The 56,893-nt window shown below is 71.0% G+C and carries 49 protein-coding genes and 1 tRNA gene (1 of these 50 cut by a window edge); 15 read left to right on the forward strand and 35 right to left on the reverse strand.

The genetic code is table 11. The annotated features are described in order from the left end of the window. Window positions 1–252: 252 nt before the first annotated feature. Window positions 253–1,212, reverse strand: a complete 960-nt coding sequence (meaB, locus tag IEJ02_RS40135; RefSeq protein WP_191069303.1) for a methylmalonyl Co-A mutase-associated GTPase MeaB — start codon at window positions 1,210–1,212, stop codon at window positions 253–255. A 128-nt stretch (window positions 1,213–1,340) separates the two neighbouring features. Further along, a complete protein-coding gene (locus IEJ02_RS40140) occupies window positions 1,341–2,519 on the reverse strand; it encodes an acetyl-CoA C-acetyltransferase (protein ID WP_191069338.1) in 1,179 nt (392 codons plus the stop codon). A 156-nt stretch (window positions 2,520–2,675) separates the two neighbouring features. Here IEJ02_RS40140 and mce point away from each other — a divergent pair, with 156 nt between their 5' ends. From mce to IEJ02_RS40170, 6 genes are all read left to right on the forward strand, one after another. Continuing rightward, entirely contained in the window at window positions 2,676–3,140 is a 465-nt protein-coding gene (gene mce / locus IEJ02_RS40145; protein ID WP_191069304.1) for a methylmalonyl-CoA epimerase, read from the forward strand. 247 nt (window positions 3,141–3,387) lie between these two features. Next, on the forward strand, window positions 3,388–7,416 hold the full coding sequence (gene scy, locus IEJ02_RS40150; RefSeq protein WP_317986043.1) for a polarized growth protein Scy: 4,029 nt from the start codon (window positions 3,388–3,390) through the stop codon (window positions 7,414–7,416). A gap of 259 nt (window positions 7,417–7,675) precedes the next feature. Further along, the gene (locus IEJ02_RS40155) at window positions 7,676–8,614 is read left to right on the forward strand and encodes a coiled-coil domain-containing protein (RefSeq protein WP_191069305.1); all 939 of its coding nucleotides are present in this window, start codon (window positions 7,676–7,678) and stop codon (window positions 8,612–8,614) included. A 351-nt stretch (window positions 8,615–8,965) separates the two neighbouring features. Next, a complete protein-coding gene (locus tag IEJ02_RS40160) occupies window positions 8,966–9,895 on the forward strand; it encodes a hypothetical protein (protein WP_191069306.1) in 930 nt (309 codons plus the stop codon). Window positions 9,896–9,976: 81 nt separating this feature from the next. Further along, window positions 9,977–11,251, forward strand: a complete 1,275-nt coding sequence (locus IEJ02_RS40165) for an ABC transporter ATP-binding protein (protein ID WP_191069307.1) — start codon at window positions 9,977–9,979, stop codon at window positions 11,249–11,251. Further along, the gene (locus IEJ02_RS40170) at window positions 11,248–12,180 is read left to right on the forward strand and encodes an ABC transporter permease (protein WP_191069308.1); all 933 of its coding nucleotides are present in this window, start codon (window positions 11,248–11,250) and stop codon (window positions 12,178–12,180) included. The genes IEJ02_RS40165 and IEJ02_RS40170 overlap by 4 nt, the downstream gene beginning before the upstream one ends. 36 nt (window positions 12,181–12,216) lie before the next feature. Here IEJ02_RS40170 and IEJ02_RS40175 read toward each other — a convergent pair whose 3' ends face one another. Further along, window positions 12,217–12,534, reverse strand: coding sequence for an Rv1322 family protein (locus IEJ02_RS40175; protein ID WP_191069309.1), 318 nt, complete (start codon window positions 12,532–12,534; stop codon window positions 12,217–12,219). A 208-nt stretch (window positions 12,535–12,742) separates the two neighbouring features. Here IEJ02_RS40175 and IEJ02_RS40180 point away from each other — a divergent pair, with 208 nt between their 5' ends. Further along, a complete protein-coding gene (locus IEJ02_RS40180) occupies window positions 12,743–13,783 on the forward strand; it encodes an LLM class flavin-dependent oxidoreductase (RefSeq protein WP_137979597.1) in 1,041 nt (346 codons plus the stop codon). A gap of 37 nt (window positions 13,784–13,820) precedes the next feature. Here IEJ02_RS40180 and IEJ02_RS40185 read toward each other — a convergent pair whose 3' ends face one another. Then, the gene (locus IEJ02_RS40185) at window positions 13,821–14,213 is read right to left on the reverse strand and encodes an SCO5389 family protein (RefSeq protein ID WP_191069310.1); all 393 of its coding nucleotides are present in this window, start codon (window positions 14,211–14,213) and stop codon (window positions 13,821–13,823) included. Between the two features lie 211 nt (window positions 14,214–14,424). On the opposite strand from IEJ02_RS40185, the gene nucS reads away from it, so the two are divergent. Next, a complete protein-coding gene (gene nucS / locus IEJ02_RS40190; RefSeq protein WP_174890204.1) occupies window positions 14,425–15,087 on the forward strand; it encodes an endonuclease NucS in 663 nt (220 codons plus the stop codon). Between the two features lie 1,200 nt (window positions 15,088–16,287). Here the strand turns inward: nucS and IEJ02_RS40195 are convergent. From IEJ02_RS40195 to IEJ02_RS40210, 4 genes are all read right to left on the reverse strand, one after another. Then, window positions 16,288–18,822, reverse strand: coding sequence for an ATP-binding protein (locus tag IEJ02_RS40195; protein WP_223865244.1), 2,535 nt, complete (start codon window positions 18,820–18,822; stop codon window positions 16,288–16,290). 407 nt (window positions 18,823–19,229) lie between these two features. Then, a complete protein-coding gene (locus tag IEJ02_RS40200) occupies window positions 19,230–19,553 on the reverse strand; it encodes an STAS domain-containing protein (protein WP_191069312.1) in 324 nt (107 codons plus the stop codon). 155 nt (window positions 19,554–19,708) lie between these two features. Further along, a complete protein-coding gene (locus IEJ02_RS40205) occupies window positions 19,709–20,557 on the reverse strand; it encodes a 3-hydroxyacyl-CoA dehydrogenase family protein (protein ID WP_191069313.1) in 849 nt (282 codons plus the stop codon). An 82-nt stretch (window positions 20,558–20,639) separates the two neighbouring features. Continuing rightward, complete coding sequence (locus IEJ02_RS40210; protein WP_137979593.1) at window positions 20,640–21,281, reverse strand: TetR/AcrR family transcriptional regulator; 642 nt, start codon at window positions 21,279–21,281, stop codon at window positions 20,640–20,642. An 80-nt stretch (window positions 21,282–21,361) separates the two neighbouring features. On the opposite strand from IEJ02_RS40210, the gene IEJ02_RS40215 reads away from it, so the two are divergent. The 3 genes from IEJ02_RS40215 (at window position 21,362) to IEJ02_RS40225 (ending at window position 23,774) form a co-directional block, all read left to right on the forward strand. Further along, the gene (locus IEJ02_RS40215; protein ID WP_137979592.1) at window positions 21,362–22,144 is read left to right on the forward strand and encodes an ABC transporter ATP-binding protein; all 783 of its coding nucleotides are present in this window, start codon (window positions 21,362–21,364) and stop codon (window positions 22,142–22,144) included. A 90-nt stretch (window positions 22,145–22,234) separates the two neighbouring features. Further along, window positions 22,235–22,990, forward strand: a complete 756-nt coding sequence (locus tag IEJ02_RS40220; protein ID WP_137979591.1) for an ABC transporter permease — start codon at window positions 22,235–22,237, stop codon at window positions 22,988–22,990. A 211-nt stretch (window positions 22,991–23,201) separates the two neighbouring features. Then, window positions 23,202–23,774: a cob(I)yrinic acid a,c-diamide adenosyltransferase gene (locus IEJ02_RS40225; RefSeq protein WP_191069314.1), complete on the forward strand. Its 573-nt coding sequence runs from the start codon at window positions 23,202–23,204 to the stop codon at window positions 23,772–23,774. Between the two features lie 96 nt (window positions 23,775–23,870). Here the strand turns inward: IEJ02_RS40225 and IEJ02_RS40230 are convergent, their stop codons facing one another. Further along, the gene (locus IEJ02_RS40230; RefSeq protein WP_191069315.1) at window positions 23,871–24,422 is read right to left on the reverse strand and encodes a hypothetical protein; all 552 of its coding nucleotides are present in this window, start codon (window positions 24,420–24,422) and stop codon (window positions 23,871–23,873) included. Between the two features lie 170 nt (window positions 24,423–24,592). On the opposite strand from IEJ02_RS40230, the gene IEJ02_RS40235 reads away from it, so the two are divergent. Both IEJ02_RS40235 and IEJ02_RS40240 read left to right on the forward strand, forming a co-directional pair. Then, window positions 24,593–25,822, forward strand: a complete 1,230-nt coding sequence (locus IEJ02_RS40235; RefSeq protein WP_191069316.1) for a sensor histidine kinase — start codon at window positions 24,593–24,595, stop codon at window positions 25,820–25,822. A 23-nt stretch (window positions 25,823–25,845) separates the two neighbouring features. After that, window positions 25,846–26,535, forward strand: a complete 690-nt coding sequence (locus tag IEJ02_RS40240; protein ID WP_275557490.1) for a response regulator — start codon at window positions 25,846–25,848, stop codon at window positions 26,533–26,535. Window positions 26,536–26,604: 69 nt separating this feature from the next. Here IEJ02_RS40240 and IEJ02_RS40245 read toward each other — a convergent pair whose 3' ends face one another. The 25 genes from IEJ02_RS40245 to IEJ02_RS40365 all read right to left on the reverse strand — a co-directional run bounded on the left by IEJ02_RS40245 (window position 26,605) and on the right by IEJ02_RS40365 (window position 54,032). Next, the gene (locus IEJ02_RS40245) at window positions 26,605–27,054 is read right to left on the reverse strand and encodes a DUF2550 domain-containing protein (RefSeq protein ID WP_191069317.1); all 450 of its coding nucleotides are present in this window, start codon (window positions 27,052–27,054) and stop codon (window positions 26,605–26,607) included. Window positions 27,055–27,174: 120 nt separating this feature from the next. Then, entirely contained in the window at window positions 27,175–27,552 is a 378-nt protein-coding gene (locus tag IEJ02_RS40250) for a F0F1 ATP synthase subunit epsilon (protein ID WP_137979588.1), read from the reverse strand. A gap of 111 nt (window positions 27,553–27,663) precedes the next feature. Beyond that, window positions 27,664–29,109 (reverse strand): F0F1 ATP synthase subunit beta, encoded by a 1,446-nt coding sequence (atpD, locus tag IEJ02_RS40255; RefSeq protein WP_137979587.1) that lies wholly within the window; start codon window positions 29,107–29,109, stop codon window positions 27,664–27,666. Window positions 29,110–29,113: 4 nt separating this feature from the next. After that, window positions 29,114–30,028: a F0F1 ATP synthase subunit gamma gene (locus IEJ02_RS40260; RefSeq protein ID WP_191069318.1), complete on the reverse strand. Its 915-nt coding sequence runs from the start codon at window positions 30,026–30,028 to the stop codon at window positions 29,114–29,116. A 4-nt stretch (window positions 30,029–30,032) separates the two neighbouring features. Then, window positions 30,033–31,604: a F0F1 ATP synthase subunit alpha gene (gene atpA / locus IEJ02_RS40265; RefSeq protein WP_137979586.1), complete on the reverse strand. Its 1,572-nt coding sequence runs from the start codon at window positions 31,602–31,604 to the stop codon at window positions 30,033–30,035. An 89-nt stretch (window positions 31,605–31,693) separates the two neighbouring features. Next, window positions 31,694–32,509: a F0F1 ATP synthase subunit delta gene (locus IEJ02_RS40270; protein ID WP_191069319.1), complete on the reverse strand. Its 816-nt coding sequence runs from the start codon at window positions 32,507–32,509 to the stop codon at window positions 31,694–31,696. Continuing rightward, window positions 32,506–33,069, reverse strand: a complete 564-nt coding sequence (locus IEJ02_RS40275; protein WP_137979584.1) for a F0F1 ATP synthase subunit B — start codon at window positions 33,067–33,069, stop codon at window positions 32,506–32,508. The genes IEJ02_RS40270 and IEJ02_RS40275 overlap by 4 nt, the downstream gene beginning before the upstream one ends. Window positions 33,070–33,107: 38 nt before the next feature. Beyond that, the gene (gene atpE / locus IEJ02_RS40280; protein WP_037951036.1) at window positions 33,108–33,350 is read right to left on the reverse strand and encodes an ATP synthase F0 subunit C; all 243 of its coding nucleotides are present in this window, start codon (window positions 33,348–33,350) and stop codon (window positions 33,108–33,110) included. A 77-nt stretch (window positions 33,351–33,427) separates the two neighbouring features. Beyond that, window positions 33,428–34,237, reverse strand: coding sequence for a F0F1 ATP synthase subunit A (atpB, locus tag IEJ02_RS40285; protein WP_174890203.1), 810 nt, complete (start codon window positions 34,235–34,237; stop codon window positions 33,428–33,430). 264 nt (window positions 34,238–34,501) lie between these two features. Then, a complete protein-coding gene (locus tag IEJ02_RS40290; protein ID WP_191069320.1) occupies window positions 34,502–34,957 on the reverse strand; it encodes a Cg1360 family ATP-synthase-associated protein in 456 nt (151 codons plus the stop codon). A 300-nt stretch (window positions 34,958–35,257) separates the two neighbouring features. Next, window positions 35,258–36,676 (reverse strand): MraY family glycosyltransferase, encoded by a 1,419-nt coding sequence (locus IEJ02_RS40295; protein ID WP_275557491.1) that lies wholly within the window; start codon window positions 36,674–36,676, stop codon window positions 35,258–35,260. A 75-nt stretch (window positions 36,677–36,751) separates the two neighbouring features. Beyond that, complete coding sequence (glyA, locus tag IEJ02_RS40300; RefSeq protein ID WP_191069321.1) at window positions 36,752–38,041, reverse strand: serine hydroxymethyltransferase; 1,290 nt, start codon at window positions 38,039–38,041, stop codon at window positions 36,752–36,754. Between the two features lie 372 nt (window positions 38,042–38,413). Continuing rightward, window positions 38,414–39,073: an arsenate reductase/protein-tyrosine-phosphatase family protein gene (locus IEJ02_RS40305; protein WP_191069322.1), complete on the reverse strand. Its 660-nt coding sequence runs from the start codon at window positions 39,071–39,073 to the stop codon at window positions 38,414–38,416. After that, window positions 39,070–39,717, reverse strand: a complete 648-nt coding sequence (locus tag IEJ02_RS40310; RefSeq protein ID WP_014054918.1) for an L-threonylcarbamoyladenylate synthase — start codon at window positions 39,715–39,717, stop codon at window positions 39,070–39,072. Before IEJ02_RS40310 ends, IEJ02_RS40305 begins: the two co-directional genes overlap by 4 nt. Before the next feature lie 47 nt (window positions 39,718–39,764). Beyond that, entirely contained in the window at window positions 39,765–40,610 is an 846-nt protein-coding gene (prmC, locus tag IEJ02_RS40315) for a peptide chain release factor N(5)-glutamine methyltransferase (protein WP_191069323.1), read from the reverse strand. Between the two features lie 54 nt (window positions 40,611–40,664). Continuing rightward, a complete protein-coding gene (gene prfA, locus IEJ02_RS40320; protein ID WP_191069324.1) occupies window positions 40,665–41,735 on the reverse strand; it encodes a peptide chain release factor 1 in 1,071 nt (356 codons plus the stop codon). Window positions 41,736–41,860: 125 nt separating this feature from the next. Next, window positions 41,861–42,085 (reverse strand): 50S ribosomal protein L31, encoded by a 225-nt coding sequence (gene rpmE, locus IEJ02_RS40325; RefSeq protein WP_059147681.1) that lies wholly within the window; start codon window positions 42,083–42,085, stop codon window positions 41,861–41,863. 177 nt (window positions 42,086–42,262) lie between these two features. Then, a complete protein-coding gene (locus IEJ02_RS40330; protein WP_191069325.1) occupies window positions 42,263–43,387 on the reverse strand; it encodes an LCP family protein in 1,125 nt (374 codons plus the stop codon). A gap of 380 nt (window positions 43,388–43,767) precedes the next feature. After that, on the reverse strand, window positions 43,768–45,903 hold the full coding sequence (gene rho, locus IEJ02_RS40335; protein ID WP_191069326.1) for a transcription termination factor Rho: 2,136 nt from the start codon (window positions 45,901–45,903) through the stop codon (window positions 43,768–43,770). Window positions 45,904–46,305: 402 nt separating this feature from the next. Then, a complete protein-coding gene (gene thrB / locus IEJ02_RS40340) occupies window positions 46,306–47,220 on the reverse strand; it encodes a homoserine kinase (protein WP_020868419.1) in 915 nt (304 codons plus the stop codon). A gap of 983 nt (window positions 47,221–48,203) precedes the next feature. Beyond that, the gene (thrC, locus tag IEJ02_RS40345) at window positions 48,204–49,322 is read right to left on the reverse strand and encodes a threonine synthase (RefSeq protein ID WP_223865245.1); all 1,119 of its coding nucleotides are present in this window, start codon (window positions 49,320–49,322) and stop codon (window positions 48,204–48,206) included. A gap of 147 nt (window positions 49,323–49,469) precedes the next feature. Next, window positions 49,470–50,762 carry a homoserine dehydrogenase gene (locus IEJ02_RS40350; RefSeq protein ID WP_137979577.1) on the reverse strand — a complete coding sequence of 431 codons (1,293 nt, stop codon included), beginning with the start codon at window positions 50,760–50,762 and terminating at the stop codon, window positions 49,470–49,472. A gap of 174 nt (window positions 50,763–50,936) precedes the next feature. Next, complete coding sequence (lysA, locus tag IEJ02_RS40355; protein WP_191069327.1) at window positions 50,937–52,352, reverse strand: diaminopimelate decarboxylase; 1,416 nt, start codon at window positions 52,350–52,352, stop codon at window positions 50,937–50,939. A 37-nt stretch (window positions 52,353–52,389) separates the two neighbouring features. Beyond that, window positions 52,390–53,382 (reverse strand): ArgS-related anticodon-binding protein NrtL, encoded by a 993-nt coding sequence (nrtL, locus tag IEJ02_RS40360; RefSeq protein ID WP_191069328.1) that lies wholly within the window; start codon window positions 53,380–53,382, stop codon window positions 52,390–52,392. Window positions 53,383–53,591: 209 nt separating this feature from the next. Beyond that, window positions 53,592–54,032 carry a response regulator gene (locus tag IEJ02_RS40365; RefSeq protein ID WP_256652455.1) on the reverse strand — a complete coding sequence of 147 codons (441 nt, stop codon included), beginning with the start codon at window positions 54,030–54,032 and terminating at the stop codon, window positions 53,592–53,594. 231 nt (window positions 54,033–54,263) lie between these two features. On the opposite strand from IEJ02_RS40365, the gene IEJ02_RS40370 reads away from it, so the two are divergent. After that, window positions 54,264–54,335: transfer RNA gene (locus tag IEJ02_RS40370), tRNA-Arg, on the forward strand. A gap of 332 nt (window positions 54,336–54,667) precedes the next feature. Next, window positions 54,668–55,489, forward strand: a complete 822-nt coding sequence (locus IEJ02_RS40375) for a DUF4231 domain-containing protein (RefSeq protein ID WP_191069329.1) — start codon at window positions 54,668–54,670, stop codon at window positions 55,487–55,489. Window positions 55,490–55,607: 118 nt separating this feature from the next. Here the strand turns inward: IEJ02_RS40375 and IEJ02_RS40380 are convergent, their stop codons facing one another. Beyond that, on the reverse strand, window positions 55,608–56,893 hold the 3' portion of the coding sequence (locus IEJ02_RS40380; RefSeq protein WP_191069330.1) for a tyrosine-type recombinase/integrase. The gene runs 121 nt beyond the window's last position; the window shows 1,286 of its 1,407 coding nt (coding positions 122–1,407); its start codon lies beyond the right edge, outside the window; its stop codon occupies window positions 55,608–55,610.

A 56,893-nucleotide genomic window follows, 5' to 3' on the forward strand; every position in this document is an offset into this window, starting at 1 on the left:
CCCGATGAACCTTCCCGGTCAGAGCACTAGGGAGAGCCGCCGACGAGGCGGGAGGGGACGGGGTCGGAGGGGCGGGGTCCTGGACGCTCGGGGTTCCCCATGCCGAAGGCCAGGGGCGTATTTGTGGCGCCAATCACCGGTCAACCCAACGCTCTACGGCCGTCGTCGCCGTAAATATACGGTCCAGGGCCTCGCCCCGGAGGCCCCGGCCCCGCACCCGAAACGCACCCTCGGCGCACCCGAACGCATGCGCTAGCTTTGCTCCGTCACCCCCGCCACCAGCTCATCCGCCGCCGCGTACGGATCCAGCTCGCCCGCGACGACCCGCTCCGCGAGCGCCCCCAACCGCCGGTCCCCGTGCAGATCGCCGATCCGCTCCCGCAGCGCCGTCACCGCGATCGTCTCGACCTCGCCCGCCGCCCGCCGCATCCGGCGCTCCGCCAGCACCCCGTGCTCCTCCATCCACGCACGGTGCTTCTCCAGCGCCTCGACGACCTCCTCGATCCCCTCCCCGCGCGCCGCCACCGTCTTCACGATCGGCGGCCGCCAGTCACCGGGCGACCGGGCCTCGCCCAGGCCCAGCATGTGGTTGAGCTCGCGGGCCGTGGCATCGGCGCCCTCCCGGTCGGCCTTGTTGACCACGTACACATCGCCGATCTCCAGGATCCCGGCCTTGGCCGCCTGGATCCCGTCGCCCATCCCCGGCGCGAGCAGCAGCACGCTGGTGTCGGCCTGGGCGGCGATCTCGACCTCGGACTGGCCGACGCCCACTGTCTCCACCAGGATCACCTCGCAACCGGCCGCGTCCAGCACCCGGATGGCCTGCGGGGCGGCCCAGGCGAGCCCGCCGAGGTGGCCGCGGGTGGCCATGGAGCGGATGTAGACGCCGGGGTCGGAGGCGTGCTCCGACATCCGTACCCGGTCGCCGAGGAGCGCCCCGCCGGAGAACGGCGAGGAGGGGTCCACGGCGAGCACCCCCACCCGCTTGCCCGCGCGCCGGTAGGCGGAGACGAGCGCGGAGGTCGACGTGGACTTGCCGACCCCCGGCGAGCCGGTCACCCCGACCACATACGCGCCCCCGGCCAGCGGAGCGAGCGCGGCCATCACCTCGCGCAGCTGCGGCGAGGCGCCCTCGACCAGCGAGATCAGCCGGGCGACCGCACGCGGCCGCCCCTGCCGCGCCTGCTCCACCAGCGTGGGCACATCAGCCATGGGTGCCGTACTCCTTATCGTCCTTATCGCTATCGCTCGAGATCGCTATCGCTCGAGCGCAATCGCTTGATCACAACGGAAACCGAACGTCCCGCGCGGGGACGCGGAGACCCGGACACGGGGACCGCCTACTCCCCCGCCGGCACCCGCAGGATCAGCGCATCCCCCTGCCCGCCCCCACCGCACAGCGCCGCCGCCCCGGTGCCGCCGCCACGCCGCCGCAGCTCCAGCGCCAGATGCAGCGCGATGCGCGCGCCGGACATCCCGATGGGGTGGCCGAGGGCGATCGCGCCCCCGTTCACGTTCACCTTTTCGGGGGAGACGCCCAGGTCCTTCATTGACTGCACGGCGACCGCGGCGAACGCCTCGTTGATCTCGATGAGATCGAGGTCGTCCACCGTCAGCCCGTCCTTGCCCAGGGCGTGCGCGATCGCATTGGACGGCTGCGACTGGAGGGAGTTGTCGGGTCCCGCCACATTTCCGTGGGCGCCGATCTCGGCGATCCACTCCAGCCCGAGCTCCTCGGCCTTGGCCTTGCTCATCACGACGACCGCGGCGGCACCGTCCGAGATCTGCGACGACGTGCCCGCGGTGATCGTCCCGTCCTTGGTGAACGCGGGCTTCAGCCGGGCCAGCAGCTCCGCGGTGGTCTCGCCGCGGATGCCCTCGTCCTTGTCGAAGACCACCGGCTCGCCCTTGCGCTGCGGGATCTCCACGGGGGTGATCTCGGCGTCGAAGAGGCCGTTCTTCTGCGCGGCGGCGGCCCGCTGGTGGGACTGGGCCGCGAACGCGTCCTGCTCGGGGCGCTGGATGCCCAGCCGGGTGTTGTGCCTCTCGGTGGACTCGCCCATGGCGATGTGCTCGAAGGCGTCCGTCAGCCCGTCGTACGCCATCGCGTCGAGCATCTCGACCGCGCCGTACTTGTACCCCTCACGGGACTTGGGCAACAGATGGGGGGCGTTGGTCATGGACTCCTGGCCGCCCGCGACCACGATGTCGAACTCACCGGCGCGGATCAGCTGGTCGGCCAGGGCGATCGCGTCAAGACCGGAGAGGCAGACCTTGTTGATCGTGAGGGCGGGCACGCTCATCGGGATACCGGCCTTGACCGCCGCCTGACGGGCGGGGATCTGCCCGGCGCCCGCCTGGAGCACCTGTCCCATGATCACGTACTGCACCTGCTCGGCACCGACCCCGGCCCGCTCCAGCGCGGCCTTGATCGCGATCCCGCCCAGGTCGGCACCGGAGAACGAGCGCAGACTGCCGAGCAGTCGCCCCATGGGCGTGCGCGCGCCCGCCACCATCACAGAGGTCGTACGAGTCATTGGTGCGTCCCTTCACGAGGAGAAGGAAGTTAACGAGGGTTATCGTCAATGTACTGACGAGTACCCGCGCGGTCACCGGCCCATCGGTGTGATCGCGCGCACGTTGCGTAACCGACCGTACGGCGGTGCACTGTTCCCATGCTGACGAGAATCGACCACATCGGGATCGCCTGTTTCGACCTCGACAAGACCGTCGAGTTCTACCGTGCCACGTACGGCTTCGAGGTGTTCCACTCCGAGATCAACGAGGAGCAGGGCGTCCGCGAGGCCATGCTCAAGATCAATGAGACCTCCGACGGCGGGGCCTCCTACCTGCAGCTTCTGGAGCCGATCCGGGAGGACTCCGCGGTCGGCAAGTGGATGGCCAAGAACGGTGAGGGCGTCCACCACATCGCCTTCGGCACCGCCGACGTCGACACCGACTCCGAGGCCATCCGCGACAAGGGCGTCCGGGTCCTCTACGAGCAGCCCCGCCGCGGCTCGATGGACTCCCGGATCACCTTCCTCCACCCCAAGGACTGTCACGGTGTGCTGACCGAGCTCGTCACCGCCGCGAACCCCGCCGCGCACCAGGCCGCGCACCAGACCGAAGAGGATCACTGAAGCGGACCACTGACCTACCCCTTCCCCGGCCGGTAGAGTGCTGCATCGGCCGGGGTACGGAAACGGAGAGGGTTCGGGGTCCGGCCCGGGCTTCGCCGATGATCTGACACCATTTCTTCGGAAGGGCCAGCTCCGGTCCGACCCGGCACGCACCTCGCCTGGTCGGTACCGCAAGGGAAACCGTCGAGGGCCCCCGGGGCACCGCAAGGGACCACGGGAGCCTGGAGGGTTACGGAGCCGGCCGCCAATGCGACCAGGGGACGGATGGGACCGCGCAGTGCGGGGCTACGACCGCTACGAGCCTGACGATCAGCTCTCGAAGTTCGAGGCCGAGATGGAGCGGCTGAAGACCGAGCGGGAGAAGGCCGTCCAGCACGCCGACGACCTCGGCTACCAAGTCGAGGTGCTGCGCGCCAAGCTGCATGAGGCGCGCCGTAATCTGGCGGCCCGCCCCGCCTACGACAGCGCCAACATCGGCTACCAGGCTGAGCAGTTGCTGCGGGACGCGCAGCTCCAGGCGGACCAGCTGCGCGCCAACGCCGAGCGGGAGCTGCGCGAGGCCCGGGCCCAGACCCAGCGGCTGCTCCAGGAGCAGGCCGAGCGGCAGTCCCGGCTCGAGGCCGAGCTGCACGCCGAGGCCGTGGCCCGGCGCCAGCGGCTGGACCAGGAGCTGGCCGAGCGCCGCGCCACCGTCGAGTCGCACGTCAACGAGAACGTGGCCTGGGCCGAGCAGCTGCGGGCCCGTACCGAGGCGCAGGCCCGCCGGCTGATGGACGAGTCCCGGGCGGAGGCCGAGCAGGCCCTGGCCGAGGCCCGCGCCGAGGCCCAGCGGATGACCGAACAGGCGCGCCAGCGGCTGGGGTCGGAGGCGGAGGCCGCGCGCGCCGAGGCCGAGGCGATCCTGCGCCGGGCCCGCGCCGACGCCGAGCGGCTGCTGGCCAACGCGGGCGCCCAGGCCCAGGAGGCCGCCGACCACGCCGAGCAGCTGCGCACCTCCACCGCCAGCGAGGCGGACCAGGCCCGCCGTGCCGCGGCCGAGCAGACCCGCGCCGCCGAGCAGCGGATGCAGGAGGCCGAGCAGGCGCTGCGCGAGGCGCGCAGCGAGGCCGAGAAGGTGGTCAACGAGGCCAGGGACGCCGCGGCCAAGCGGCTCTCGGCCGCCGAGTCGGACAACGAGCAGCGCACCCGTACCGCCAAGGCGGAGGTCGCCCGGCTGGTCGGCGAGGCCACCAAGGAGGCCGAGCGGCTGCGGGCCGAGGCCGAGCAGCTGCGGGACGACGCCCGCGCCGAGGCCGAGCGGATGATCGCCGAGGCGAGCGACGACGCCCGGGCCAGGGCCGCCGAGGACTCCGCGGCCCAGCTGGCCAAGGCGGCCCGGAGCGCCGAGGAGGTGCTGACCCGCGCCTCGGAGAAGGCACAGGCCACCACCAAGGCGGCCACCGACGAGGCGGAGCGGATCCGGCGCGAGGCCGAGGAAGAGGCCGACCGGCTGCGGGCCGAGGCCCATGAAACCGCCGAGCAGCTCAAGGGCTCGGCGAAGGACGACACCAAGGAGTACCGCGCCAAGACCGTCGAGCTGCAGGAGGAGGCCCGCCGGCTGCGCGGCGAGGCCGAGCAGCTGAAGTCGGAGGCGGCCGCCGAGGGCGAACGGGTCCGCGCCGAGGCGCGCCGTGAGGCGGTCCAGCAGATCGAGGAGGCGGCCAGCACCGCCGAGGACCTGCTGACCAAGGCGAAGGCCGACGCCGAGGAGACCCGCTCCGGTGCCACCGCCGAGAGCGAGCGGGTGCGCACCGAGGCCATCGAGCGGGCCAACGCGCTGCGCCGACAGGCCGATGAGCTGCTGAAGCGGGCCCGCGGCGAGGCCGAGGAGCTGGTGAACTCGGCCGAGGAGCAGGCCGAGCGGGTCAAGTCGGAGGCGGCCACCGCGGCCGAGGAGCTGCGCGAGGAGGCCGAGCGGGCCGCCGAGGACCGCCGCGCCGAGGCCGAGAGCGAGCTGAACCGGCTGCACCAGGAGGCCGAGCAGCGGCTCTCCTCCGCCGACCAGGCGCTGCGGGACGCCCGCGAAGAGGCCGAGCGGCTGCGCAGGGAGACCGCCGAGGAGATCGAGCGGCAGCGCACCGAGTCCGCCGAGCGGCTGAACGGCTTGCGTCAGCAGGCCGAGGACGAGGCCGCCCGGCTGCGCGACGAGGCCGCGGCGGACGCGTCGAACGCGCGCGCCGAGGGCGAGGCGGTGGCCGTACGGCTGCGCGGCGAGGCCGCCGCGGAGGCCGAGCGGCTGCGCTCGGAGGCCCAGGAGACGGCCGACCGGGTGCGCGCGGAGGCGGCGAGCGCCGCCGAGCGGATCGGCACCGAGGCCGCGGAGGCCCTGGCCGCCGCCCAGGAGGAGGCGGCCCGCCGTCGCCGCGAGGCCGAGGAGCTGCTCGCCGACGCCCGTGAGGAGGCACAGGCGGAGCGTACGGCGGCGCGGGAGCAGAGCGAGGAGCTGCTGGCCGCCGCCCGGAACCGGGTCTCCGAGGCGCAGGCCGAGGCGCAGCGGCTGGTCGAGGAGGCCGAGCGGCGCTCGGCCGACCTGGTGGCCGCCGCCGAGCAGACCGCCCAGCAGGTGCGGGACTCGGTCGCCGGGCTGCACGAGCAGGCCGAGCAGGAGATCACCGCGCTGCGCGGCGCCGCCGAGCACGCCGCCCAGCGGGTGCGCGACGAGGCGCAGGCCGAGGCCGACCGGGTGCGCGCGGACGCCTACGCGGAGCGGGAGCGCGCCTCGCAGGACGCCACCCGGGTGCGGCGGGAGGCCACGGAGGAGTCCGAGGCCGCCAAGTCGCTCGCGGAGCGCACGGTCGCGGAGGCGATCGCCGAGTCGGAGCGGCTGACCGAGCAGGCCCGCGAGGAGGCGGCCAGGCGCCGCGCCGACGCCGCCGAGCAGGCGGACCGCCTGGTCAGCGAGGCCACCCACGAGGCCGAGCGGCTGCGCGCCGAGGCCAACGAGACGCTCGACGAGGCGCGGCGCTCGGCCAACAAGACCCGTGCCGAGGCCGCCGAGCAGGCCGATACGCTCATCAGCGGCGCCACCGAGGAGGCCCAGCGGCTGGTCTCGGAGGCCACCACACGGGCGCAGGCGCTGCGTACGGAGGCGTCCGACGCGCGGGCGACCGCGGAGCAGGACGCGGCCCGCACCCGGGCCCAGGCCCGCGGCGACGCCAACAACATCCGCTCGGAGGCGGCCGAGCAGGCGGACCGCCTGGTCACCGAGGCCCGGAACGAGGCCGACCGGCTGCGCGCGGAGGCGAGCAGCGAGGCGGAGCGGCTGCGCGGCGAGGCCGCGGAGACCGTCGGTTCGGCACAGCAGCACGCGGCGCGCATCCGCGCCGAGGCCGAGCGGGTCGAGACCGCGGCGGCGGCCGAGGCGGAGCGGATCCGCAACGAGGCGCAGGCCGAGGCGGACCGGCTGATCGACCGGGCGCGCGAGGACGCCAACAAGCGGCGTTCGGACGCCGCCGAGCAGGCCGACCGGCTGATCAGCGAGTCCTCGGCGGAGGCCGAGCGGCTCACCTCCGAGGCGCAGGAGGCCGCGCTGCGCACGGCGACCGCGGCCGAGGAGCAGGCGGACACCATGGTGGGCGTGGCCCGCCGGGAGGCGGACCGGCTGGTCTCCGAGGCCACGGCCGAGTCCAACGCCATGGTGGAGAAGGCCCGCACGGACTCCGACACCATGCTGAGCGAGGCCCGGGGCGACGCCACGGCCATCCGGGAGCGCGCCGAGGAGCTGCGCGCCCGTACCGAGGCCGAGGTCGAGGAGTTGCACCAGCGGGCCCGCCGGGAGTCCGCGGAGCAGATGAAGGCCACCGGCGAGCGGGTCGACAAGCTGGTCGCGGCGGCCACCGCGCAGCTGATGAAGGCCGAGGAGAAGGCCAAGTCGCTGGTCGCGGAGGCGGAGAGCGAAGCGAGCCGGGTGCGGATCGCGGCGGTGAAGAAGGCCGAAGGCCTGCTGAAGGAGGCCGAGCAGAAGAAGACCGAGGCCGAGCGGGAGGCGGACCGGCTCCGGACCCAGGCCACGGACGAGGCACAGCAGATCGTGGACGAGGGCAAGCGCGAGCTGGAGTTGCTCAAGCGCCGCCGCGAGGACATCAACGCGGAGATCTCCCGTGTCCAGGACGTCCTCGAGGCGTTGGAATCCTTCGAGACCCCCGCGTCGGGTGGCGCGGGCGGCAAGGAGAACGGCCAAGTCAAGACAGCGGCGGGTGCGGGTGCGACGAGGAGTGGAAAGCGGTCGGAGGGGTAACCGTATCCGGGGGGACGAGTCTCAGCTGTGCCTATCGAGGTTGCGCTTAAGTCTCGCGTCGGTTTCGCGTAAGTCTCGCGTCAGGCTGCGTCCATCACGGCATGTCCGTATCATCCCGACGAGTGACGAGGTCTCCGTCTTACTGCCACTCAAAAGGCTGGACATTCTGCAGATCAAACAGACGTTGACTCGATGACACGCCGTTCGGCCCCCTAGGATTCCCTCTATCACCTCACCGGTCTCTTTCGACAGGAACCCCATGAGCGACACTTCCTCCCCCTTCGGCTTCGAGCTCGTGCGGCGTGGGTACGACCGCGGTCAGGTGGACGACCGCATTTCCAAGCTCGTCGCCGATCGTGACAGTGCACTGGCCCGTATCACCTCTCTGGAAAAGCGCATCGAGGAGCTGCACCTCGAGACGCAGAACGCTCAGGCCCAGATCAACGATTCGGAGCCGTCCTACGCGGGGCTCGGCGCCCGGGTCGAGAAGATCCTCCGTCTCGCCGAGGAAGAGGCGAAGGATCTGCGCGAGGAGGCTCGCCGCGCCGCCGAACAGCACCGTGAGCTGGCCGAGTCGGCGGCCCAGCAGGTCCGCAACGACGCCGAGTCGTTCGCCGCCGAGCGCAAGGCCAAGGCCGAGGACGAGGGCGCGCGGATCGTCGAGAAGGCGAAGGGCGAGGCGGCCACGCTGCGCCAGGAGGCGCAGAAGGACGCCCAGTCCAAGCGCGAGGAGGCGGACTCCCTCTTCGAGGAGACCCGCGCCAAGGCCGCGCAGGCCGCCGCCGACTTCGAGACCAACCTCGCCAAGCGCCGCGAGCAGTCCGAGCGCGACCTGGCCTCGCGTCAGGCCAAGGCCGAGAAGCGGCTCGCGGAGATCGAGCACCGCGCCGAGCAGCTGCGCCTGGAGGCCGAGAAGCTGCGCACCGACGCCGAGCGCCGCGCCCGCCAGACGGTGGAGACCGCCCAGCGCCAGGCCGAGGACATCGTGGCCGACGCCAACGCCAAGGCGGACCGCATCCGCAGCGAATCCGAGCGCGAGCTCGCGGCCCTCACCAACCGCCGCGACAGCATCAACGCCCAGCTGACCAACGTCCGCGAGATGCTGGCCACGCTGACCGGCGCGGCGGTGGCCGCGGCCGGTGCCCCGGGCGAGGACGAGGCGGTCAACCGCGGCGTCCCGGCCCAGCAGTCCCGGTGACCCTGGGTCACCCCGAAGCGCCCGATGCCCCGCGCCGCCCAAGCGGCGCGGGGCACGCGCATATAACCCAGCCGCTCCGGCGATTGAGGAGCAGGGGCCCGAGGGCAGAGCCCCCGCACAGCCCCGGACGGGGCACCGGCAAACCCAGCCCCTCCGGCGATGGCAAACCCAGCCCCTCCGGCGATTGAGGAGCGGGGACCCGGGGGCGGAGCCCCCGGACGGGCCCGGGCGGGGCACCGGCAAAACCAGCCCCTCCGGCGATTGAGGAGCGGGGGTCCGGGGGCGGAGCCCTCGGCGGGGCCGGGCGGGGCCCGGTTTTGGGGAGGGGCGGGGTGGGGCAAGCAACCCCCCGTGACCGACCGCACCCTCAAAACCCTCGGCTTCGCCGACGTCCCCGCCCAACAACCCCTCACCTACCCCGGCCGCCCCATCACCCACCCCACCCTCCTCACCACCGGCGAGCTCTGGGACCTCACCCCCACCCCAGACCGCCTGGGCACCTGGACGGTCACGGTCAACCCACGCCCCGGCAGCAACAAAGCGCCCCAAGAGCCGCTGGACGCCGTCCTCACCCGCCTCGGCCACCCCCCAACCCCCCACCGCCACCCCGTCATCGCCGTCGGCTCCAACGCCTCCCCCGCCCAGCTCCACCACAAGCTGTCCCGCCCCGGCCACCCGGCCACCGTCCCCATGGTCCCGGTCGACGTGCACGGCATCGCGGTCGGCTGCTCGGCCCACATCGGCCGGTACGGCTACGTGGCCTCCGCCCCGTACACGGCGCCCGGCGCCCGCACCCCGCTCGTCATCAGCTGGCTGGACGCCGACCAGCTCGCGGCCGTCGACGCCACCGAGTACCCCAACTACCGCCGCGTCCTGCTGCCCGGCAGCCAGTACCCGATGGTCATGCCGTCCGGCGAACGGCTCGGCGGCGCGTACCTCTACGTCGGCGAGCGCGGAGTACTGATGTCCCCGGACGGCACCGAGCGCCCCCTCCCCGGCGGCGGCGACCAGAGCGCCCTGCTCACCCGCCTGCTCGCCGGCTCGCCACGGCTGCGCGCACTCCTCGGCCCGGACCCCCGCGCCTGGGTCACCCGCGCGGGCGCCGACCCCGCCGTACGCACGACCGGCACCCGGATCTTCCAGGAGGAGGGCTGGGCGCTGCCGCAGCCCGACCTCCTCCGCTGCCCGGAGGACGGGCAGCACGGCGGACCTGGCGGGCCTGGCGGACCTGGCGGGCCCGGCGGCCCCAAGAGTTACGATGCGCTCTCATCTCCCGAGTAACGGGAACCGTCAACACGCCGTTATCCTCCTAACCCTCATCGGGGGCGAGCACGCCCGACCCATGCTCATGAGGGGCGGAGAATGATCGAGGCAGTCGGCCTCACGAAGCGCTACGGCGCCAAGACGGCCGTGTACAACCTGTCCTTCCAGGTGAGGCCCGGCGCCGTCACCGGCTTTCTCGGACCCAACGGGTCGGGTAAGTCCACCACCATGCGGATGATCCTGGGCCTCGACGAGCCCACCGCCGGCCATGTCACGGTCGGCGGCTACCCGTTCCGCAAGCTGCCCAACGCCCCCCGCCAGGTGGGCGCGCTGCTCGACGCCAAGGCGGTGCACGGCGGCCGCAGCGCCCGCCAGCACCTGCTCTGCCTGGCCCAGCTGTCCGGCATCCCGGCCCGCCGGGTGGACGAGGTGCTGGGCGTGGTGGGGCTCCAGAACGTGGCGCGCAAGCGCTCCAAGGGCTTCTCTCTCGGCATGGGCCAGCGCCTGGGCATCGCGGCCGCCCTCCTCGGCGACCCGCAGGTGCTGCTCTTCGACGAGCCGGTCAACGGCCTGGACCCCGAGGGCATCCTCTGGGTCCGCAACTTCATGAAGCAGCTGGCCTCCGAGGGCCGCACCGTCTTCGTCTCCAGCCATCTGATGAGCGAGATGGCGCTCACCGCCGACCATCTGATCGTGATCGGGCGCGGGCAGCTGCTCGCCGATATGAGCGTCAAGGACTTCATCTCCTACAACTCCGCGGACTTCGCGCGCGTCCGCACCCCCGAGGGCGACCCGGGGCAGCGCGAGAAGCTGACCGCCGCGCTGAGCGAGGCGGGTGGCCAGGTGCTGCCGGAGCAGGACGGCGCGCTGCGGGTGACCGGGCTGCCGCTGCCGCGCATCAGCGATCTGGCGCACCAGGCGGACGTACGGCTGTGGGAGCTCTCCCCGCACCAGGCGTCGCTGGAAGAGGCGTACATGCGGATGACGCAGGGCGCGGTGGACTACCGCTCGACCATCGACGAGCGCGCCGCCCTGCAGCAGCAGATGCCGGGCGCGGTGCCGCAGGGCGGGCCGTACGGCTACGCGCCGGGCGCTCCGGGACAGCAGGTGGGCTTCCCGCCGGGGACCGTACTCCCGGGGTATGCCGAACCCCCGGCCCCGCCGCAGCAGCACGCCCCGGGCGCCCCGCACACCCCGGGCGCCCCGATGCCCGCCGCACCGGCGGCACCGTCCGCCGCCCCCGCGATGCCGCCCACCGCTCCCCCGGCCAGTCCCGCGGCCCCCGCGGCCCCCGCGGCTCCCCCGGCTCAGCCGCCCGCGGCGCCGTCCGCCCCCGCCGATCTGCCCAAGAGCGACACCGAGGACGCCCGATGACGACCCCGCACCAGCAGCAGTACCAGGCGCCCGTCCCCCCGCAGGGTCCTCCGCAGGGTCCCCCGCACATGCCGCCGCAGGCGGCCCCGCACCAGCCGGTGCCCTCCGGGCCTCCGTCGCAGCCGTACGCCGGTGTCGGCCCGTACACCTCGCCGATCCCGGTCCGCCAGACCCACCTCGGCAACGCCCTCGCCTCCGAGTGGACCAAGATCAAGTCGGTGCGCTCCACGATCTGGACGCTGAGCGTGATGGTCGCGCTGGTGGCCGGAATCGGCCTCCTGGTGGCGGCGAGCACCAGCGACAACGACTACCGGACCGTCCCCACCACCCTCCCCGGATTCTTCGGCACCCTGCTCGGTCAGCTGTGCATCGTCACCCTCGGGGTGCTCGTGATCACCTCCGAGTACGGCACCGGGATGATCCGGACCACCCTCACCGCCTCCCCGCAGCGCTCCCGGGTGCTCACCGCCAAGGCGCTGGTGTTCTTCACCCTCTCGTTCACCACCACGACCCTGGCGCTCGCGCTGGTCGCCTTCGCCAGCACCGAGATGCACAGCGGGCCGGGCGTCCAGGAGCCGTCGAGCGACCAGCTCCTGGGCGCGACGGTGGGCGCGGGGCTGTATGTGTCGTTGCTGGGGCTGCTCTCGCTGGCCGTCGGCAGCATGCTGCGGCACTCCGCGGGCGCGATCACCACGATGCTCGGTGTGGTGCTGCTGCCGTCCATCCTCCCCGCGTTCCTGATGATGTCGGACAGCCTCCGCGATCTGGGAGTGAAGATGCAGGAGTACTCCTCGCCCCAGGCGCTGGCCTCCCTCTTCCGGATCGACGAGAGCCTGAACAGCGGCTGGCCCCAGCTGGGGGCGCTGGCCGGGATCACGGCGGGGGCGATGATCGCCGCCTATGTGCTGCTGGAGAAGCGCGACGTATAGAGCCCGGAGGGCTTACGGGGTCCGCAGTGGCCTGAGTCAATATCGCGGCGCGTTACGGGACCGCTGGAGCTTCGCGCTCCGGCGGTCCCGCGCGTTCCAGCACGCCTTGTGCCAGTGGCGCCGGTCGTCCACGCCCATGTGCTGCTGCCAGGCGACCACATGCGCCACCCCCGGCGGAATCTCCTGGTCGCAGCCCGGGCAGCGGTAGTGCTTGGTGGCCGCCCCGCCGCCGATCTGCCGGACCACCCACTCCTCGCCCTGCCAGGTCTCCATGCGGTCGAGGCCATAACGGCCCGTGCTCTCGTGGCCGACAGGCTTGTCGCCGCCTCGCGGGCGGTTTCGGCGTGGAGACACGGGGCACCTCGACAGAGCTGGAGCTAACGGGCTGTGACCAGCGTACGCGCTACGGTCACCCTCCGGGAAAGCCGTCGTCCACACCCACCCTCTGATCATCATGAAAACTTCATGCTTGGCCGTGCCCTTGGCACGTGTCAGGCGTTAATGCCTACAAGGGGGGATGCCCGCGCCGGCACATCAGCCGCGACAAGGAGGCAGGTTCACGATGGATGTGGGGGCTTTCATCCTGGCCGCTCAATTCCCGGGCCAGGGACAGGAGGAGGCGCTGCACCGGGCGGTGCGGTCGGCCCAGCTCTCCGAGGAGACCGGGCTGGACGCGGTCTGGGTCGCCGAGCACCACTTCGTTCCGTACGGCGTCTGCCCGTCCGCGGTCACCCTCGCCGCCCTGCTGCTGGGACGTACCCGCCGGATCGGCGTCGGTACGGCGGTGAGCGTACTGCCGACCGCGCATCCCGTCGCGCTGGGTGAGCAGGCGGCACTGCTCCATATCCTCTCCGGTGGCCGGTTCACGCTGGGTGTCGGCCGCGGCGGTCCCTGGGTGGACCTCGAGGTCTTCGGCACGGGTCTGCGCGCGTACGAGCAGGGCTTCCCCGAATCGCTCGATCTGCTGCTGCGCTGGCTGCGCGAGCCCCGGGTGGGGGCGGACGGCGAGCGGTTCGCCTTCCGCGAGGTCGCGGTGGTGCCGCGCTGCGACGACGCCCTCGCCGGGCCGGTGGCGGGCGCCCCGCCGGTGGTCGTCGCCTGCACCTCGCCCACCAGTGTGCGGCTGGCCGCCGAGCGCGGGCTGCCCATGCTGCTCGGCATGCACTGCGGGGACGAGGAGAAGGCCGAGTTGGTCGGCCTGTGGCGGAAGTCCGCGCTGGCGGCGGGCCGTTCACCGGAGCACGTCGAGGCGGTGGCGGCGCGGCATGTCTCGGCCGGGGTGGTGCAGATCGCGGACACCCGTCCCGCGGCGGCCGAGGTCCTGACCAAGGCGATGCCCGGCTGGCTGCGGCAGGGTCTCGAGGCGCATGTGACGGTCGACGGCCGGGAGCGCCGGATGCGCGATCCGGTGGCCTATGCGGAGCTGCTGTGCGAGCTGCATCCGGTGGGCTCGCCGCGGCTGTGCGCCGACCGGCTGGCGGCGACCGCGGAGCGCACCGGCATCCACCGGTTCGCGCTCCTGGTCGAGGGGTCGGGCGATCTGGCGGCCACGGAGGAGAATGTACGACGGCTCGGTGGTGAGGTGCTGCCGCTCCTGCGCTGATACACCTCCCCCTGGGGGAGCGGCAGCGTACGTCCCCTCAGCAGTCGCGGAGTTCGGGTGACTGGTTGAGGAGCTGCCCCCGGACCGAGGTGAAGCGGGCGAGGCGCTCGTCGGCCGAAGCGTCCATCGGGAAGACCGCCACCCGGTGACAGTTCTGGAAGGCCAGCCGCACCCCGAAGTGGCGCTGCAGCGCGCCGCGTATCGCGTCACTGGCGAGTGCGCGGAGCAGTTGACCGCGTGCCTGCTCATCGGGCGGCGGCGTCTGGTTGTCGGCGAACTCCCCGCCGTCCACCCTCAGCTGGGCCACCAGCGAGCTGATCATCTCCCATGCGTACGGTAGGGAGTTCCGGACGCAGTCGACGAAGGCCGCTTCGTCGACCTCGCCTCGCTCGGCCTGTTCGAGCAGGGCCGGTGAGACGTCGAGCGACATGGGTTCTCCTCTCGCGACCCCGCGAGCGGGGTCTCAGGGATGGGAAGGGCAGACGGCGACGCAGCGTACCCGTCCGACGACCGCCCGCTTCAACGGTAATTCGGCCACTGCGCCCGCACCAGGAGAATGGGCACACAACCAGCCATCGCCGAAGGGGTCCATCGGCGGACGAATCGCGTACGGCGGTGGTGGTCGAGTAGCGTTGCCGACCATGCGTCTCGTCATCGCCCGGTGCTCGGTGGACTACGCCGGCCGCCTCACCGCCCACCTCCCCTCGGCACCCCGTCTGATCCTGGTCAAGGCCGACGGCAGTGTGTCCATCCACGCGGACGACAGGGCCTACAAACCCCTCAACTGGATGTCTCCGCCGTGCACGCTGAAGGAAGGCGACGACGATGTGTGGACGGTGGTGAACAAGGCGGGCGAGAAGCTCATCATCACCATGGAGGAGGTCCTCCATGACTCCTCGCACGAACTCGGCGTCGACCCCGGGCTGATCAAGGACGGTGTCGAGGCCCATCTGCAGGAGCTGCTCGCCGATCGTATCGAGACACTTGGCGATGGCTGGACGCTTATTCGGCGTGAATACCCCACCGCCATCGGCCCGGTGGACATTCTCTGCCGTGACGCGGACGGGGCGACGGTCGCCGTGGAGATCAAACGCCGTGGTGAGATCGACGGTGTCGAGCAGCTCACCCGCTATCTCGAACTCCTCAACCGGGACCCGCACCTCGCCCCGGTGAAGGGCGTCTTCGCCGCCCAGGAGATCAAGCCCCAGGCGCGCGTCCTCGCCACGGACCGGGGCATCGGCTGCGTGGTGCTGGACTACGACGGGCTCCGGGGCATCGAGGACGACAAGCTCCGGCTCTTCTGACGCGGGACCCGCTCCGGCGGAGGGAGGCCGGGGCCCGGCGGCCCCGGCCTCCCTCCGTCGTCGTACGGGCTCGCGCCCGCCCCCGGAGCCGGGCCCCTACGGGGTGCTCGGCGGACCACGCGGCGGGCCGTATGGCGTTGCTTTCCCCTCCCCGCCCCTTCCCGCTACCAGGGGCTCCGCCCCTGGACCCCGGCGTCTGAAGCGGAGCCCCACCACACGGCGGAGCCGCATACCGATGCCACGGAAGGGGCGAAGCCCCTCCCCGGGGCCTGGGGCGGAGCCCCTGCCCAGGGCCCGAGGCCAAGCCCCTCCGGCCTGGGGCGGAGCCCCTGCCCAGGGCCTGGGGCCGAACCCCTGCCCAGGGCCTGGGGCGAGCCCCTGCCTGGGGCGAGCCCCTGCCTGGGGCCTGCGGCCAAGCCCTCCGGCCCGGGGCCGAACCCCTGCCCAGGGCCTGGGGCCGAACCCCTGCCCGGGGCCTGGGGCGAGCCCCTGCCCGGGGCCTGCGGCCAAGCCCTCCGGCCCGGGGCCGAACCCCTGCCCCGGGGCCTAGGACGGAGCCCCTGCCCGGGGCCTGCGGCCAAGCCCTCCGGCCTGGGACCGAGCCCCTGCCCCGGGGCCTAGGACGGAGCCCCTGCCCGGGGCCTGCGGCCAAGCCCCTCCGGCCTGGGACCGAACCCCCTGCCCAGGGCCTGCGGCCAAGCCCTCCGGCGCGAGGCCAAACCCCTGCCCGAGGCCTGAGGCGGCGCCCTCCGGCCTGCGGCGGAGCCGCTGCCCGGGGCCCTGGGGCGGAGCCCCTGCCCGGGGCCTGCGGCCAAGCCCTCCGGCGCGAGGCCAAACCCCTGCCCGAGGCCTGAGACCAAGCCCCTGCCCGAGGCCTGAGACCAAGCCCCTGCCCGAGGCCTGAGACCAAGCCCCTGCCCGAGGCCTGAGGCGGAGCCCTCCGGCCTGAGGCGGAGCCGCTGCCCGGGGCCCTGGGGCGGAGCCCCTGCCCGGGGCCTGCGGCCAAGCCCTCCGGCCTGGGGCCGAGCGCCTGCCCGGGGTCTGGGGCGGAGCCCCAGTTTCGGGAAGGGGCGGGGTGGGGAACAGCCCGCCGCAGGCGTCACGATCCGCCGGACGGCCCCCTGAGCCGATCACATCGCGCCACGGAGGCCCAACGCCCCCTGGCGCGATCCGGCGCCCCCGCACCGCCTCCCCGGGTTGCTACGCGAACGGGGTGGCCGTGCTCGACGCCGTGTGAGTCGTGGGGGCGCTCGCGGTGGTGGAGGTGTCCCCCGTGGGGGTCGTGGTCGGGGACGACGTCGTGGGCGTCGGCCTGGTGGGCTCGCCGGTCGGCGTCGTCGGCCTGCTCGTCGGCGGCTTGGTCGTCGGCCGCGGGCCGGAGGTCGTGGGGTGCGAGGACGGCGGCGAGGGCGGCTGCTCGGTGTCCGAGGGCGAGCCGCCGGTGGACGACGGGCCACTGGTCGCCGTGGAGCCGCTGGGCGAGCCGCTGCCGCTGGGCGCGGCCGGGGACGTGGACGCCTTCGGCACCCCGCTGAGGCCCGGCTGGGGGGCCTGGCTGGTGCCGCTCGTGGGCTCGTCGGCGGTCAGGCCCTTGTCGTCGTCCCGCTGACTGGCCGAACGGTCCGGCTTGACCTTGTCGGCCGGGTTGTTGGAGTCGTCGCCCGAGCTGCCGCCTAGGCCCAGGGTCACCACGGTGCCGAGCACGGCCACCAGCAGTACTCCCGCGGCCGCCGCGACCACATTGCGCCGGGTGCCGTGCGTCGCCAGCCGCCGCAGACCGCTCGGCTTGCCGCCCGAGGGCCCGGCGGGGGCGGAGGCGGCGGTAACGGCCGTGGGAGTGGCGGGGGCGGCCACAGAGGTCCGGGAGGCGGACGGGACCACGGCAGTCACTGCCGTGGTCGCCGCCGTCGCCGCTGTGCTGCCTATGGCGGCCATCGGCGTCGTGGTCGCCACCTTAGGAGTGACGATCGTGGTCTCGGTGTCGTTCGGCGCTCCGTCCGGCGCTGCGTCCGCCGCCAGGGGCGCCGCGTCGCCCTTACGGTTCCCACCGCTCGTCCCGAACGCCCCGGCCATCGCCGAGCCGGGCGAGCGGTCGGCGACCAGCGCCAGCGCGCGCCGACCCGCGACCGTGCCCCGCTTGTCCGCGAGGACGCCCCGCAGCCCGATGGACGCCTCCAGCTCGGCGCGGGCCCGGTCCAGATGGCCCGTGCACAGCGCGAGGACGCCCAGCTCGTGGTGGAAGTACGCCTCGTCCGCGACCTGCCCCGCCAGCCGCGCGGCCTCCTGGCCGTGCCGCACCGCACGCTCCCAGGCGCCCCAGTGCAGCGCCGCGGCGAAGGCGGGCCCGGCGGCACGGGCCAGGAGCACGGCGGCGTCGGCGTGGCCCGCCTCGCGGCTGCCGATGAGCGCCGTCATCGCCGCGAGGATCGCGTCGGCCTCGGCGGCGACGCGCTCGGGGGCCACCGAGGGGTGGCCGGCCCACCAGGTGTAGTGCTGGGCGACGGTGTGCGCGCGCCCGGCGCCCTCGTCGGCGTAGCCCTCCTCCGCGAGCTGGGCGGTGACGCGCGCCGCCAGCCGGTAGTGCGATCCGGCCGGGGTGACGAGGCCGCAGCCGAGCAGCTCGCCGAGGGTGGTGTCCGCGTGGGTGTCCCCGGACAGCGCGGGCAGATGGGCCTGGTGCGGGCATTCGCCGCCGAGCGCGACCGCGAACCGCAGCGCGTCGCGGGCCGGCTCGCCCAGCCGGGCGGCGAGCAGCGCGGCGGGGGACGCCGCCTCGGTGATCGAGGGCAGCGGGACCTCGGCCCCCTGTCCGGAGGCGTCGTCGCGCCGGGCGTCCCGCTGCCGCAGCAGCGCGCCCGCCTGGACGAAGCGCAGTGGCAGCCCCTCGGACTCGAACCACAGGTCCGCCGCCCAGCTCGCCTCGTCCTCGTCCAGGGGCCGTCGTGCGGCCCGCTCCAGCAGCTCGAGTCCGGCCGTACGGCTGAGCCCGGAGAGGAAGACCTCCTCCAGGTGGGAGTCGGGGGACGGCGCCGGGACATCGGGGGTGGCGGAGATCAGGAACGCGCATTCGGGGGTCGCGTCGAGGAATTCATCCAGCGCGGCGCCGCCGAACTCGATGTCGTCCAGGACGACGACCGCGCCGATCTCCTGTATCGCCTCCATCAGCTCCGCGCGGTCCGGCCGGTACAGCGGGGCGCTGAAGACGGCGGCGTAGAGGTCGTGGAGGAGGTCGGTGGGGGTGCGGTGGTAGCCGGAGAGGCGTACGACGCCGTCGGGCGCGAGCCGCTCGCAGTCGGAGGCGACGGCCTCCAGCAGGGTGCTGCGCCCGGCGCCGGAGGGCCCGGTGACCCGCACCGAGCGGCCGCGGGCGAGCAGCCGGGCCAGTCGCTCCCGCTCCTCCTCGCGCTCCAGCATCGGCAGCTCGGGCAGAACGGCGCCGGACGGGCGGGGCGCGGCGGCGGCGCGGCGCAGCTCGGCCCGCTCGTCGGGGCCGTGGCGCTCGGGCCGGGCGGGGCGCTCACCGGGCGGGCAGGGTTCTATCTCGCTGCCGTCGACGGGGTTGACGGTGAGCAGGTGGTCACCGGCGACGATGCGCGCGGTGCGGGCCGGGGAGGCGGAAGCGGGCTCGGAGGAGGGAGAAGAAGCGGACGAGGCGGAGGAGGGCGGGGAGGCGGACGCGCCGGGCGCCGGGGCGCCCAGCGGGGGCGTCGGCACGTCCCCCGTCGGCCCCGTCATCCCCGTCGGCCCCGTCATCCCCGTCGGCCCCGTCATCCCCGTCGGCCCCGTCATCCCCGTCGGCCCCGGCGGGGAGGGCGGGCGCGGCGACGAGCCGTCGCCCGGGCCGTCCGCCGCACGCGACGCACCGGAAGCCGCACCCGGCGCGGCCTCGTCGTGGCCGTGCTCCTGCGATCCGCGGTTCTTCGGGTCCACTGTCCTTGCCCCCCAGATGCGTGGCGTGCTGTAAGGCTCCCCGGCCTGCCTTCGCTTCTGGTCCGGTGCCGCCGTAGGGAATGTGTCCGGCGCTCACCGAACCCCGGGCCGTATCAGACGGCCTGGACCTGCTCACAGTATCCACCGCGCCGGAGGGGGCCCACGCCACCCCGGGTAACCCACCGCCCGCGGGCGGGCGGAGTCCCCGCCGCTCAGACGCGCGGCAGGGACTCCGCCTCCAGTCCGCCTTCGATCGCGAGGATGCGGTGCAACCGGGTGGCCACCAGCAGCCGCTGCATCTGGGGCGGCACCCCGCGCAGCACTAGCCGTCTGCCCATCCGGCCCGCCCTGCGGTGCGCGCCCATGATGACCCCGAGCCCGGTGGCGTCCCAGGAGTCCAGTTCGGTCAGGTCGAGGACGAGATCCCCGCCGCCCGCGTCGACGGCGGTGTGCAGGGCCGTACGGGCGTCCGCCGCGCTCCGGACGTCCAGTCGGCCCCCGACGACCAGCTCGGCGTGGTCGCCCTTGATGTGCATATGCGCTCCCCAATACGGTGCGTCGTGTCGTCAATGCGCCATTTCTGTCTACAGAACTGACTGCCCCTCACCCGAGGAAGTTGCCGTCTGTAAGCGAACCGATACCGAATTCACCCAAGCGGGTGAGTTCCGGGCCTGGCGCCGCACCAAGGCCCTCAGTAGCGGTAGAAGCCCTCGCCGCTCTTCCGGCCGATGTCCCCCGCATCGACCATCCGGCGCATGATCTCCGGCGGTGCGAACTTCTCGTCCTGCGACTCGGCGTAGATGTTGTCGGTGGCGTGCAGCAGGATGTCCACGCCGGTCAGGTCGGCCGTCGCGAGGGGTCCCATCGCATGGCCGAAGCCCAGCTTGCAGGCGGTGTCGATGTCCTCGGCCGTGGCGACCCCCGACTCGTACAGCTTCGCCGCCTCCACGACGAGGGCGGAGATCAGCCGGGTGGTGACGAAGCCCGCGACATCGCGGTTGACGACGATACAGGTCTTGCCGACGCCCTCCGCGAACTCCCGTGCCGCGGCCAGGGTTTCATCGCTCGTCTTGTGACCGCGCACCAGCTCGCACAGCCGCATCATCGGCACCGGCGAGAAGAAGTGGGTGCCGACGACCCGCTCCGGGCGCCGGGTGGCCGCCGCGATCTTGGTGATCGGGATGGCCGAGGTGTTCGAGGCCAGGATCGTGTCGTCCTTGACCAGTTCATCGAGGGTACGGAAGATCTCCCGCTTGACCTCGATCTTCTCGAAGACCGCCTCCACCACGACATCCGCGTCGGCGACGGCGTCGAGGTCGGTCGTGGTGGTGATCCGGCCCAGCGCCCGCTCGGCCTCCGCCGCCTCCAGCTTGCCCTTGGAGACGAACTTGTCGTACGAGGCCCGGATGGTGTCCGTGCCGCGCCGCAGCGCCTCGTCGGTCACATCGCGCAGCACCACGTCCCAGCCGGCCTGGGCCGAGACCTGCGCGATACCGGACCCCATGAGTCCGGCTCCGATGACCGCGAGCTTCTTGGCCACGACACACACCCTTTCGTCGACATTCGGTGTGCGTGGACCTTAACGTCCGTTCACCCCTTCGGGCAGCCCCTCGTAGCGCGCGTCACGGTGTGTTCTTCACCGCATAGTTGAGGACCGTGTCGCTCAGAAGCGACTCCATGACGTCGACCTTACGGAGGGCGTCCTCGGCGACGGCGTCCACGCCGCCGCCCTCCGCGAGCCCGCGGATGATCGAGCGCAGCACCGCGTTCTGCAACCCGACGAGCTGGTGGGCGATGAAGTCGGGTCTGGGGTCCTCGGGGTCGGCGGCGGCCTCCTCGCGCAGGGTGATCCCGAGCTGGTGGACCGCCTTCCCCTGGATGGCGAAGAGCCTGGCCATCAGGGTCGGGGACTCCACGATGACCTGCCGGAACCGGTCGTAGCCCTCGCTCAGCCCGACATAGGCGTGCCGTTCGCGGATGTCCTGGCGCAGCTGGTCCATCAGCGCCCGCGCCGCCGACTGCCCGGCCGCGCGCTCCCGTACGAGCCGGGAGGGGCGGTCGACGACCTCCTCCTCGCGGTCGACGAAAAGGTCCTCCTTGGTCGGGAAGTAGTTGTAGACCGTGTTGACGGAGACCTCGGCCGCCTCGGCGATCTCCGCGATCGTGACCGCCTCGAAGCCGCGCGCCATGAACAGCCCGGTCGCGACGTCCGAGATGTGCTGCCTGGTCTGCCGCTTCTTCCGCTCCCTGAGTCCTTCCGCCATGGCCTCATCCTAGCTTCGCTGGTGCTCCTTGATTTTTGGGGTGATTGCAAAATTGGTGGCACTCTGTTTTTCTGGATCCCATGGCAGTCATCACGACGAACGGCCTCACCCACACCTTCCGGACCAAGCGCGGCCCCGTGGCAGCCGTGCGCGGTATCGACCTGACCGTCGAGCGCGGCGAGATCCTGGGCTTCCTCGGGCCCAACGGAGCGGGCAAGACCACCACGCTGCGCATGCTCACCACGCTGCTCCCGCCCACCGGCGGCAGCGCCACCGTCGCCGGGCACGACCTCGCCCGCGATCCGGCCGGGGTGCGCCGGCGGATCGGCTATGTGGCCCAGTCCGGCGGGGTCGATCCCACCGTCTCCGTACGGGAGGAACTGGTCACCCAGGGGCGGCTCTACCGGATGGGCAAGGCCGAGGCGACCGCCCGCGCCGGAGAGCTGGCCCGGGAGCTGGGCCTGGCCGAGTTGCTGGACCGCCCCTGCGCCGCGCTCTCCGGCGGCCAGCGGCGGCGGCTGGACATCGCCCTCGGCCTGGTCCACCGGCCCGAGATCCTCTTCCTGGACGAGCCGACCACCGGGCTCGACCCCGGCAGCCGCGCCGATCTGTGGCAGTTGATCCGCCGGCTGCGCGCCGAGCACGGCATGACGGTCTTCCTGACCACCCACTACCTGGACGAGGCGGAGGCGCTGTCCGACCGGCTGGTCATCGTCGACCAGGGGCTGGTGGCCGCCGAGGGGACGGCGAAGCGGCTCAAGGCCGAGCACGGCGGCGCACCGGACGCCACCCTCCAGGACGCCTTCATCGCCGTCACCGGGCGCGGCACCGCCCCGCGGAATCCCGCCCCGCTCGCCGTCTGACCAGGACACCTACCCCAAGCCCCGGAAGCACCCCAAGCACCGGAAGTCCCCCAAGCCCGGAAGTTCCCCCAGCAGAGGACCCAAGGCCCCATGCCTCATCTCGTCTCCGACACGGCCCTGATATTCGGCCGCTACGCCCGCCAGACGCTGCGCTCCAAACCCGCCCTGATCTTCGGGATGGTCCAGCCGCTGCTCTTCCTCGTCTTCTTCGGCCCGCTGCTCACGGATCTGCCGCTCGGCGGCCGGGCCAGTTCCTGGCAGACCATCGTCCCCGGCATCCTCGTCCAACTCGGCCTGTTCAGCGCCTCGTTCGCCGGGATCGGGCTGATCCTCGAGCGCCGTACGGGCGTCATCGAGCGGATGCGGGTGACCCCGGTCAGCCGGCTGGCGCTGCTCATGGGCCGGGTGCTCAAGGACGTCGTCCAGCTGCTGTGGCAGTCCCTGGCGCTGGTGTGCGTCGCCGTGGCGCTCGGGCTGCGCGCCCCGGTGCTGGGCGTGGCGATCGGCTTCGTCTTCGTCGGCGTGCTGACCATCTCGCTCGCCTCGCTCTCCTACGCGCTGGCGATGCGGGTGTCCTCGCCGCAGGGGTTCGCGCCCGTCATCAACTCCATCACCATGCCCGCGATGCTGCTGTCCGGGATCCTGCTGCCGATGTCGCTCGGGCCGCGCTGGCTCGACGTCGCCTCGCACTTCGTGCCGTTCCGCTATCTCGTGGACGGGGTGCGGGCCGCCTTCGCCGGGGAGTACGGGGACGGGAAGATCGCGCTGGCCGCGCTGGTCGCCACCGCGCTCGCGGCCGTGGCCGTCACCCTCGGGGCACGGCTCTTCCAGCGCGCCGGAGCTTAAGAGGGCGCGCGGATAGGTGGGGCGGCGTCGCGGGGCGATGGGCGGCGCCTGGCGGCGTTGTCGTCGGTCGACGACTCCCCCAGCTACCGCTGGGAGGTGCCCCCTCCGCGTCGCCTCCCTCCTCCGCCTTGCCATGCTTGCCCCTCGCCCCGCTCCTTCCTCCACCCCACCTATCCGCGCGCCCTCTGGGCCGCCGCGTACGCTCGGAGCCATGGTCAATCTCACCCGCATCTATACGCGTACCGGCGACACGGGCTCCACCGCCCTCGGCGATATGAGCCGCACCGCCAAGACCGATTCGCGGATCGGCGCGTACGCCGACGCCAACGAGGCGAACGCCGCGATCGGGGTGGCCATCGCACTGGGCCAACTGCCCGCCGAGATCGTCAAGGTGCTGGTCCGCGTCCAGAACGACCTGTTCGACGTGGGCGCGGACCTGTGCACGCCGGTGGTGGAGAACCCCGCCCATCCGCCGCTGCGCGTGGAGCAGAGCTACATCGACACGCTGGAGGCGGACTGCGACCGCTTCCTGGAGGGGCTGGAGAAGCTGCGCAGCTTCATCCTCCCGGGCGGCGCCCCGGGCGCGGCGCTGCTGCACCAGGCGTGCACGGTGGCGCGCCGCGCCGAGCGTTCCACCTGGGCGGCGCTCGCCGAGCACGGGGACTCGATGAACGCGCTCACCGCCACCTATCTCAACCGGCTCTCGGACCTGCTGTTCATCCTGGCCCGCTCGGCCAACAAGGAGGTCGGCGACGTGCTGTGGGTCCCGGGCGAGAACCGCTGAAAAGCCACTGGCCCCGTCGGTCCCGGGAGCGTGGCAGCGCATCACCGAGACCGACGGGGCGGGGCGGGGCCCGGCGTCGTCTGCCCGTTACGGGGGTTAGCGGGCGGACGACGCGGAGCGCTCCCGCTTGGGGAAAAGCGTGTAGCTGAGCGCGATGACCACGTTGATGCCCATCAGGTACAGCATCTTCTGCTGCCAGTCGCGCAGCGAGCCGATCTCACCGTCGTCGCCGACGTACCAGATCCCGCCCTGGAGCAGTGCGATGGCGATGACCGCGGCCAGCACCCAGCGCCCGGCGGTCTTCCACTCGTGCAGCGTGCGCGCCATGCCGTACTTCGCGGGCTTGACCGGCGGCGGCCCGCCGAAGAAGCGGTGGGCCACCCGGGCGTCGACCCATTTGATCGTCGAATGGCCGAGCGCGGCCGAGTAGCCGATGTAGACGGCGGCGAGACCGTGCTTCCAGTCCGGTTCGGCGCCGTTCCTCAGGTCGATCACGGTCGTCACGAACAGCACCACCTCCAGCACCGGTTCGCACAAGAGCACCACGGTGCTCGCCTTCGGCATCTTCGCCACGTAGCGCAGCAGAATGCCGATGGCCAGCAGCACCCAGAAGCCGACCTCACAGGCGATGATCAGCGCGACAACCACGATGTTTCCTCTCTCGCTCTGCCCTTGCTCCAACCCTCCCGGTCGATCAGGCCGCGCGCGTCGTCGGCGGCGATGAATCCCGACTGCATCCTTCGATGTACGCGGCCGGGCGGCGGGCCCGGACCCAAGGGGGAGGTCCGCCCGGCGCGCCGCGTGGTGTGATGGGTGCCATGCCGTCCCGTCCCCACCTCCCACGCCCACATCAGCACGACCTCGTGATCGCTCTCGGCGGACTGTTCTGCGGGGCTCTGATGTGGGCGCTGGGGCTGCACAACAACCCGTCGTACTACGGGACGCCCCGGTGGCTGGGGCTGGTCGCGCTGTTCGTGATCTCGGCGGCCGAACTGGTGCGGCGCTCCAGGCCGCTCATCGGCCTGGGTGTGGGGACCGTCGCGCTCGCCGTCGACAGCCTCAGCGGCGGGCTGGGCGCGACGATGCTGATGTTCACCGATCTGGTCTACGCGGCCGTCATGTATTCCGGCGCCACCGCCGCCCAGCGCATCCCCCGGATCTGCTGGCTCGTCACGGGGCTGGTGACCGTGGTGCCGCTGGTCGTCTACAACGACCCCCTGGCGCTGCTGGCCGGAACGTTCGTCGGACTCCTCGTCATCACCCCGGCGTGGACGGGGTCGGTGATCCGCAATCACCGCGAAGAGGCCGCGGCCGCCCGTCTGGAGGCCGAACGCGTCGCGCTGCTGGCCGAGTTGGACCGGCGGGAGGCGGTGGCCTCCGAGCGCTCGCGGATGGCACGCGAACTCCACGACATGGTGGCCAATCACCTCTCGGCCATCGCCATCCACTCCAGCGCCGCCCTCTCCCTGAAGGACCCCGCCGCGACCGACGAGGCGCTCGGCGTCATCCGGGAGAACAGCGTGCGCGGCCTGGCCGAGATGCGCCGGCTGATCGGGCTGCTGCGGGATCCCGGCGAGACCTCGGAACCCGCCGCCACCTCCACCCTCGACGCGCTCGACACCCTGCTGGAGCAGGCCCGCACCAACGCCCGCCCCGGCGGCCAGGACATCGTCCTGTGCGACGAGCGGCCGGACGACGCCGCCCCGCTGCCCACCCCGGTCGAGCTCGCCGCGTACCGCATCGTCCAGGAGTCGCTCACCAACGCCCTCAAGCACGCCGCGCCCGGCCGGGTGGACGTGACGCTGGCGCACCGCGCGGACGGCCCGCTCGAGGTCAGCGTCATCAGCCCCTACGGCGACCGCGAGGGCCCCCGGGCGCCCGGCTCCGGCACCGGGCTGATCGGGATGCGCGAGCGAGTGTCCCTGCTCGGCGGCACCCTCGACGCCGGCCCGGTCTCCGGGCCCGGGGGCATGGTATGGCGGGTGCGGGCCACGCTTCCGCTGGACGACGAGAGCGCTCAGAGCATGAGCGCCCAGACTGTGCCATGACCCTTCGACGACCAGGAGCCGCCGTGACCCCGCCCGCCCCGCCCGCCCGTTCCGCGTCCCAGCCGATCCGGGTGCTGGTCGCCGAGGACCAGGGCTCGGTCCGCTCCGGGCTGGTGCTGATCCTGCGGTCCGCCCCCGACATCGAGGTGGTCGGCGAGGCGGTGGACGGCCTCCAGGCGGTGGAGATGGCCCGGGCGCTGCGCCCCGATGTGGTGCTCATGGACGTCCAGATGCCCCGGCTGGACGGGGTGTCGGCCACCCGCCAGGTGGTCGCCGAGCAGCTGGCGGACGTGCTGGTGCTGACCACCTTCGACCTGGACGAGTACGTCTTCGGGGCGCTGCGCGCGGGCGCCGCCGGGTTCCTGCTCAAGGACAGCGAGGCGGCCGATCTGATCGAGGCGGTCCGTACGGTGGGGCGCGGCGAGGGCATGATCGCCACCGCGGTCACCCGCCGTCTGATCGCGGAGTTCGCCCGGCCCCAGGCCGCCCCCTCCCCCACCGCGCCCAGCCCCGAGGTACTCGCCACGCTCACCCCGCGGGAGCGGGAGGTGCTGGCCTGTCTGGGGCAGGGGCTGTCGAACGCGCAGATCGCGGAGCGGCTGACCATGGCGGAGGCGACGGTGAAGACGCATGTCAGCCGGCTGCTGAACAAGCTGGAGCTGCGCAGCCGGGTGCAGGCCGCGGTGCTGGCCCAGGAACTGGGCGTGCGCTGAGCGCTTCGCTGGAAGTGCGGCGACGGGTGGCTCTTCGTCTGCGGCGCCCTCGTGGCCGGGCGCTGTGGATCAGGCGACGTTGACGCGCTGGCCGGGGGGCGCGGCCTCCAGCCAGGCCAGAAAGCCGGTCAGGGCGTCGTCGCTCATGGCCAGTTCCAGCCGGGTGCCGCCGTGCCGGCAGGCGAGCACCACCGCGTCGGAGAGCAGCGCCAGCTCCTCCTCGCCCTTGGGGGTACGCCGCTCCAGCACCTCGATCGAGGCGCGCTCCAGGATCCGCCGGGGCCTCGGCGCGTAGGAGAAGACCCGGAACCACTCGACCCGGTCACCGTTGTAGCGCGCGACCCCGTACACCCAGCCCTTGCCGCTGAGCTCGGATTCGCCGGGCGGTGGATCCCAGCGCAGGGAACAGTCGAAGGTTCCGCCGGACCGCTGGATCAGCCGCCGCCGGAGACCGAAGACGAAGAGTCCCACCACCACCAGCGCGACGACCACGCCGCCCACAAGCAGAGCGAGGACCATCTTCACCGACCTCCTCGCGTCATCCGGAAAAACCGCACCTGCATCGCCTCAGCCGCGGACCGCTGAAGGGGAGCTCCAGCGAGGTCCGCGGCTGAGGTTTTCCGACCGTACGTGACAGGCTCAGTGCGCTCCCGCCACCGCGCGCAGCCGGACGTCGGCGCGCCGCTCGGCGGCGGCGTCCGCCTCCGCCTTGGCACGCTCCAGCGCCCGCTCCGCGCGCTTCACATCGATTTCGTCGGACAGCTCCGCGACTTCGGCCAGCAGTGAGAGCTTGTCGTCCGCGAACGAGATGAACCCACCGTGCACCGCGGTCACGACCGTCCCGTGCTCGACCGAACGGATGGTCACCGGGCCGGACTCCAGCACACCGAGCAGCGGCTGGTGGCCGGGCATGACGCCGATGTCACCCGATGTGGTGCGCGCGATGACCAAGGTGGCCGCACCGGACCAGACACTACGGTCCGCCGCGACCAGCTCGACGTGCAGCTCAGCAGCCAACGTGGCTCCTCGGGTCTCTCCCCGCCGGGTCGGGCAGGGCTTTCGTCAAAGAATAACGGGCGTACGGAGAGGGGCGGGACCGGGCCCACCCCTCTCGCGGAGCTACCGGGCTCAGGAGACGCCCAGCTCCTTGGCCTTGGCCTTGAGGTCGTCCAGGCCACCGCACATGAAGAACGCCTGCTCGGGGAAGTGGTCGAACTCACCGTCGGCGATCGCGTTGAACGCGGCGATGGACTCGTCCAGCGGCACGTCCGATCCGTCGAGACCGGTGAACTGCTTCGCCGCGTGGGTGTTCTGCGACAGGAAGCGCTCGATACGACGGGCGCGGAAGACGGTGAGCTTGTCCTCCTCGCCGAGCTCGTCGATGCCCAGGATGTTGATGATGTCCTGGAGGTCCTTGTACTTCTGCAGGATCGACTTCACGCGCGAGGCGCAGTCGTAGTGGTCCTGCGAGATGTAGCGCGGGTCCAGGATCCGGGACGTCGAGTCCAGCGGGTCCACCGCCGGGTAGATGCCCTTCTCCGAGATCGGCCGGGAGAGCACCGTGGTCGCGTCGAGGTGCGCGAAGGTGGTCGCCGGGGCCGGGTCGGTCAGGTCGTCCGCGGGGACGTAGATCGCCTGCATCGAGGTGATGGAGTGACCGCGGGTCGAGGTGATGCGCTCCTGGAGGATGCCCATCTCGTCGGCCAGGTTCGGCTGGTAGCCCACCGCGGAGGGCATCCGGCCGAGCAGGGTCGAGACCTCGGAACCGGCCTGGGTGAAGCGGAAGATGTTGTCGATGAAGAACAGCACGTCCTGCTTCTGCACATCGCGGAAGTACTCCGCCATGGTCAGACCGGCCAGGGCGACGCGCAGACGGGTGCCCGGGGGCTCGTCCATCTGGCCGAAGACCAGCGCGGTCTGCGGGAGCACGCCGGACTCGGCCATCTCCTCGATCAGGTCGTTGCCCTCACGGGTGCGCTCGCCGACACCGGCGAACACGGAAACGCCCTCGTGCAGCTTGGCCACACGCATGATCATTTCCTGGATGAGCACGGTCTTGCCGACGCCCGCGCCGCCGAACAGACCGATCTTGCCGCCCTTGACGTACGGGGTCAGCAGGTCGACGACCTTCAGACCGGTCTCGAACATCTCGGTCTTGGACTCGAGCTGGTCGAACGCCGGGGCCTTGCGGTGGATGGACCAGCGCTCGGTGACCTCGGACTCGGCCTCGGGCTCGTTGAGGATCTTGCCCAGGGTGTTGAACACCCGGCCCTTGGTGACATCGCCGACCGGCACCGTGATGCCGTCGCCGGTGTCGGTCACCGCGGCCTGGCGGACCAGACCGTCGGTGGGCTCCATGGAGATGGCGCGGACCAGGCCCTCGCCCAGGTGCTGGGCGACCTCGAGGGTCAGCGTCTTCTTCGCACCCTCCTGCGAGGGGTCGGCGACCTCGACGGTCAGCGCGTTGTAGATGTCCGGCATCGCGTCGACGGGGAACTCCACGTCGACGACCGGGCCGATGACCCGCGCGACGCGGCCGGCGGCCACAGCGGTCGGCTCAACAGTGGTGGTCATGGTGTCAGTCACTCCCCGCGGAGGCGTCGGCCAGAGCGCTCGCGCCACCGACGATCTCGCTGATTTCCTGGGTGATGTCGGCCTGGCGGGCCGCGTTGGCAAGCCGCGTGAGCGACTTGATGAGCTCTTCGGCGTTGTCGGTCGCCGACTTCATCGCCCGCCGGGTCGCCGCGTGCTTGGAGGCGGCGGCCTGGAGCAGGGCGTTGTAGATACGGGCCTCGACATACCGGGGCAGCAGGGCGTCCAGGACGTCCTCGGACGACGGCTCGAAGTCGTAGAGCGGGAGGATCTCGCCCTTCTTCTCCTGCTCCTCCGCCTTCTCCTCGAGGCTGAGCGGCAGCAGCCGGTCCTGGACCGGGGTCTGCGTCAGCATCGAGACGAACTCGGTGAAGACGATGTGCAGCTCGTCCACGCCGCCCTCGGCCGTGTCCTTGAGGACGGCCTCGATCAGCGGGCCCGCGATCTTCTTGGCGTCCGCGTAGGTGGGGCTGTCGGTGAAGCCACCCCACGACTCCGTGACCTTGCGCTCACGGAAGGTGTAGTACGCCACGCCCTTGCGGCCGACGATATAGGCGTCGACCTCCTTGCCCTCACGGGTGAGCCGCTCGGTGAGCTCCTCGGCCGCCTTGATCACGTTGGAGGAGTAGCCGCCCGCGAGACCCCGGTCGCTCGTGATGAGCAGGACCGCGGCCCGGGTCGGGTTGTCGCTCTCCGTGGTCAGCGCGTGCTGGGTGGTGGAGCCCTTGGCGACCGCGCCCACCGCCCGGGTGAGCTCGGTGGCGTACGGAGTCGACGCGGCCACCTGGCGCTGCGCCTTGACGACGCGCGAGGCGGCGATCATCTCCATCGCCCTGGTGATCTTCTTGGTCGCGGAGACGGACTTGATCCGCCTCTTGTAGACCCTCAGCTGGGCACCCATGCGCTCAGTCCTCGCCCAGCAGCTTGCCGCCCGAGGTCTCGAACTGCCGCTTGAAGGAGTCGACGGCCTCGCCGAGCGCCTGAATCGTGTCGTCGGACATCTTGCCGCCCTCGACGATGCTGGTCAGCAGCGACTTGTGCTCACGGTGGAGGTAGTCCAGCAGCTCCCGCTCGAAGCGGCGGATGTCCTCCACGGGCACGTCGTCCATCTTGCCGGTGGTGCCGGCCCAGATGGAGACGATCTCGTCCTCGGTGGAGAACGGGGCGTACTGCCCCTGCTTCAGCAGCTCGACCATGCGCGCACCGCGCTCCAGCGACGCCTTGGAGGCCGCGTCCAGGTCCGAGCCGAAGGCGGCGAACGCCTCGAGCTCGCGGTACTGGGCGAGGTCCACCCGGAGGCGGCCGGAGACCTGGCGCATGGCCCGGTGCTGGGCGGAACCACCGACGCGGGAGACCGAGATACCGACGTTCAGGGCCGGGCGCTGACCGGCGTTGAACAGGTCGGACTCCAGGAAGCACTGGCCGTCGGTGATGGAGATGACGTTGGTCGGGATGAACGCCGACACGTCGTTCGCCTTGGTCTCGACGATCGGCAGACCGGTCATCGAACCGGCGCCCATCTCCTCGGAGAGCTTGGCGCAGCGCTCCAGCAGCCGGGAGTGCAGGTAGAAGACGTCGCCCGGGTAGGCCTCACGGCCCGGCGGGCGGCGCAGCAGCAGGGACACCGCGCGGTAGGCGTCGGCCTGCTTGGACAGGTCGTCGAAGACGATCAGGACGTGCTTGCCCTGGTACATCCAGTGCTGGCCGATGGCCGAGCCGGTGTAGGGGGCCAGGTACTTGAAGCCCGCCGGGTCGGACGCCGGGGCGGCGACGATCGTCGTGTACTCCAGGGCGCCGGCCTCCTCCAGCGCACCGCGCACGGACGCGATGGTGGAGCCCTTCTGGCCGATGGCGACGTAGATGCAGCGGACCTGCTTCTTCGGGTCGCCGGAGCGCCAGTTGTCGCGCTGGTTGATGATCGTGTCGACGCACAGCGCGGTCTTGCCGGTCTGCCGGTCGCCGATGATCAGCTGACGCTGGCCGCGGCCGATCGGGGTCATCGCGTCGACGGCCTTGTAGCCGGTCTCCATCGGCTCGTGCACCGACTTGCGCTGCATGACCGTGGGGGCCTGCAGCTCGAGGGCGCGGCGGCCCTCGGTCTCGATCTCGCCGAGGCCGTCGATCGGGTTGCCCAGCGGGTCGACGACGCGGCCGAGGTAGCCCTCGCCGACGGCGACCGAGAGGACCTCGCCGGTGCGGTGCACCTGCTGACCCTCCTCGATGCCGCTGAACTCGCCGAGGACGACCGCACCGATCTCGCGCTCCTCGAGGTTGAGGGCGAGGCCGAGGGTGCCGTCCTCGAACTTCAGCAGTTCGTTCGCCATGGTCGAGGGAAGACCCTCGACCTTCGCGATGCCGTCGCCGGCAACGCTGACCGTACCGACCTCCTCGCGCGAGGCCGCGTCCGGCTTGTACGCCTGGACAAAGTTCTCCAGCGCGTCCCGGATCTCCTCCGGCCGGATCGTGAGCTCCGCCATCTGGGTTCCCTGCTCTCCTTGTTGGGCCCGAAGTGTTTGACTACGGCCCAACTCGGGCCGCTTACATGCTTGTTGAGTTGGTGGCTGTGTCAGCCGGCCATCCGCCGGGTCGCCTCTTCCAGGCGGTCCGCGATGGTCCCGTTGATGACCTCGTCGCCGATGCGCACCGAGATCCCGCCGAGGACCTCGGGGTCCACGTCGAGGTTGAGGTGCATCTTCCGTCCGTACAGCTTCCCCAGTGCGTCACCGAGCCGCTGCTTCTGCCGGTCGCTGAGCGGCACCGCGGAGGTGACGACCGCGACCGTACGGTCCCGGCGCGCCGCCGCCAGCTTGGACAGCTCGTCGAGACCCGCCTCCAGGCTACGACCCCGCGGATGGGTCACCAGACGGATCACCAGCCGCTCGGTCCGCTGGTCGGCGCGGCCGCCGAGCAACTCGCCGACCAGCCCGGACTTGGCGGAGACGCTCGCGCGCCGGTCGGTGAGCGCGCCGCGCAGCTCGGACGAGGAGGAGACGATCCGGCCGAACCGGAACAGCTCGTCCTCCACGTCGTCGAGGGTGCCGGCCCGCTCGGCCGCGACCAGGTCGGCGGCGCTGGCCAGCTCCTCGAGCGAGTCCACCAGGTCGCGCGAGCGCGACCAGCGGGACCGGACCAGGCCGGAGACCAGGTCGATGGTCTCGCCGCCGACCTGCCCGCCCAGCACCCGCGCGGCAAGCGTGGCCTTGGCCTCGCCGGGCTGCGCCGGGTCGGTGAGGACCCGGCGCAGCGAGACCTCGCGGTCGAGCAGCGCGGTGACGGCGGCCAGCTCATCGGCGAGCTTCGTCGCGTCGACGGCGGTGTTGTCCGTCAGGGCGTCGAAGCGCTCGCGCGCGGCTGCCAGTGCCTCCCGGCTCGCTCCGTTCATCGGCCGGCCTCGGCCTTCGAGCCATCGGCCGCCTTCGCCTCGAGCTCGTCGAGGAACCGGTCGATGGTGCGGCTCTGCCGGGCCACGTCCTCGAGCGACTCACCGACGATCCGGCCGGCCAGGTCGGTGGCGAGCCTGCCCACGTCCTGGCGCAGGGTCTGAGCGGCCTGCTTGCGATCGGCCTCGATCTGCGAGTGACCGGCGGCGATGATCTCCTCACGCTGCCGCTGGCCCTCCGCGCGCATCTCGGCGATGAGCGCGGCGCCCTGCTCCTGCGCCTCCTGGCGCAGTCGCGCGGCCTCGTGACGGGCGTCGGCGAGCTGGGCTCGGTAGTCCTCGAGGACCTGCTGGGCTTCGGCCTGAGTGGCCTCGGCCTTCTCCATGCCGCCCTCGATCGCCTCGCGGCGCTCCTCCAGAACCCGGTTGATGTTCGGGAGGAGCTTCTTGGCGAGGAAGATGAAGACGATGGCAAAGGCGATCAGGCCGATGACCAGCTCCGGGATCGGCGGGATGAGGGGGTTCTCACTCTCCTCAGCCGCCACCTGTACCAGGGCGTTCACATCAGTGCCTTCCGTCTGTCGTGGTTAAAGCGGTCCGTTCAGGACTTGAAAAGGAAGCCCATGACGATACCGATCAGCGCGAGCGCCTCACAGAAGGCGAAGCCCATGATCTGGTTGGCGCGGATCAGGCCGGCGGCCTCGGGCTGACGGGCCAGGGCCTGGGTGCCGTTACCGAAGATGATGCCGACGCCGACGCCGGGGCCGATGGCGGCGAGACCGTAACCGATCGAACCGAGGTTGCCGGTGATGCCGTCGGCGGCGAGGGTCTGGAGAGCGGACATGCCGGTTCTTCCTTTGCGTTTCATGGGCCGGTGGGGGTTGGCCACCGGACGTCTGATGGTCTGGGAGGCAGGTGCGCTCAGTGGTGCTCGGCGAGCGCGCCCTGAACGTAGTTGCAGGCCAAGAGCACGAAGACGTACGCCTGGACAGCCTGGATGAAGAGCTCGAAGGCGGTCAGCAGAATCGTCATCACGAAGGACGCGCCCGCGTAGGCGATCCCGATGCCGTTCAGCAGGTACCAGGAGCCGATGGTGAACATCAGCAGCAGCAGGTGGCCGGCGAACATGTTGGCGAAGAGCCGGACCGCGTGGGTGAAGGGCCGGATGATCACGTTCGAGAAGAACTCGATCACGACGATCATCGGCAGGATTCCGCCGAGCTCCTTGTCGTAGCCGGTGATGTTCTTCCAGCCGCCGACGAAGCCGTGCTTCTTGAAGGTCAGGTACATCCAGAGGATGTAGACGATGGCGGCGAGACCGGCCGGGAAGGCGATGATCGACGTCACCGGGAACTGGGCGACCGGAATGATCGACCACAGGTTCATGATCCACACGAAGAAGAACAGCGAGACCATGAAGGGGACGTACTTCTCGCCCTCCTTCTTTCCGAGGGCCTCGTAGACCAGCCCGCGGCGCACGAAGTCATAACCGGCCTCGCCGACCATCTGCAGCTTGCCGGGGACCACCTTGGCCCGGCCGAACGCGGCCCAGAAGAACCAGACGATGACGACGGTGCCCAGCAGCGCGAGCAGCATCGGCTTGTTGAAGTCGAACCCGCCGACCGAGAAGAGCGGCTCGAACTTGAACGAATGGAGTCCGGGTGCCGGGAAGCCGCACCCGTCGAAGATGTGGCAGTTCGTCTCGAAGGCGAGCGTCTGGTCAGAACTCACCGCGAGCTCCTTCAGCGTGGCGCATGGGTACGGCAACCTCGTTGTGTCGGCGCGGCACGCGGCCACGGAACGGCACTGGACTGGTCTTACGAATGTGGGGGCGGCTGATCGGCACGTGGCCGAGTGGTATGTCGGGCATCAGCTGCATGGGCCGCCGATTCCATCCCGTGAATTCGGGGGGTTCGGCTACCTGCGCCCGCTGTGCCTCAGATGGCACCGGACGATAGCAGGTGAGCGCACATGCTCTTATCCCGGGCCTACTTCTCACGGCGTGAACCCGGCGGGAGCGGACTTCTTCGCCCCCTCGGGCTTACGTTCGTCCTCGGCTTCCGGCTCCACATAGAGGATCTTGGCCTTCATGTGCGCACGGGTCTGTGCGCCGACCCACACCAGGGTCGCGGCGAGCAGTGCGAGGGCGAAAGCCTTGACGTTGAACAGCGTGGTGTCCTGGAACACCGCGAGCACGACCGCCACCAGCAGGAACTCGGCCATGAAGAGCACCATGCCCATGGCCTGGAACAGATGCGGCAGGTGCTTCGCCGTGCGCTCCAGCACGATCAGCCCGGAAGCCATCACCACCACGGCGACGAATGTGCCAAAGCCCGCGCCGATCGCTCCCTTGCCGCCTGCGAGCACAGAACCGACGGCGACGGCGACCACACCGGCGATGGCTGTGGGCACGGCGCAACTCAGGAGCGTTCTGGCGTCGTTGGACTGCATGAAGGGTTTCTCCGGCAAGTGTCGGAAGCAACGATTCGTCGTGGACGAGCGTATCCCCGGGGACAGAGGGGACCTCACGAGGAAGAGCCGTCGCCCCACGGCCCCTCGGGTCTAGCACCGGGTTTAGTGAACGGTATCACAAACTATTTGATGAGGTCTTTACCCGCCGAGTGTGCTGCACATCACACGGGAGAGTTATGAGGTGTGTACCGTGCTGACGCCGTCCTGTGATCTTCAGTGCTCTCGCCGGACCCTCCGCCCGATCGATGACTGGGGATATCGGGGCGATGACTGGGGAGATTACTGGGGTGTTCCGATGCGCCGGCGGTGGGTGAAGCGGGACCGGTCGCCGACCGCGGTGGCGCCGTTCACACCGTTCGCCCCGCTGTTCGCTCCGTTGCTCGCGCCGCCGTTCACTCCGCCGTTCATCCCGGAGCCCACCGGCTCGGGCTCGGCCGGCCCCGGCTCCGGGGCGACGGACCCGGCACCGGCCGTGGCCGCCACGGGCTCGGCGGGTGCCCCGGCGCTCCGCTCGGCCCTGGCGATCCGGTTGGCGCGGCGGTAGCGCGGCGGAACGAACGCCTCCGCCCAGCGCGGAACGCGCGGGGTGAACCGCGGCAGCAGCAACAGCACAAGACCGACCCCGCTCAGCGCCACGATCGCGAGCACGAACCACACACCGGCCGAGTTCACCGAGTACGCCACGGCGCCGAAGGCGATCAGCGCCGACCAGAAGTACATGATCAGGACGGCCCGGCTGTGCGAGTGGCCGATCTCCAGCAGCCGGTGGTGCAGATGGCCGCGGTCGGCGGCGAACGGCGACTGGCCCCGCCAGGTGCGCCGGACGATGGCCAGCACCAGGTCGGCGAAGGGCACCGCGATGACGGTCAGCGGCAGCAGCAGCGGGATGTAGACCGGGACGGTGGCGTGCACCGCGGCCTGCTCGGACCCCTCGAACAGCTTCATCGCGTCCGGGTCCACCTGGCCGGTGATGGAGATGGCGCCCGCCGCCAGCACCAGCCCGATCAGCATCGAGCCCGAGTCGCCCATGAAGATCCGCGCGGGGTGGGCGTTGTGCGGCAGGAAGCCCAGGCACATCCCCATGAGGACGGCGGCGAACAGGGTGGCGGGCGCGGCCGCCTCCAGGCCGTAGCCGTACCAGATGCGGTACGCGTACATGAAGAACGCCGCGGCGGCGATGCACACCATCCCCGACGCCAACCCATCGAGCCCGTCAACGAAATTGACCGCGTTGATGGTGATGACGACCAGCGCGACGGTGAGCAGCGTGCCCTGCCAGGGGGTCAGCGAGACCGGCCCCACACCGGGCACCGGAAGCCACAGGATGGTCAGACCCTGGAGCACCATCACACCGGCGGCGATCATCTGGCCGCCCAGCTTGATCAGCGCGTCCACGCCCCACTTGTCGTCCAGCACCCCGAGCAGCCAGATCAGCCCGGCCCCGGACAGCAGCGCCCGTGGCTCGTTGGAGACCTCGAAGACGTCCTTGAGGTTGGTCAGGTGGGCGGCGACCAGCAGCCCCGCGCACAGCCCGCCGAACATGGCGATGCCACCGAGCCGTGGCGTGGGCTCACGGTGCACATCACGGGCACGGATCTCGGGCATCGCACCGGCCGCGATGGCGAATTTCCGCACCGGCCCGGTCAGCAGATAGGTGACCGCGGCCGTGATGCACAGAGTCAGCAGGTATTCACGCACAGGCTGCCCCAGAGGTATCGCTGGCCATCACAGCCCCACACCCTATGCGTGTCGGACGCCTCTCGGTGAACGTACTTACAGACGTCCTACACCTTCGGATGGTTGCATGATTCGGCCCTCGTCCGGATAGGGCGGAAATCTCCCCGCCAGTTCCGCCACCTTTTCCCTTACCACGCCTTCGTCCCGCAACACGGTTCCCATGAGGTTGGCTATGCGCTCCATTTCCGGCGCTCCCATTCCCTGGGTGGTCACCGCCGCGGTGCCAAGACGCAGCCCCTTGACGCATCCCCGGGGGTCGGTGGCGGATGCCAGCGCGCAGGTGTCCAGGACGATCCCGGCGGCCGCGCAGCGGCCCTTCGCGGTGCGTCCGTCCAGGCCCAGCGGGGCCGGATCGGCGGTGATCATATGGGTGTCGGTGCCGCCGGTGGTGACTGCCAGACCCTCCCCGACCAGGGCGTCCGCCAGTACCCGGGCATTGGCCACCACCCGCCGCGCATAGGCGGTGAAGGCGGGCGCCGCGGCCTCGCCGAACGCCACCGCCTTGGCCGCGACGGAGTGCATCTGGGCCCCGCCCTGGGTGAACGGGAACACCGCCCGGTCCACCCGCTCGGCGAGCTCCGCACCGCACAGCAGCATCCCGCCGCGCGGCCCGCGCAGCACCTTGTGTGTCGTTGCGCACACCACGTCCGCGTACGGCACCGGGGACGGCGCCGCCTTTCCCGCGACCAGGCCGATCGAATGGGCGGCGTCGGCGATGAGATACGCGCCCACCTCGTCCGCGACGGCGCGGAAGGCGGCGTAGTCCAGATGACGGGGATAGGAGATCGACCCGCAGACGATCGCCTTGGGGCGGTGGGCGTGGGCGAGCCCGCGCAGCTGCTCGTAGTCGATCAGCCCGGTCGCCGGATCGACGCCGTAGCCGATGAAGTCGAACCAGCGGCCGGAGAAATTGGCGGGCGAGCCATGGGTGAGGTGGCCGCCGTGCGGCAGCGCCATCGCCAGCACCGTGTCCCCGGGCCGCAGCAGCGCGGCGTAGGCGGCCAGCACGGCGGAGGACCCCGAATGCGGCTGCACATTGGCGTGCTCGGCGCCGAACAGCGCCTTGGCCCGGTCCTGGGCCACCCGCTCGGCGATGTCCACGATCTCGCAGCCGCCGTGGTGGCGGGCGCCGGGATACCCCTCGGCGTACTTGTTGGCCAGCGGCGAGGCCAGCGCCGCCAGCACGGCCGGCGAGGCGTAGTTCTCGGCCGCGATCAGCTGGAGTCCGCCGGAGACGCGGTCGATCTCGCTCAGGATGATTCCCGCCAGCTCCGGGTCCTGGCGGGCGAGCCCGGCGAAATCGGGGCCCCAGGGGGTGACGGCCATGGCGTGCTCACAGCCTTCGGAGGCGACAGCGCGTCTCGCTTACGTGGTCACCCCCAATGTAGGCCCCGCGACGCCGCACGGCGCGCCGTACGGCCCGTGAAGGGCCCCTACGCGGTGTCCGGTGGGTCTTTCCCCTCCCCGCCCCTTCCCGTTACCAAGGGCTTCGCCCCTGGACCCCGGGATCCAGGGGCGAAGCCCCGCCTTCCAGCCCCTCCAGGGGGCACCTCCCAGCGGTAGCTGGGGGAGATTGAGGAGCGGGGTCTGGGGCGGAGCCCCCCACGCGGCGGAGCCGCATATCGTCAGGTGTCGGGAAGGGGCGGGTAGGGGACAGTAGCCCGCCGCAGGACTCAAGATCCGTCGGCCCCCCGGGGGCTACGCGGGGGCGGGAACGCCCGTCAGCGCCGTGACGACCGGGTCCAGGGCCTGGTTGATCTCGTCCCCGATGGAGCGGAAGAAGGTGATCGGCGCCCCGTACGGATCGTGCACCTCGTCCGCCTCCTCGTTGGGCGCCAGCAGCCAGCCGCGCAGCGCGGCCGCCGCCTGCACCAGGGCGCGGGCGCGCTCCACCACACCGCCCGCCTCCTCCGGGTCGGGCAGCGTCGCGGGGTCTATGGCCCGCACCAGCCGGGTGAACTCCTTGAGCGTGAAGGTGCGCAGCCCCGCCGAGTGCCCCATCGAGATCACCTGCGCCCGGTGGTCGCGGGTGGCGGTCAGGACCAGGTCGGCGCGGATGACGTGCTCGTCCAGCAGCTCACGGCCGAGGAAGCCCGCCGGGTCGGCCCCGAAGTCGGTCAGGACCGTCGCGGCGTGCGCCTCCATGGGCGCGCCCTCATGGCCCCAGGTGCCGGCGGACTCCACGATCAGACCGCGGGTGCGGGCGCTTCCGAGACGGTGGGCGAGGGCGTGCCGGGTCAGCCGCTCGGTGATCGGCGAGCGGCACACATTACCGGTGCTGACGTGGAGGATGCGGAAGGTGGCCTCGGCGTTCTTCTCACGGTGTTCCGCTATGCCACGCCCCTCAGGGGCTGTCAATTGGCCACCTCGAGGTCGGGTACGACCTCCCGGAGCTGCTCGGCGGTGAGCGCGCCCGCCCGGAGCAGCACCGGCACCTTGCCGGTCACGTCGACGATCGAGGAGGGGACGGCGGCGGGGGTCGGCCCGCCGTCGAGGTACACCGAGACGGAGTCCCCCAGCATGTCCTGGGCGGCGTCGCAGTCCTGCGGGGAGGGGTGTCCGGTCAGATTGGCGCTGGAGACCGCCATCGGGCCGAAGTCCGTCAGCAGCTCGATCGCCACCGGGTGCAGCGGCATCCGGACCGCCACGGTGCCCCGGGTCTCCCCCAGGTCCCAGGTGAGCGACGGCTGGTGCCGGGCGACGAGGGTGAGCGCGCCGGGCCAGAAGGCGTCCACCAGCTCCCAGGCCATCTCGGAGAAGTCGGTGACCAGTCCGTGCAGCGTGTTCGGCGAGCCGACCAGCACCGGTGTGGGCATGTTGCGGCCGCGGCCCTTGGCCTCGAGCAGATCGCCGACCGCCTCGGCGTTGAAGGCGTCCGCGCCGATCCCGTAGACGGTGTCGGTGGGCAGCACGACCAGTTCGCCGCGGCGGACGGCGGAGGCGGCCTCGCGCAGGCCGGTCTTGCGGTCGGTCGCGTCCCCGCAGTCGTATCGCCGTGCCATTTAACGGACCTCCTCGTACGTGGCCAATGGGTGGTGCGGTGCCGCCGTCACGGCATGGCCTTCCGCGCGGTGGCGAACCGGGGCCGGTTGTTCAGGTCGGGGTGGTCGGCGGCGTCCGCCCAGCCACGCTCCTCCGTGAAGATCCACGGCACCTGGCCGCCCTGGGTGTCTGCGTGCTCGATGACCACCACGCCCCCGGGGCGCAGCAGCCGGTGGGCGGTGCGCTCCAGGCCACGGATGACATCGAGGCCGTCCTCACCGGAGAAGAGCGCGAGCTGGGGGTCGTGATCGCGGGCCTCCGGCGCCACGTACTCCCACTCGGTCAGCGGGATGTACGGCGGGTTGCTGATGACGAGGTCCACCTGCCCGTCGAGCTCGGGCAGGGCCGTCAACGCGTCCGCGTGATGGAGAACGACGCGGGACCCCTCGACGTTCTTGCGGGCCCAGCGCAGGGCGCCCTCGTCCAGCTCAACGGCGTGCACCGTGGAGCGCGGCACCTCCTGGGCGAGGGCGAGCGCGATGGCCCCGGAACCGGCGCACAGATCGACGATGAGCGGTTCGACGACGTCCATGGCGCGCACCGCGTCTATCGCCCAGCCGACCACCGACTCGGTCTCCGGCCGGGGCACGAAGACCCCCGGTCCGACCTGGAGCTCGAGATAGCGGAAAAAGGCGCGGCCGGTGATGTGCTGAAGGGGTTCGCGGGCCTCGCGGCGGGCGACCGCCTCCCAGTAGCGGGCGTCGAAGTCGGCGTCGGGCACGCCGTGCAGCTCTCCCCGCTTGACGCCGTGCACAAAGGCGGCGAGCTCCTCCGCGTCGAAGCGCGGTGAGGGCACGCCCGCGTCGGCCAGCCGCTGAGTGGCCTGCGCCACCTCGGCGAGCAGCACGTTCACTGAATTCCTCCAGCCGGTCCGGACAAGGGCACGAAGCGTCTCTCGGTGGGTGGCTCAGCCCGCGGCCGCCAGCTTGGCGGCCGCGTCGGCGTCGACGCACGCCTGGATCACCGGATCGAGTTCGCCGTCGAGCACCTGGTCCAAGTTGTACGCCTTGAAACCGACACGATGGTCCGAGATCCGGTTTTCCGGGAAGTTGTACGTACGGATGCGCTCGGACCGGTCGACGGTGCGGACCTGGCTGCGCCGCGCGTCCGACGCCTCCCGCTCGGCCTCCTCCTGGGCCGCGGCCAGCAGCCGCGAGCGCAGGATGCGCAGCGCCTGCTCCTTGTTCTGGAGCTGGCTCTTCTCGTTCTGGCAGGAGACGACGATGCCGGTGGGCAGATGGGTGATGCGCACCGCGGAGTCGGTGGTGTTGACCGACTGGCCGCCGGGTCCGGAGGAGCGGTAGACGTCGATCCGCAGGTCGTTGGGGCCGATCTCGACCTCGACCTCCTCGGCCTCGGGCGTGACCAGCACACCGGCCGCAGAGGTGTGGATACGGCCCTGGGACTCGGTGGCGGGCACCCGCTGCACCCGGTGCACCCCGCCCTCGTACTTCAGCCGGGCCCAGACGCCCTGGCCGGGCTCGCTGGTGCCCCTGGCCTTGATCGCCACCTGGACGTCCTTGTAGCCGCCGAGGTCGGACTCGTTGGAGTCGATGATCTCGGCCTTCCAGCCGATCCGCTCGGCGTACCGCAGATACATCCGCAGCAGGTCGCCGGCGAACAGCGCGGACTCCTCGCCGCCCTCCCCGGCCTTGACCTCCAGGATGACGTCCTTGTCGTCGCTCGGGTCGCGGGGCACGAGCAGCAGCCGCAGCCGGTCGGTCAGCTGTTCGCGGCCCTGCTCCAGCTCCTTGACCTCGTCCACGAAGTCGGGGTCGTCCTGGGCCAGCTCGCGGGCCGTCTCGATGTCGTCACCGGCCTGCTTCCAGGCGCGATAGGCGGTGATCACCGGGGTCAGCTCGGCGTAGCGCTTGTTGAGCCGCCGCGCCTCCCGCTGGTCGGCGTGGACCGCGGGGTCGGCGAGCCGCTTCTCGAGGTCGGCGTGTTCGCCGATGAGTTCCTCGACCGCCTCGAACATCGGAGGGCTCCCTGAATGGTCTGCGTGGTGGCGTTGCGGAAAGGTGCCGGAGGGCCGGTGACGACAAAACGCCGGTCCGGTCGCCCCAGGGAAGGGACGACCGAAGACCGGCGCCGTGCGGGTCGCTACTTCTTGGCGGACCCGGCGTTCTTGCCGAAGCGGGCCTCGAACCGCGCCACACGGCCACCGGTGTCGAGGATCTTCTGCTTGCCCGTGTAGAACGGGTGGCACTCGGAGCAGATGTCGGCGCGGATGGCGCCGCCGCTCACGGTGCTACGGGTGGTGAAGGAGGCGCCACAGGTGCAGCTGACCTGCGTCTCGACGTACTCCGGGTGGATGTCGCGCTTCAAGGGATTCTCCTAGGTTCGGGAGGGCACCGGGTCGACGGGCGGGTTGCCTGTCGTGAACCGGGACCGACGATCCAGTTTGCCAGTACTGGCCGCATCCCCCAAAACCGGGGGGCGGGTCGGGATATTCCCGGCCCGCCCGTGAGGCTGCCGGACGCCCTCGGACGACCGTGGACGGCCCTACTTGACGACCTTGCCCGCGTCGGTGGCGTCGCCCGCGGAGCCCTTGGTGGCGGAGGCGGGGACCGGCTGGTCATGGCGGAGCGCGGTCCATATCAGCTTGGCCTTGCGCTCCATGGGCAGCACCCGGGCCGGGTTCTGCGGGTCGTACTCGACCGGCAGCGTGGTCATCTTCATGTTGCCCGAGCCGATGCCCTTCAGGGACTCGGCGAAGCCCTTCAGCTTGCTCACCGAGGCCAGCTCGGAGTCGGTGGTGAGGGCCTTGGTGGAGGTGTCCGCGAGGTCGTAGAGCTTCTTCGGGTTGCCGAACACGTCCACGTGCTTGATCTGGTCCAGCAGCGCCTTGACGAACGCCTGCTGGAGCTTGATCCGGCCGAGGTCACTGCCGTCGCCCACGCCGTGCCGGGTGCGCACCAGGCCCAGCGACTGCTCCCCGTTCAGGGTGTGCGGGCCGGGCTCGAGGTCGAGGTGGCTCTTGGGGTCGTGGATCGGGGCGGTGGTGGTGAGGTTGACGCCGCCGAGGTCGTCTATCAGCTGCTTGAAGCCGGAGAAGTCGACCTCGAGGAAGTGGTCCATGCGTATGCCCGTCATGGACTCGACGGTCTTGATGGTGCAGGCCGGGCCGCCGGCCTCGTAGGCGCTGTTGAACATGGCCGCCCGCACGGCGGGCGTCTGCTGCCCGCCCTTGGTGGTGCAGGAGGGCCGCTGGATGAGGGTGTCGCGCGGGATGCTGATGACGCTGGCCTTCTTGTGGCCCTTGTAGACGTGGACGATCATCGCCGTGTCGGAGCGCGAGGTGCCCTCGTCCGTGCCGTACTTGGCGTTCTTGCCGGCCCGGGAGTCGGAGCCGAGGACGAGGATGTCCATCGAGCCGTCGTCGACGTTCTTCGGGCGGTTGGCGCCGAGGGCGGCGTTGACGTCGACGCCGGTGAGGTTGCCGTTCAGCTTGTAGTAGAGGTAGCCGAGTCCGGCACCGCCGAGCACCAGCACGGCGGCCAGCGTCCACACCGTGTAGAGCACGGCCCTACGGCGCGTGCTGGGCCGCTTGCGACGGCGCCCGGCCGTCGCCCCGCGGGCGCGGTGGCGGCCCGGGCTCACCGGTGCGTTGCTGCTGTCCTCGGCCATGTGCTCCTCAGTTCTCTTTAGCTGCCCGAGTACCCCCTGCCGTCACGGTCAGGCGTGGCGTCGCGTTACGCGGTGGAGTCAGCCTGTGTTCCGGCCCCGTGTTCCGGCCCGTATTCCGGCCCGTATTCCGACCTGACAGATGGGAGGCCGGCCGCCAGGGTTGCATATGTGCCATGGCCGGTTTTCGCCTGGGCCGCCGGGCGCACTGTTCGCCCCGTTCGTCCGCCTTACCGCTCTCACCTGCACTTTCGCAGGCGATAACATGATCAGAACCGGTCTGTGGCCTGGCCGGAAGATGTGGCTCACCTCTCATGAAACGCAAACGAGGCCCCCCGTGGTGCGGGGGGCCTCGGCTACGGAGCGTTCCGGCGGGTGTCCGGTCAGTCGCCGTTGTTGCCCGGGGTGGGCGTGGTCTTGGCGATCTGCATCAGGAACTCGGCGTTCGACTTCGTCTGCTTCATCTTGTCCAGCAGCAGCTCAATGGCCTGCTGGGAGTCGAGCGCGTGCAGCACCCGGCGCAGCTTCCAGACGATGTTCAGCTCCTCCGGCGCCAGCAGGATCTCCTCCTTGCGGGTGCTGGACGGATCGACGTCCACCGCGGGGAAGATGCGCTTGTCGGCGAGCTTCCGGTCGAGCTTGAGCTCCATGTTGCCGGTGCCCTTGAACTCCTCGAAGATCACCTCGTCCATGCGCGAGCCGGTCTCGACCAGCGCGGTGGCCAGGATGGTCAGCGAGCCGCCGTCCTCGATGTTGCGCGCGGCGCCGAAGAACTTCTTCGGCGGGTAGAGCGCGGTCGAGTCGACACCACCGGACAGGATGCGGCCGGAGGCGGGCGCCGCCAGGTTGTAGGCACGGCCCAGGCGGGTGATCGAGTCCAGCAGGACGACCACGTCATGGCCCAGCTCGACCAGGCGCTTGGCCCGCTCGATCGCCAGCTCCGCGACGGTGGTGTGGTCCTCGGCCGGGCGGTCGAAGGTCGAGGAGATGACCTCGCCCTTGACCGACCGCTGCATGTCGGTGACCTCTTCCGGCCGCTCGTCGACGAGGACGACCATCAGATGGCACTCGGGGCTGTTGCGGGTGATCGCGTTGGCGATCGCCTGCATGATCATGGTCTTACCGGTCTTCGGCGGAGCCACGATCAGACCGCGCTGGCCCTTGCCGATCGGTGCGACCAGGTCGATGATCCGGGTCGTCAGCCCGCCGGCCTCGGTCTCCAGACGCAGCCGGTCCTGCGGGTAAAGCGGCGTCAGCTTGCCGAACTCCGGCCGCCCGCGCCCGGTTTCGGGCGCCATGCCGTTCACCGAGTCCAGCCGGACCAGCGCGTTGAACTTCTCGCGGCGCTCGCCCTCGCGCGGCTGACGGACCGCGCCGGTGACGTGGTCGCCCTTGCGCAGACCGTTCTTGCGGACCTGGGCGAGCGAGACGTACACGTCGTTCGGGCCCGGGAGGTAGCCGGAGGTCCGGATGAACGCGTAGTTGTCGAGGATGTCGAGGATGCCCGCGACGGGGATCAGCACATCGTCCTCGGACACCTGCGGCTCGTTGCCGAAGTCGTCGCGGCCACGGCGGCCACGCCGGTCGCGGTAGCGGCCGCGGCGCCCGCGGCGACCGCCCTCGAAGTCGTCGTCGCCCTCGTCGGCGCGCTGCTGGCCCTGGCCGCGCCCGTCGCGCTGCTGACGGCCGCCGCCCTGCTGGCCGTCCTCGCCCTTGCCGCGGCGGTCGCCGCGGTCGCCGCGGTCGCGCTGGCGGTCCCGGCGGTCGCCCTTCTGGCCGCGCTCCTGGCGGTCACCGCCCCTGGCGCCCTTGCCCTCGGCGGTGTCGGCGGCGGCCTCGGCCTTCCCGTCGCCCTTGGGCTCGGTCCTGGCCTCGGTCCTGGCCTCGGTCTTGGCGGCGACGTCGCTGCGCGCCTCCGTCTTGGTCTCGACAGCGGTGGCCGTGCCCCCGGAGTCGGGGGTGGTGGCGGGCGCGGTGGCCCGGCGGCGGCGGCGCTCACCGGCCGGCTGCTCATCGCCGGCGGGCTCTCCGGGCTGGCCGGGGATCTCGATCTGCGTCGGCGCGGCGGCCTTCTCCTCGGCGTCGGCCTTGTCGGCCTTCTCCGCCTTCCCGGCGGACTTCGAGGACTTGGCGCCGGTCTTCTCCTCGGCGTCGTCGCCCGTACGGGCCCGGGAGGTGGTACGGCGCTTCGGCTTGGTCACCCCCTCCGCGTCGGACGGAGTGCTCTCGGAGCCCTGGGCGGAGCCGGAGCCCGCGGCCTGCTTCTCCTTGATGACCTCGATCAGCTGGCCTTTGCGCATCCGCGCGGTGCCCCTGATGCCAAGGCTCGAGGCGAGCTGCTGCAGCTCGGCCAGGACCATGGCGTCGAGGCCGGTGCCCGAGCGGCGTCGCCGCGGGGCAGCGCCAGTGGCAGCACCGTTGGCGGGCGCGGAAGCGTCCGTGGCGGGCGCGTTGTTGCCGACACCGCTGTCGGAGGTGCCGGAGGCGTTCACGCCCATCAGATCGGTGGTGTCGCTCACGAAGGGTCCTTCCCTGGAGCGGGCGTCGGCCTGTCTGGCTCGGCGACCGGTTGTGCTGTCCGGCTGTGGTCCTTCCGTTACGGACCGGGCCGGGGCGGTGGTCCGCCGGGGTACGGCGGAGAGATCAGTTCATGGTTCCGACGCGGCGGAGGATTCACGAGAATCCGCCACGCCGATTCCGGAGCGTGCTCGATACTGCTCAGGCAGGCTGCTCAGGCAGTGTGGGAGGCTCCCGGAAGAAGGGTGGTCCCTGATGGGGACACTGAGCACCTCGCCTCCGAGTACATCCAAGAGGCATCGAGTGCAGACTTGAGGTTAACACTACCGGATCCAACAAACATTCCCCCTCTCCAAGACCGGCTATAGAGTTTTCCCGGCTCCGGGGCACCCCGGATCGCGGTGTCAGGTGAGCGGCAGGACGCTCGCCCCCCCGGCGTCGAGAGCCAGCCGGTTGGCCGCCCACCCCTCACCCGCCAGTCGTGCGACCTTGTCGGCCGCACCGTCCTCGACCAGCGCGAGCACCGTGGGGCCCGCGCCGGAGATGACCGCGGGGACGCCGTCCGCTCGCAGTCGGTTCACCAGGCTCACGCTCTCGGGCATCGCCGGAGCACGGTATTCCTGGTGCAGCCGGTCCTCCGTCGCGGCGAGCAGCAGCTCAGGACGCCTGGTCAGGGCCTCGACGAGCAGTGCGGCCCGGCCCGCGTTGACCGCGGCGTCCACATGCGGGACGGTGCGCGGCAGCAGGCCGCGGGCGGTCTCGGTGAGCACCGGCCGGCCAGGGACGAAGACCACCGGAACGATGGAATCCGCGGGGTCCATCCTGATCGCCCGGGCGGACCCCGCGTCCGTCCAGGCCAAGGTGAAGCCGCCGAGCAGACAGGCGGCGACATTGTCGGGGTGGCCCTCGATCTCGGTGGCCAGCTCCAGCATCGCCGCGTCGTCGAGCCGCTCGGCGCCGCCTATGGTCACCGCGCGCGCGGCGACGATCCCGGCGCAGATGGCGGCGGAGGATGAGCCCAGGCCCCGGCCGTGCGGGATGCGGTTGGCGCAGACCAGCTCGAGGCCGCGGGGCTGCCCGCCCAGCAGGTCGAAGGCGGTGCGCAGGGAGCGTACGAGCAGATGGTTCTCGTCGCGCGGAAGCGACTCCGCGCCTTCACCGGCGATGTCGACGTGGAGACCGGAGTCGGCCACCCGGACCACCACGTCGTCGTAGAGGCCCAGGGCCAGGCCGAGGGCGTCGAAGCCAGGACCGAGATTGGCGCTCGAGGCGGGGACGCGCACTCGGACGGCGGCGGCGCGGAACGCTGGACCGGCCATCGCTCGATGACTCTCCTTGTGGTTACGTGCGATTGCTCGAAGAGGTACGGAACACCGCGAGGGCCGTGACAAGTACGGCGACGCCGCGCAGAGGCGAGCGCTCTCTGCGTCGGGGCGGATTCAGTACAGCCTATCGAAGGAAGGTTCTGTGGCGACATAGGGCGCACGGGAGGCGCACGATGCGTGTCGCGCTCCCTGCCATCGTCCGCGCCCACTCTACTGGAGCGCTCCGCGCGCCCTCGCGCTTCTCTGCCACCACTTGAGTGGATCTTTAGAGAAGCCACGGAGGGGGCCCGGCGGGCCGGGGCCGACGGGCGCGGAGGAGCCGGGGCGGAGCCCCACCCTCCAGCCCTTCCGGCGCTTGAGGAGCGGGAGCCGGGAGCGGAGCCCCACCTTCCAGCCCTTCCGGCGCTTGAGGAGCGGGAGCCGGGAGCGGAGCCCCACCCTCCAGCCCCTCCGGCGCTTGAGGAGCGGGGCCAGGGGCGGAGCCTCACCTTCCAGCCCCTCCGGCGCTTGAGGAGCGGGGGCCGGGGGCGGAGCCCCCGGTTTCGGGAAGGGGCGGGGAGGGGAACNCTCCAGCCCCTCCGGCGCTTGAGGAGCGGGGCCAGGGGCGGAGCCTCACCTTCCAGCCCCTCCGGCGCTTGAGGAGCGGGGGCCGGGGGCGGAGCCCCCGGTTTCGGGAAGGGGCGGGGAGGGGAACAGCCCGCCGCAGGCGACACGGTCCACCGGACACCGCCCAGCCCCACGAGCCAGGGCCGAAGCGGGCGCCAAGGGGCCCGGCGGGCCGCGTCAGGCGNACCGGACACCGCCCAGCCCCACGAGCCAGGGCCGAAGCGGGCGCCAAGGGGCCCGGCGGGCCGCGTCAGGCGGCCCGCCGAAACCCCCGTCGCACCAGGTCCCGGCCCCGGCCAGGGCCGCGCCGTACCGGACCGGCCCGCCCGGGCCGCGCCGCGGGCCCGCCCCGGGCGGCGCGTCGCGTCGTATCAGCCCAGCCCAAGCCGCACGGCCGCGGCGTCCGCGTCCACCGGCACCACGACCGGCTGCGGCGCGCCCGCCACCGCCCAGTCCGGGTCCTTGAGCCCGTTCCCGGTCACCGTGCAGACGATGCGCTGGCCCGGGTCGACCAGCCCCTGCTCGGCCGCCTTCAGCAGACCCGCCACGCTCGCCGCGGAGGCGGGCTCGACGAAAACGCCCTCCTGGGCGGCGAGCAGCCGGTAGGCGGCGAGGATCTGACGGTCGGTCACCTCGTCGATGAGCCCGCCGGACTCGTCGCGCGCCTGCTCGGCGAAGGTCCACGAGGCCGGGTTGCCGATGCGGATCGCGGTGGCGATGGTACTCGGCTCCTTGACCGGCTCACCCCGCACGATCGGCGCCGCGCCGGACGCCTGGAAGCCCCACATCCGGGGCGTACGGGAGGCGCGCGGCTCGCTGTCGGCGAACGGCGCCGCGTACTCCGTGTAGCCCTTCCAGTAGGCCGTGATGTTGCCCGCGTTGCCGACCGGCAGCACATGGATGTCGGGCGCGTCCCCGAGCATGTCCACGATCTCGAAGGCGGCGGTCTTCTGGCCCTCGATCCGGGCCGGGTTGACCGAATTGACCAGCGCCACCGGGTACTTCTCCGACAGCCCGCGCGCCAGCGTCAGGCAGTCGTCGAAGTTGCCGTCGACCTGGAGGATCTTCGCGCCGTGGACGAGGGCCTGGCCCATCTTGCCCAGCGCGATCTTCCCCTGCGGGACCAGCACCGCGCAGACCATCCCGGCCCGTACGGCGTACGCCGCCGCCGAGGCCGAGGTGTTGCCGGTGGAGGCGCAGATGACGGCCTTGGCGCCGCCCTCCTTGGCCGCGCTGATGGCCATCGTCATCCCGCGGTCCTTGAACGACCCGGTGGGGTTCGCGCCCTCGACCTTGAGATGTACCTCACAGCCGGTGCGCTCGGAGAGCACCTGCGCCGGGACCAGCGGCGTACCGCCCTCGCGCAGGGTGACGACGGGGGTCGTCCCGCTGACCGGGAGGCGATCGCGGTACTCCTCGATGATGCCCCGCCAGCCGTGCCACTGGCGGGTGCCGGACATTCGAGGCCCGGCGTCGGTGATTGCGTTCATGATTTTCCTTACTCTCCGCTCACCCTCTGTTCGGCCTCAGCGCGGGCGTTGCCCGACCTCTGCCCGGCCTCTGCTCGCCCACGACTCGTCCTCTGTCCGCCAGCTACTAGCCCGCTGCTAGCCCGCTGCTAGCCCGCTACCGGCCCTCTACTCGCCCTCGACCCGCATGATGCTCGCGACATCGCGGACGGTGTCGAGCCGGCGGAGCGCCTCCACGGTCGACGTCAGCGCGGCGTCGCTCGCGCGGTGGGTCACAGCGACGAGGGACGCCTCGCCGTCCTTCCCCTGCTGGCGGACCGTATCGATGGACACGCCGTGCTCGGCGAAGACCGTGGCGACCTGCGCCAGAACTCCCGGTTTGTCGGCGACGTCCAGGCTGATGTGGTAGCGAGTGACCACATCGCCCATCGGACTCACCGGGAGCCGGCTGTAGGCGGACTCCCCGGGTCCGGTGGCGCCCGCCAGCTTGTTGCGGCAGGCGGCGACGAGGTCGCCGAGGACCGCCGAGGCGGTCGGCGAACCGCCCGCGCCCGGACCGTAGAACATCAGCTTCCCGGCGGCGTCGGCCTCCACGAAGACCGCGTTGTACGCCTCGCGGACGGAGGCGAGGGGGTGGCTCAGCGGAATCATCGCCGGATGCACCCGCGCGGTGACCGAGCGGCCGTCGGCGGCCCGCTCACAGATCGCGAGCAGCTTGACGGTGCAGCCCATGCGCTTGGCGGAGGCGATGTCGGCGGCGGTCACCTCGGTGATGCCCTCGCGGTGCACATCGTCGAGGGTGACCCGGGTGTGGAAGGCGATCCCGGCGAGGATCGCGGCCTTCGCGGCGGCGTCGAAGCCCTCGACGTCGGCGGTCGGGTCGGCCTCGGCGTAGCCCAGGGCCGTGGCCTCGTCCAGCGCCTCGCTGTAGCCGGCGCCGCTGGAGTCCATCCGGTCGAGGATGAAGTTGGTGGTGCCGTTGACGATGCCGAGGACGCGGTTGACCTTGTCGCCGGCGAGCGACTCGCGCAGCGGCCGCACCAGCGGGATCGCCCCCGCGACAGCGGCCTCGTAGTAGAGGTCCGCGCGGCGCTGCTCGGCCGCGGCGTGCAGCGCCGCGCCGTCCTGGGCGACCAGCGCCTTGTTCGCGGACACCACGCTCGCGCCGTGGTCGAAGGCGGTGGTGATGAGGGTGCGGGCGGGCTCGATCCCGCCGATGACCTCGACCACCACATCGATGTCCCCGCGTTTGACCAGGGCCGTGGCGTCGGTGGTCACCAGCTCCGCCGGCACCCCCTCCCGGACCCGGCCGGGGCGGCGCACGGCGATCCCGGCCAGCTCGACCGGGGCCCCGATGCGCGCCGCGAGGTCGTCCGCGTGCGTCGTCATGATGCGCGCCACCTCTGAGCCGACCACTCCACAGCCCAGCAGCGCCACTTTCAGCGGACGCGTACGCATCATCCGACCTCGTTTCTCATCCATCGCGTTAAGGCATCAGCGCGTTAGTGCACCAGTCTCATGCACTGGACGGGATTTCCTGTCCCGGGTCCAGTATCCGAGATCCATTTCTCGCTAGCCGATTCCCACCGGCGGGAAGCGGGTCGCGGGTAGCGGGTAGCGGGTAGCGGACCCTCGCTAGCCGACATCGAGTCGCAGAAGATCTTCCTCCGTCTCGCGCCGGACGATCTCGCGCGCCTGCCCGTCCCGTACGGCGACGACGGGCGGCCGGAGCGCGTGGTTGTAGTTGCTCGCCATCGAGCGGCAGTACGCGCCGGTGGCGGGGACGGCGATCAGATCGCCGGGCGCCAGATCGGCGGGCAGGAAGGCGTCCCGTACGACGATGTCGCCGGATTCGCAGTGCTTGCCGACGACGCGGGAGAGCATGGGCTCGGCGGTGGAGGCGCGGGAGACCAGCGCCACCGAGTACTCGGCGTCGTAGAGCGCGGTACGGATGTTGTCGGACATCCCGCCATCGACGCTGACGTACGTCCGCAGCCCCGGCAGCTCCTTGACCGTGCCCACCTCGTAGAGCGTGAACGCGGTCGGCCCGACGATCGCCCGCCCCGGCTCGACCGACAGCCGCGGCACCGCGAGCCCGGCCGTGTCGCACTCCCGGTGCACGATGTCGCGCAGCGCCTTGGCGATCTCCTGCGGCTCGCGGGGGTCGTCCTCCGAGGTGTACGCGATGCCGAGGCCGCCGCCGAGGTCGATCTCGGGCAGCTCGACGCCGTGCTCGTCGCGGATCTCCTTGAGCAGCCCCACGACCCGGTGCGCCGCGACCTCGAACCCGGACGTGTCGAAGATCTGCGACCCGATGTGCGAGTGGATGCCGACGAGCTCGAGCCCGTCGAGCTTGAGCGCCCGCCGCACGGCCTCGGCGGCCTGCCCGCCCGCGAGCGGAATGCCGAACTTCTGGTCCTCGTGGGCGGTCGCGATGAACTCGTGGGTATGCGCCTCGACACCCACGGTGACCCGGATCTGCACCCGCTGACGCTTGCCGAGCCGCTGGGCGATGTGCGCGACCCGCACGATCTCCTGGAACGAGTCGAGCACGATCCGCCCGACGCCCTCCTCGACCGCCCGCTCGATCTCGGCGGTGGACTTGTTGTTCCCGTGCAGCGCGATCCGCTCGGCGGGCATCCCGGCGGCGAGCGCGGTGGCCAGCTCCCCGGCGGAGCACACGTCGAGGTTGAGCCCCTCCTCGTCCAGCCAGCGCACGACGGCGCGGGAGAGGAACGCCTTCCCGGCGTAGAACACGTCCGCGTCCTCCCCCTCCGCCTTGGACGCATCCCCCTTGAACGCCTCCCGCCAGGCCCGGCAGCGGGCCCGGAAGTCGGCCTCGTCGAGGAAGTACGCGGGCGTCCCGAACTCCTCCGCGAGCGTCTTGACGTCGATCCCGCCGACGGTCACGACACCATCGGCGTTCCGGCCGACCGTACGGGACCACACGCGCGGATCGAGCTGATTGAGATCGGCGGGCGGCGCGGCGTAGTGCCCCTCGGGAAGGACATCGGCGTGGCGGGGCCCGGCGGGATGGGCGGAACGGCTCATGCTGTCTCTGCTGTCTCTCTCAAGGTCTTACAAAGGTCTACAGATGTTCGGGTGCGCTGATGCCGAGCAGATGCAGGCCGCCGGCGAGCACCGCTCCGGTGGCGTCGGCGAGGGCCAGCCGGGAACGGTGGACGGCCGAGGGTTTGTGCTGGTGGGAGGGCAGGGCCGGGCAATCGTCATGGAACCGGAAGAAGGCATCGGCGACGCCGACGAGATGGCGAGCGAGCTGGTCGGGGGCACGATGCCGGGCGGCGGCCTCGAGGGTCCGGGGGTGATCGGCGAGGAGGCCGAGAAGGCCGATCTCGGCGGGGTGGTCGTAGACCCCGGCCTCGGGCTGGAGCTCGGACGTGATGCCGAGCTGGCCGGAGTTCCGCATCAGAGCGCGGGTACGAGCATGGGCGTACTGAACCCGGAAGAGGGGGTTGTCCTCGCGCTGGGAGAGAAGACGGGCGGGGTCGAGATCGGGCAGATCATGCCGGGCGGGCCGGAGCAGCGCCCAGCGGGCGGCGTCGGCCCCGAGGGAGCGGAGCAGCTCAGCCCCGGAGACGGGAACCGGCCGAACAATAGGCCCCTGACCAGGAACAACGACTCCCCCGACGGCGTGGACGAGCCCCCGCACAACATGAGCGACCAAGGCGGCCCGCACCTCGTTCGCAGCCCCAAGGGGGACCGATACCCCGGCAAGCGCCTCCCCGTGCCCGTAGCGAGAGCCCTGGGAGAGAACGTCCCGCACGAGCTGAGCATGGGAGGTGGCATCAAGGGTGATGTTGAGAAACCCGGGGTCGGCGACATCAACGCGGGCGATCCCGGGCGTACGCAGAAGCCGCCGCCGCAAAACCTGGGCGATACCCAGCGCATCCCCACCGCCTCTGGCCAGCAGCAGAGCAACATTAGTGGCGTAATCCCCACACCCGGGCCGAGGCGGAGTCCGCACCTTCACCCGCTCCGGCACGGCGACGCACAGCTCGTCGTCCTCAACGGCACGACGCACGGTGTGCAGCACGGTGCGGGAGAGCTGGGCGGGAGTCACGGGACCAGCGTATGGGAGGAGGGGGGTACGAAAGCGAACCGGTTTCGCCCTTCGGACGGCACCCGCAAGCCGGACACCAAACCGGAACCCGAGCTCCCCGGAGCGCACCGACGCAAGCGAAGACGGGAACACACCGGGGAGACCGGACCAGCCCCAAGCGGTCCCCGAGGGAACCGGAGGAACCGGAAGAGGGGGCCGGGGCCCACCCACTACCCGGTGGGCCCCACAACAGGCTCGGCATCACCAGGCGCGGCCGCACCGGTCGCACCGGCCGCCCCCTGCCGCATCAGCCGCCGCACGAGCTCGACAAGATCGACGGGCTCGAAGGGTTTCGCGAGGAAGGCATCGACGCCCAGCGCCTTCCCGCTGTCCATCTCGTACTGCGTACACGCACTGATGATCGCGACGGGCACATGACACGTACGAGCATCAGCACGCAGCCTCGACGCCGTATGCAGCCCATCGAGTCTGGGCATCACGACATCGAGAGTGATCACATCGGGCCGCACCTGGTGAACGATCTCCAGGCACTCGGCACCATCGGCCGCGGTCACGACCTCGAAGCCCTCCAGCTCGAGGTTGACCCTGATCAGCTGCCGGATGACCTTGTTGTCGTCGACGACAAGGACCCGGCCGGACAAGCCAGGCACATCCTGAAGAGTAGGCGCGCACCCGCGGCTGCGTCCGGGTTTTCCCCACTTCCGCCCCGTGCGAGGGACCTTTCCCCAAGACCCCTGCGCCCCACCCTCCACATGCGGTATACGCCCCTCCGCTCCCACTCCCACCTCCCGGACGACCGGCTCCCGATAAGCGTTCATGACCACCCTCTGCGAGCTGATAGTGTTCTACCTGTCGCCGCGAGACAGCAGCGACAGACGCAAGCCCCCGTAGCTCAGGGGATAGAGCAACGGCCTCCGGAGCCGTGTGCGCAGGTTCGAATCCTGCCGGGGGCACTTCAGGTGAAGTGTCAAAAGACCCCGCCACCAGCCAAGACGCTGGATGCGGGGTCTTGTCGTATGCGCAGCCGGATGCGACCGAAGGCAGCCCCATGGCAGTGATCACGTAATGACCACGTAATGATCTTGAAGGGCTTAGCCGCAGGTCACGAGCGCTTCCGCATCGCCTCAGTCCGGACGCCTGCACAGACCGCAGACGAGGCATGACTCGTGCCGCCAAGCGATCCATCAGGAGCTCGACACGTCGCCCCCTCCCACCCCGTCATCTCAACCGGTCACGATTAGCATTGCCGCCCGACACTCCGAGTGATCGCCTGTTAGGAGCACGCATGGAAGCGCGACGACCTCTATTATCCATCGAGAAAGAGCTCATCCAAAATGAAGCCGACTTAAAAGAGAAGCAATTCCTTAAGCGCTTAACGGTTATCTGGTTCGCCAGCAGCATCATTCTCGCAATAGGCGCCATTGCCGCCATCAATGAATTCGCCCACTTCGACAACGACCCAAAGGGTTTCGGCCGCGGCGATACGAATGGCCTCATAGGCTTCTTCGGGTTAGCCTCTACCGTGGGCGCCTCTTTTTACTGGTATCACCTCAGGCTTTCATTATCCAAAAAACACACCGATAACCTGAAACTGGAATCCGAACGGAAGCATCTCCTTGCAGAGGAAGATCGCTCCCGCTCCGTCCGAGGGGCCTTTGCCGAGTATCGCGAGACAATCCCGCTTGTGCGAGATGAATACAGACGGAGCGCAGAGCGCTACAGGGCGAGACACAATCGATTTCAATTAACGGTCATTGTCGGCTCGATCTTAACCTCAGTCAGCACGACAGCAGCCGCAGAGCAAGGGTTCTGGAGTTGGGCGGCAGTCGCCGTTAGCGCATTGGTGAGTATTTCTGCGGGCATCATCTCATACTTCAAATTTCGCGAACGCAGCCTCAACCTACAACAGACAGCAGACACTATTGATTTGGAGCTTCAGGCTTATCAACTCAGCATCCGGCGCTATAAGGGCATGACACCCGAAGAAGCATCATCCACTTTTGCAGAAGAGGTAGAAAGAATCAGAGAGGAACAACGCAAAAAAGAACTCCAACTAGAACAACCTCCCGAAGCCACCCCCAACGCCCGCAGTCAAGGAAACCAGTGAAATTGCCACCCCCAAGGGGCCAGTTTCCCGCTACCAAGCGCGTACCAGAAGTCCCCTATATATGACGAAAGCCCCGGTCGCCCGGGGCTCGCGTCAACCAACGGTTATCAGGATGGTTTCACCTTTCGGTGTCGGCCTCCTCCTGTTCCTCCTCTCCAAGGCCCTTCATGATCCGTTCGTTCATCTCGGCCTCTTGGCCGTCGATGCACTTCGCGTAGATCTTCAACAGCACCTCGACCGAGTGCCCGACCCGCGCCGCGACCTCCGGACCAGGTACTCCGGAGTTGAGCCACTGGGAGACGCCCGCGTGCCGCAAGTCGTACGGACGAGCAGCCAGCACCGAGGAGACTTGGTCAGGTAGCAACGCCAGTTCCCGCGTCGCTTTCCAGACCCGCGAGTAGGACGATGCTGCTACGACGTTGCCCCGCTCGCTGTTGAACAGCCGTCCGTCTTCCCCCGTCCCGAACTCCTCCAGGTGCTCCCGGAGCAGCCGGACCAGCGGCGGCGGGATAGGCACGAGACGCGCCTCGCCGTCGTCTCGCTGCTTCAGGCCCCGCCGATCGTGCACCTCGCCGGAATCGGTCCACGCCTTTCCCGCTGTCGGACGCGTCTCTTGAAGCTCGATACGGCCCCATCCCTTCTCGGGGAGCACACAATCCGACGACCGCAGGCCCAGTGCCTCACCGGGGCGCGCAGCCGCGTAGTACAGGACGCCGAAAAACGCCCGCAGCCGCCGACCACTCGCCCGCTCGTAACCGCCCACGTACGTCACCGTCGTCAGCAACTCCCGTGCCTGCCGAGGGTTGACCACGACACGACGGTCAACCTCCTGTACCGGCCGATGCCCGTTCTTCCGTTTGCGCTTGATCTTGCTCAGCGGATTCACAGAAAGCATCTCCAGTTCAACGGCGTACTCCAGGCAGTTGAACACCACTGCCCGCCGACGCCGGTATGTCTGCGATGCCGCCGGTTTTCCATCGAGTTTCCGGCTGACCGCATCGACCAGCGCCTGAGCGTGCTTGATGTCCTGAAGTTCCCCGACTGGCAAGGACGCCTTTTCGAGCCAGCGCACGGCAGCCGCCACGCTCTCCGGCCGCTCCCTTTCCCTACGAGGAACCGGCAGCAGGTACGAACGCAGCGCCTTCCGCAGCACCGCAGGGGAAGGACGTCCCCGCATGGCCTTGACCAGTGCAGGAACGGCCGTAGCCAACGCGTCCGTCATGCTGTCCCGCTGCTTGGCGGAAGCGTCCTGCCAACGGTCGCCCACGTACGCGAGCGCCAGCTTCAGGAAAGTCTCAGCCGCCTTCCCACCTCGGAATGAATCCGGAAGACCGGTCACGGTGTCGAAGGGTTCTCCCTTCTCCGTGGCTCGCAGCAGCTTCGCACGGAACCTGTCGGCCAGTG

Source organism: Streptomyces sp. 5-10, from assembly GCF_014712245.1.
Taxonomy (GTDB): domain Bacteria; phylum Actinomycetota; class Actinomycetes; order Streptomycetales; family Streptomycetaceae; genus Streptomyces; species Streptomyces violaceusniger.

Excerpts from the sequence above, each read along its gene's own strand:
- IEJ02_RS40210 (WP_137979593.1), bottom strand. The coding sequence starts at position 21,281 with ATGGCGGAAGGACTCAGGGAGCGGAAGAAGCGGCAGACCAGGCAGCAC.
- IEJ02_RS40180 (WP_137979597.1), top strand. The coding sequence starts at position 12,743 with ATGGATGTGGGGGCTTTCATCCTGGCCGCTCAATTCCCGGGCCAGGGA.
- IEJ02_RS40270 (WP_191069319.1), bottom strand. The coding sequence starts at position 32,509 with ATGAACGGAGCGAGCCGGGAGGCACTGGCAGCCGCGCGCGAGCGCTTC.
- IEJ02_RS40235 (WP_191069316.1), top strand. The coding sequence starts at position 24,593 with ATGCCGTCCCGTCCCCACCTCCCACGCCCACATCAGCACGACCTCGTG.
- atpE (WP_037951036.1), bottom strand. The coding sequence starts at position 33,350 with ATGTCCGCTCTCCAGACCCTCGCCGCCGACGGCATCACCGGCAACCTC.
- IEJ02_RS40185 (WP_191069310.1), bottom strand. The coding sequence starts at position 14,213 with ATGTCGCTCGACGTCTCACCGGCCCTGCTCGAACAGGCCGAGCGAGGC.
- IEJ02_RS40260 (WP_191069318.1), bottom strand. The coding sequence starts at position 30,028 with ATGGGTGCCCAGCTGAGGGTCTACAAGAGGCGGATCAAGTCCGTCTCC.
- nucS (WP_174890204.1), top strand. The coding sequence starts at position 14,425 with ATGCGTCTCGTCATCGCCCGGTGCTCGGTGGACTACGCCGGCCGCCTC.
- IEJ02_RS40165 (WP_191069307.1), top strand. The coding sequence starts at position 9,977 with ATGATCGAGGCAGTCGGCCTCACGAAGCGCTACGGCGCCAAGACGGCC.
- IEJ02_RS40225 (WP_191069314.1), top strand. The coding sequence starts at position 23,202 with ATGGTCAATCTCACCCGCATCTATACGCGTACCGGCGACACGGGCTCC.
- meaB (WP_191069303.1), bottom strand. The coding sequence starts at position 1,212 with ATGGCTGATGTGCCCACGCTGGTGGAGCAGGCGCGGCAGGGGCGGCCG.
- thrC (WP_223865245.1), bottom strand. The coding sequence starts at position 49,322 with ATGAACGCAATCACCGACGCCGGGCCTCGAATGTCCGGCACCCGCCAG.
- IEJ02_RS40350 (WP_137979577.1), bottom strand. The coding sequence starts at position 50,762 with ATGATGCGTACGCGTCCGCTGAAAGTGGCGCTGCTGGGCTGTGGAGTG.
- glyA (WP_191069321.1), bottom strand. The coding sequence starts at position 38,041 with ATGGCCGTCACCCCCTGGGGCCCCGATTTCGCCGGGCTCGCCCGCCAG.
- IEJ02_RS40155 (WP_191069305.1), top strand. The coding sequence starts at position 7,676 with ATGAGCGACACTTCCTCCCCCTTCGGCTTCGAGCTCGTGCGGCGTGGG.
- IEJ02_RS40310 (WP_014054918.1), bottom strand. The coding sequence starts at position 39,717 with ATGGCACGGCGATACGACTGCGGGGACGCGACCGACCGCAAGACCGGC.
- thrB (WP_020868419.1), bottom strand. The coding sequence starts at position 47,220 with ATGGCCGGTCCAGCGTTCCGCGCCGCCGCCGTCCGAGTGCGCGTCCCC.
- IEJ02_RS40330 (WP_191069325.1), bottom strand. The coding sequence starts at position 43,387 with ATGGCCGAGGACAGCAGCAACGCACCGGTGAGCCCGGGCCGCCACCGC.
- mce (WP_191069304.1), top strand. The coding sequence starts at position 2,676 with ATGCTGACGAGAATCGACCACATCGGGATCGCCTGTTTCGACCTCGAC.
- IEJ02_RS40375 (WP_191069329.1), top strand. The coding sequence starts at position 54,668 with ATGGAAGCGCGACGACCTCTATTATCCATCGAGAAAGAGCTCATCCAA.
- IEJ02_RS40220 (WP_137979591.1), top strand. The coding sequence starts at position 22,235 with ATGCCTCATCTCGTCTCCGACACGGCCCTGATATTCGGCCGCTACGCC.
- IEJ02_RS40195 (WP_223865244.1), bottom strand. The coding sequence starts at position 18,822 with ATGACGGGGCCGACGGGGGACGTGCCGACGCCCCCGCTGGGCGCCCCG.
- IEJ02_RS40215 (WP_137979592.1), top strand. The coding sequence starts at position 21,362 with ATGGCAGTCATCACGACGAACGGCCTCACCCACACCTTCCGGACCAAG.
- atpA (WP_137979586.1), bottom strand. The coding sequence starts at position 31,604 with ATGGCGGAGCTCACGATCCGGCCGGAGGAGATCCGGGACGCGCTGGAG.
- IEJ02_RS40170 (WP_191069308.1), top strand. The coding sequence starts at position 11,248 with ATGACGACCCCGCACCAGCAGCAGTACCAGGCGCCCGTCCCCCCGCAG.
- scy (WP_317986043.1), top strand. The coding sequence starts at position 3,388 with ATGCGACCAGGGGACGGATGGGACCGCGCAGTGCGGGGCTACGACCGC.
- atpD (WP_137979587.1), bottom strand. The coding sequence starts at position 29,109 with ATGACCACCACTGTTGAGCCGACCGCTGTGGCCGCCGGCCGCGTCGCG.
- lysA (WP_191069327.1), bottom strand. The coding sequence starts at position 52,352 with ATGAGCCGTTCCGCCCATCCCGCCGGGCCCCGCCACGCCGATGTCCTT.
- IEJ02_RS40290 (WP_191069320.1), bottom strand. The coding sequence starts at position 34,957 with ATGCAGTCCAACGACGCCAGAACGCTCCTGAGTTGCGCCGTGCCCACA.
- IEJ02_RS40245 (WP_191069317.1), bottom strand. The coding sequence starts at position 27,054 with ATGGTCCTCGCTCTGCTTGTGGGCGGCGTGGTCGTCGCGCTGGTGGTG.
- prfA (WP_191069324.1), bottom strand. The coding sequence starts at position 41,735 with ATGTTCGAGGCGGTCGAGGAACTCATCGGCGAACACGCCGACCTCGAG.
- IEJ02_RS40200 (WP_191069312.1), bottom strand. The coding sequence starts at position 19,553 with ATGCACATCAAGGGCGACCACGCCGAGCTGGTCGTCGGGGGCCGACTG.